Source organism: Lachnoclostridium sp. An138 (assembly GCF_002160765.1).
Taxonomy (GTDB): domain Bacteria; phylum Bacillota; class Clostridia; order Lachnospirales; family Lachnospiraceae; genus Laedolimicola; species Laedolimicola faecalis.
On the sequence record NZ_NFLF01000025.1, the window covers coordinates 1 to 42,893 of the forward strand.

The following is a 42,893-nucleotide window of genomic DNA, read 5'->3' on the forward strand; positions in this document are numbered from 1 at the left end:
AACTGTATAGATGGGAATCAGGATGAGGGGAGTACCTCTTAGAAGTCCTTACCATCTATACCAAAAAAGAATAAGTCTGTAAGCTGTTTTTCTTGCTTACAAACTTATTATACGAGGAGATTTATCATGAAAAAAATTATACAGCATTTCCGCAGGATGCCCCAGGCGGCTCAGGCTCTGTTCCTGCTGTTATCCGCGGTTTTACTGGCTCTTATCATAGAAATCGGCGTTTTTCAGTTTTCCTTTTTCACTCAGAACTCAGAAAATTACCCCGAGACAGAACTGGATCTGTCTTCACTGGACGGCTGGAACGGAGAGGCGCTCCCGCTTCTTCCGGAAAATGCCACCGTCTCCTTTGACGGGCTTTCGGTTCCGGCCCGCAGCGTGACCGTCCGCACCTCAGGTCCCTCCGGCGTCCTTTCCGGCAACATTGGCATCTGCGACGAAGCCAGCGCCTATAAAACCGTGGGCGCAGGCAGCTTTCAGGTAAATCCAGGCGGCGCCGGGAACACCTTCACCGTACGGCTTTCCAGCCACGGGAATCTGTCCAGGCTGCGAATCACATTTACGGACGAGCTGACGGAACCGGTCTTTCTTCTGTCCGTGACTCTGAACGCCAGACAGCCTCTGACAGTCAACAGCCTGCGGCTTTTCCTGATGGCCGGAATCCTTGCACTTGTATTTCTGACCCTGCATTTCCGTCTTTACCAGGAAGAATACCAGCCCCGGAAAAAAAGCTGCCGCCTGATGAACGCCGCGGTTCTGCTTTTGTGCCTGCTGCTCTGCGGAGCCGTATTTTACGCCCAGGACGCGGACCATGCGCTTCTGCGCCCCTATCCCACGCTGGAGGAAATCCGTTCTCCGGAAATGGTGGTGGATGCTTATATGCAGCAGCTGGACGCTTTCGAAAAGGGACAGATCGAGCTGGATCTGGACGTAAATCCCCAGCTTGAAGAGCTTGACAATCCTTATGATACGGGAGAACGGAACGAAAAAAACGTCTCTTACCACTGGGATCGGGCTTTTTATAACGGAAAATACTATTCCTACTTTGGACTGGCCCCGCTTTTCATGGTTTATTATCCGGTCTACTGGCTGACCGGCATGCTGCCGACAACCGCTTTTGCCGGTTTTCTGCTGGCCGCCTTCGCGGTGGTCATGATTTTCGCGGCCATTCAGGGGCTGATGCGCCTTTTTGCCCCCCGGGCCAATCTTCTTCTTTTCCTGACCGGGGAACTGGCTGTGGTCTGCGGAAGCTTCCTGTATCTGATGCAGGCTTCCTCCTCCAGCTTTTACTATCTGCCGCTCCTGGCCGCGGCCGGATGGCTGGCCGCCTTCGCCGTTCTGGCCAGCTATGGCGTCTGCGCCTGCCGCCCGCTGGCTGCCGAAGGCCGTCTCTGTCCCTGGAAACGAGTCCTGCTGTTCGCCCTCTGCGGCGTCTCTCTGGTGATGCTGGTGCTTTCCCGTCCAAACATGGCTCTTCTGGCCGCTGCTTTCGCGGCTCCTCTGTTTGTGCTTCTTCTTCTGAACCGGAAGCTGAGCTGGCGCCAGAGACTTCTGGAAAGCGCCTGCCCCTTCCTGATTCCGGTGCTTCTGGGCGCGGCAGCCATAATGTATTACAACTACATCCGTTTTGATTCTGTATTCGAATTCGGCACCACCTATCAGCTCACGGAAAGCGATATCCGCTGGAACGGCATCGTCCTCAGCATTCACCATTTCGGCTCCATGCTGTACCATTATTTCCTGGAATCCTTTGTGTACACAGAATTCTTTCCGTTCCTGCGCTTTACTACAGAAAAATGCGTGGATTTCGGAAATTATCTCTATCAGGAATACAGCGCCGGCCTGCTTCAGATGCCGCTGAATCTGGGCCTCTTCCTTGCCGTTCCGGTTTTCCTGGCAGGGCGCCGCGAAAAAAAGGACTCCCAAAAGAAGCTGGTCTCTGCCTGCCTGCTTGCGGGAATCCTTATACTCGGTTACGTAAACTTTCTGCTTGGCGGAATTCACATCCGCTATGTATGCGATCTGAGCCTGGCCTTAAGCCTCCTGTCTTTCCTTCTGATACTGGATCAGGTTCATTTCGACGGAACACGCTCCGCCCGCATCCTGTATGTGGCCGCGCTCTGCGCCCTCCTTCTCACTGCCGGACGGGGCCTGCTCCTCATCTTTTCCAACGAAACCAACGACGTTCTTCTGAACAATCCCGATTTCTATCTGAAGATCAGCCGTATATTCCACGGATGACGGAAAGCATCAGATCCGTGGGAAGAATCCGATAAAGCAGACCAAGAAGCTGGTTGGACGCGCCCACAATCCGGTGCGCCGGCAGCTTCTTTTTTTCTGCCAGCCGGTATACCTCTTCTGCTGCCCGCTCCGGGGTCATGCCGTTTCGCTCAGAACGCTCCATTTTTTCCACCGAAGCGCGAATCGCGCCTCCGTAGATGCCGTCTCCTGTCTCCGTCTTCTTTCTGCTGTCTGTGAAATCCGTCCGCACATCGTTCAGCATCACGGTACAGGTCTGCACGCCGAAGGGGCGCAGTTCAATTCCCAGCGCGTCGGAAAACACATTCATTCCCGCCTTGCTGGCGGAATACAGACTCTGAAAGGGCAGAGGAAAAATGGCCGCCAGAGAGGAGATGAAAATAATCTTTCCGAATCCCTGCTTCCGCATGACAGAAGCCGCTTTCCGGGCACAGCGCACGGCTCCCATCAGGTTCACGTCTATCTGAAGCTCCGCGTCCTCCTCTGAGGTGAATTCCACCGCTCCGGATATGCCCATGCCTGCGTTGCAGACCAGAAGATCCAGGCGTCCCGCCTGCATGCAGGCGGATTCCAGGGCCTGGTTCACGCTTTCCGGCACCGACACGTCGCAGGGAATCCACGGAATCTCCTCCACCGGCCCCTCCGAGCGGGACAGCCCGAACACCTGCCAGCCTGCCGCCAGCAGCCTTCTGGCAATGGCCAGGCCGATTCCTCTGGATGCCCCTGTGACAACCGCTGTTTTTCTTGACATTCCATACCTCCTGCTTCTTCCCCGCAGCGGGCCAGAGAGTCTGCTCTGTCCGCGGAGAATTTTCATTTCGAGGGAATACTATTCCCGATTACGTGAAAAAGGACCCCTATCTCTAAGGGTCCTTTTCTCTTGAGTCGGCGTGACAGGATTTGAACCTGCGACCTCTACGTCCCGAACGTAGCGCTCTACCAAGCTGAGCCACACGCCGATTGTCTGCTGTACTCGCCGTCAGCAGTAGATATCATATCACATCATTTCCGGTTTGTCCAGCAAAAAATAACAAATTATATAAATTTTTTTACTTAACTCGATTGCAAAACTAAATTCCACCCCTTTGGCTTTAGATGTGGAATTTCATTCATCCAAATCTGACGGTGGAATTTACCTCTTCCCGCAGAGTCCTTACAGGCCCTGTCCTTTTACCAGTTCCACGGCCCTGCGGGCGCATTCTGCCGCGTCCTCCGTATAGGCATCCGCGCCTATTTCATCCGCCAGCGCCTGCGTCACCGGCGCGCCTCCCACCATGATTTTGATGTTCCTGCGGAAAGAAGCCCGGTTCAGGTATGCCACGGTATCCCGCAGGGCCTGCAGCGTAGTGGTAAGCAGGGCAGAGCAGCAGACCAGACTGATATCCGGATTTTTCTCTATGGCCCTGGCGAATTTTTCTCTGGACACATCCACGCCCAGATCGATCACTTCAAAACCCGCGGACTCCAGCATCATGGCCACCAGATTTTTACCGATATCATGAAGATCGCCAGCCACTGTTCCGATGACCGCTTTGCCCGCAGTGCCCACAGCGCCGGTCACAAGATAGGGTCTCAGGACCTCCACGCCCTTTTTCATGGCTCTGGCAGACATGAGCATCTCCGGCACAAAGATCACTCCCTCTTTGAACTGGGCCCCTACTTTATCCATGGCTCTTATCATTCCGGCATTCAGAATCTCTGACGGGGCGCAGCCTGCGGCAAGGGCGTCCTGCACAGCCAGCTCCACCGCCTTGGTCTTTCCCCGGACTACCATTTCATATACTTCATCAATTCCCGCCATTGTCATCTCCTCTTTCCTGTCTTTCACAGCCGTCAGGCTCTCTTCTTTTTCCTGGCAAGCGGCCGGAATACTGTCACCCGTCCGATAAAACAGATCATCTGCACCAGTATTACCCCGGCCGCAATCCCGATGCTGTCTATCATCACGTCTCTTCTGGACGGGGTTCTCCCTGCCACAAAGGATTGGTGGTATTCATCCAGACAGGCAAAGCCCACACAGATGGTTCCCGCCAGCAGCAGAAGCCAGATTCCCCGGACCCGGTACACGTAAAGCGGAAACGAAACAGAAACCGCCAGCAGAAAATACTCTGTCATATGGGCCAGTTTTCTGACCGGATAGTGGATTCTTTCAATGTAATACTGCTCCTGGTCCGAAGACCAGTTCAGCTCAAATGCCTCATTCGCCGTCTCTACGATGATTTCACTGACCTTATAGCTTAAATTCCCGGATGTGACACCATCCTGGGCGGAAAAATTGAATATCAGATACATCATAAGAATTGCCGGAATAAAGGAAAGAGGCTTTAACAGAATTCTCAAAATTGTCTTTATCATATCATTCTCTCTCTTCATTCTCATCCGCCGGGAGCTTCCGCGCCCGGCGGGCCGTAATCTCATAAACACACAGATACATACAGCGGCGGGGAAAGAGGAATCCTCTTTCCCCGCCGCTATCATAGCACTAAACCCCGATTCTGTCCAGAGAACCGTCGAGAATTAAGGAAAGCATAAGATTTCGACGGCCTCTTTCATCCTTTTCACATAGGCCTTCACTTCCGGCACGCAGCCCCGCCCATACCGTTCGCAGAGCTTTACGATTGCCGATCCCACAATGGCCCCGTCAGAGCAGGCCGCCATCGCCCTTGCCTGCTCCGGCGTGGAGACTCCAAAGCCTACCGCGCAGGGAATATTCTTTTCCTGCTTCACCAGCTTCACCATGGCTCCCACGTCCGTGGTAATCTCCGTTCTCATTCCCGTGACACCCAGAGAGGAGACACAGTAGACAAAGCCTTCTGCTTCTCTCGCAATCTCCGTAATCCTTCCCTCCGAAGTCGGCGCAATCAGGGAAATCAGATCCAGGCCGTACTGCCGGCAGACCGAAGCAAATTCCTCTTTCTCCTCGAAGGGCACATCCGGCAGAATCAGGCCATCGATCCCGGCCCCCGCTGCCTTCTTTATAAACTGTTCCGTCCCGGAAACTGTTTTTTCCACACCGGCTCCCGCGCGGCCGGCGCGGCAGCCGCCTGCGTGATAGGAAAATACTACGTTGGCATAGGTCATGAAGACCAGCGGAATCTCCGTCCTTTTCCGAATTCTCTCCACCATCTCAAAAATTCTGTCCGTTGTGGTTCCGCCTGCCAGAGCGCGCATATTGGCTGCCTGAATCACAGGTCCCTCCGCTGTAGGATCGGAAAAAGGTATCCCAAGCTCCACCAGATCCGCTCCCGCTTCTTCGCAGGCGTATACAAGCTGTTCCGTCGTCTCCAGGGACGGGTCCCCGCAGGTGAGAAACGGAATGAAAGCCTTTCCGTGGACAAATGCCTCTGCAATTCTCTTATTCATGAATATCCTCCCCTCTGTAACGGGCGATGGCCGCGCAGTCCTTGTCGCCGCGCCCGGAAACGGTAATCACAAGAATCTGGTCTTTTCTCATGGACGGCGCCAGCTTTCTGGCATAAGCCACCGCATGAGCGCTCTCAATGGCCGGAATGATCCCTTCTGTCCGCGAAAGATATTCAAAGGCTTCCACGGCTTCCTCATCCGTAATGGCCACGTACTCCGCACGCCCCGTATCATACAGATATGCGTGCTCCGGGCCCACGCCCGGATAGTCCAGCCCTGCGGAAATGGAATACACCGGGGCGATCTGGCCGTACTCATCCTGGCAGAAGTAGGATTTCATCCCATGGAAGATTCCCAGCCGTCCCGTAGCAATGGTCGCCGCCGTCTCCGCCGTGTCGACGCCCCGTCCTGCCGCCTCGCAGCCGATCAGCCGGACCTGTTCATCCCCGATAAAATGATAAAAGCTTCCGATGGCGTTGGAGCCGCCGCCCACGCAGGCCAGCACCGCGTCCGGCAGCCGTCCCTCCTTTTCCAGCAGCTGCTCTTTGATCTCCTTCGAGATAACTGCCTGGAAATCCCGCACAATCGTCGGGAATGGATGGGGCCCCATGCAGGAACCAAGCACATAATGGGTGTCCGCAATCCGGCTGGTCCACTTACGCATGGTTTCCGATACAGCGTCCTTCAGGGTCGCCGTACCGCTTTCCACCGCATGGACCTTCGCTCCCAGAAGGCGCATCCGGTACACGTTCAGCGCCTGCCGCTCCGTATCTTCCTTTCCCATGAAGACCTCACACTCCATGTCCATCAGCGCCGCCGCCGTAGCTGTGGCTACCCCGTGCTGCCCGGCTCCTGTCTCTGCGATGACACGTGTTTTTCCCATTTTCTTTGCCAGAAGTACCTGTCCCAGCACATTATTGATCTTGTGGGCGCCCGTATGGTTCAGATCTTCCCGTTTCAGGTAGATTTTTGCCCCGCCCAGGTCCTCTGTCATGCGTCTGGCATCATAAAGCCTGGACGGCCGCCCCGCGTATTCGTTCAGAAGCTCTGTAAGCTCCCGGTTGAATTCCGGATCGTTTTTATAATGATTGTAGGCTTCCTCCAGCTCCAGCACCGCATTCATCAGCGTCTCCGGAATGTACTGGCCGCCGTGGATTCCAAATCTTCCATTCGACATGTTTCCTGCTCCTCTCTTTCTTCTTCTCCCTGCTTTTTCTGCCTGTTATAGCTCTCCGTTCCCTGAGGTCCTGCTGCCTGTTATCATTCTCCGCTCCTGAGGTCCTACTGCCCGTTCAGCCTTCCCGTCAGTTCTGCTGCCCGTTCAGCCTTCCCGTCAGTTCTGCTGCCCGTTCAGCCTTCCCGTCAGTTCTGCTGTCGGTTCAGCCTTCTGACCAGGTCCACAGCCCGCAGAATTTTCTCCGGATCTTTCTGCCCGTCCGTCTCCAGGCTGCTGCTCAGATCCACCGCCCAGGGCCTCACCTGCCGGATGGCCCGTTCCAGATTCTCCTCTCCCAGACCTCCCGCCAGAAAAAAGGGCCTGTTTATCTCCGGAAGCAGAGACCAGTCAAACGTCTGTCCCGTACCTCCTCTGCCCTGATCCAGCAGCAGATAATCTGCCCTGCTCTCAAGCGCCCGTTCCGCGTCTTGTCCTGTCTGTATGGAAAACGCCTGAATCAGCGGCTTTTCTGTCAGCCGCCGCAGCTCTGCCATATAGATTTCGTCTTCCTGTCCATGCAGCTGGGCCAGATCGAGGGTTCCTTCCTCCAGAAGCTCTGCCACAAGCTCCGGCGGAGCATTCACAAAGACTCCTACAGACAGAATCCCCTCTTCCAGCCTGCCCGCCAGCTCCCGCAGCTCTCTTTTGTCTACCGAACGCCGGCTTCCCGGAACCTCCACCACAAAGCCCGCGAAATCCGGCCTGGCCGCGTTCACAGCTTCGATATCCTGCGGCCTTCTCAGGCCGCAGATTTTTATTTTCGTCATTCTGTTCTCCTTCCGGCGGCCCCAGGCAGGCATCCCGTCCTTCTTCCGAAACCCTCAAGAGGTCCCCCGTTCAGTCTCTCGAGCGCGGCCTGCTTATCCGGGCTCCGCATGAGCGTTTCTCCGATCAGCACCGCGTCCACGCCGTTTTCCCTCAGAATCCTGATGTCCTCCGGTTCCCGGATTCCGCTCTCCGACACGAAAAGCACCTCTTTGGGCGCCAGCTTCCGCAGCCGGACGCTGTTCTGCATGTCCACCTCAAAGGTCCTCAGATCCCGGTTGTTGACGCCGACGATGCTGGCTCCGGCCTTCAGAGCCTGCTCTACCTCGCCCTCATCATGGGCTTCCACCAGGGCGTCCATTCCAAGCTCCTCCGCCAGTTCACGGCAGGCTTTCAGCTCCCCGGCGTCCAGAAGCGCGCAGATCAGGAGCACCGCCGAGGCCCCCAGAGCCCTGGCCTGATAAACCATATATTCCTCTGTCACAAAATCCTTCCTGAGAACCGGGATCTCCACCGTTTCCGCTATCTCCTTCAGATACTGCCCGCTTCCCTGAAAATAGCAGGGTTCCGTCAGGCAGGAAATGGCGGAAGCTCCCGCCTGCTCATATTCCCGCGCAATTTCAAGATAAGGAAAATCCGGGGCAATCAGTCCTTTGGACGGCGAGGCCTTTTTCACCTCGCAGATGTAGGACATGCCGGGAGCAGCCAGAGCCTTTCGAAAAGGAAATGCCTCTGGCTCCGGCTGCCTTCTCTGCTGATGTTCCAGCTCCCGTATCCGGGCTTTCAGCTCTGCCAGAGGAAGCCCCCGCTTTTCCTCTGCAATCCGTTCCCTGGTCTTTTCCGCAATTTCATTTAAAATATTCATGCTGTTTACTCCTGACTGCTCTCCCGAATGAATTCCTCCAGCTTGGCAAGGGCCGCCCCGCTGTCGATCAATCTTTCCGCCATGCGGACTCCCTGTTCCATGGTTTCTGTTTTTCCCGCAATATAAAGGGCCGCCCCCGCGTTCAGGCAGACTGCGCAGCGCTTCGCTCCCCTGTCACTGCCGTCCAGAACCGCGCGCGTAATAGCCGCGTTTTCCTCCGGCAGTCCCCCCTTAAGCTCTTCCTTCCCACAGCGGGTATAGCCGAACTGCTCCGGCGTCAATTCGTAGGACTGGAACCACCCGTCGCGGATTTCGCACACGGAGGTGGGCGCGCACATGGAGATCTCATCCAGGCTGTCCTGTCCGTAGACCACCATGCCCCTCTTTACGCCAAGCTTCATCATGACCTGGGCCAGGGGCTCCACCAGCGTATCATCAAAGACGCCCATCAGCTCCATATTGGCTCCGGCCGGATTGCTCAGGGGACCCAGGATATTAAATACCGTGCGGATGCCCAGTTCTTTTCGGATCGGCGCCACATACTTCATCGCGATATGGTAGTTCTGCGCGAACAGAAAACAGATATTGATTTTTTTCAGCAGCTCTGCGCTCTTTTCCGGGGAAATGGTAATCTTCACACCCAGAGCTTCCAGCACGTCCGCGGCCCCGCTTTTGGAGGAAGCGGCCCGGTTTCCGTGCTTCGCAACCGGCACGCCGCCTGCCGCAATCACCATAGAGGCCGTCGTGGAGATGTTGAAGGAATTGGAGCCGTCCCCGCCTGTTCCCACAATCTCCAGCACGTCCATATCGTGGAGCAGCTTTACGCAGTGGGCTCTCATTCCCGCGGCTGAGGCCGTAATCTCATCAATGGTCTCTCCTTTCAGGGAGAGGGCCGTCAGATAAGACGCCATCTGCACCGGGGTCGCTCCGCCGCTCATAATCTCGTTCATAACCGCTTCTGCTTCCTGATAGGTCAGGTCTTCCTTTTTTGCCAGTTTTAAAATCGCTTCTTTAATCATGCTTCACTGCCTCCATAAAATTTTTTATGATTATTTCTCCGTCCGGCGGCCGGCCCGCTCACGGCTTACGTGAAAAAGAAAACGCCCGTCCTGACAGATAGATCTCTATCTGCCAAGGACGAGCGTATCAATTCATCCACCCGCGGTGCCACCTTGATTCACGGCATGACCCGTGCGCTTAGCGGAATACCTTCATATTCCCGGCAACTGACGTATGCCCCACGTCGCAGAATACTCGGCTTTCCGGTGCCGCGCCTCACGCATCTGCGTGCCGCGCCTTTCCTCTTAAGTCCTTTGACTGCGCCCTCAGCGGTCCATTTGACAATCTGCATCTCGATCCGGCTTCCACCTGTCCCGGACTCTCTGTGCGCGCATAACTGCCGTTATCTCCGCTTCATCGGTTTAACTGTTTACCATGTTAAATTTTCTATAAATTATCACAGATTTTTTGCTTTGTCAAGAAAAATTTGAACACTCCTGCTTTCCAGAAATTTGGATGGTCCGGCTCTCCCTGCGCCGGAAGCGGAAAGCAGACCGTTACTGATAATCCTTCCAGACAGCCTCTTCGCTCTTATAATTAAGCACGGCCGCGGAGTAGGGAGGCATAAAGATCTCTATCTCTCCGTTCCAGACCAGATAGTAGGCCTTTTCCAGCGTAAATCCATCCTCCACCGACATGATCTGCCGGTTCATCAGCACGCCGTCCGGCGTCTCCAGGCGCCAGACCGGAAGTACCAGCCTGCGGCCTTCCTCTGTATTATTCAAAACCGTAACCACATAATTCCCGTCCAGGAATCTTCCGAAAGAAATACAGCCTCCGTCCGCCAGCAGCCATACGCTGCAGCCCCTGCGGCAGGCCGGGTTTTCCTTGCGGATGCGGATCAGCTCCTTGTGGAAACGGATCAGTTCCTGATCCTCATGACCCCAGGGATAGGTCCTGCGGCTGTCCGGATCGGTAAAACCGCAGACGCCGGCCTCGTCTCCGTAGTAAATCGTAGGAGCGCCATGCCAGGTCAGCATAAAGGTAACTGCTTCCCGGAAGACAGACCTGGATACGCCTTCCTCCGCCGCATGGCTCCCCAGCTCACCCACACGTCCTACCTTATGATTGGTTCTGGTCAGGAAACGGGAGTGATCGTGGTTGGAAAGCTGATTCATCGCCACCTGATAGGACTGTCCATAGAAGGCCGGCGTCTTATCCTTCAACAGGTTCAGGAAAAAGTCCGCATTGTTCATAAGCTCCGGATGGTAGGCGTCGCTGTGCTTCTCCATTCCGGTGAGATACCAGGTCACCGGCTCCATAAAGGTGTCGTAATTCATGACGGAATCCCACTCGTCGCCCTGAAGCCAGGCGGAAGCGTCCCCGTAATGCTCCGCGAAAATCACCGCGTCCGGATTGGCCTCTTTCACGTTTTTCCGGAAATCCTTCCAGAACTTGTGGTTAAATTCCTCGGACCAGCCCAGATCCGCAGCCACATCCAGCCTCCAGCCGTCCACGTTGTAGGGCGGAGAGACCCATTTCCGGGCGATGCCCATAATATAGTCATACAGCTCCTGAGAAGTCTCATAACTGAGCTTGGGCAGCGTGTCGTGCCCCCACCAGCCGTCATAATATTTATTATACGGCCAGTCGTGCTTGTTGTTGAATTTAAAAAACTTCCGGTAAGGGCTGTCTGCGGAAATATAAGCGCCCTTTTCGTAGTCGCTGTCGCCTTCGTAAAGTCTTTCTCTGTCCAGCCATTTGTTAAAGGAGCCGCAGTGGTTGAACACGCCATCCAGGAGGACGCGCATCCCCCTCTTGTGAACTTCCTCCACAAAATGAATGAAAAATTCGTTGCTGGCTTCCAGGTTCTCCTTACAGACTACGCGCTTCATGTATTTGGTCGCTTTGGTATTGTCCAGCTCTCCCGGAGGAAGAACCTCTCCGCCGTCATTTTTAATCACTGTAAAATGGGGATCGATGTAATCATAATCCTGGGTATCGTACTTGTGGTTCGAGGGAGATACGAAAATCGGGTTCATGTAAATGACCTCAATTCCCAGATCCTGCAGGTAGTCCAGTTTATCCAGAATTCCCTGCAGGTCGCCGCCGTAAAAGCAGCGGACATCCATCGCCTTGGGATATTCGTCCCAGTTCTCCACACGCTCTACCTGCTCGCCAATGTAGCTGTACTCTCCGGTCAGCACATCATTGGAGGGATCGCCGTTGCAGAAACGGTCCACGTAAATCTGATACATGACCGCGCCCTTGGCCCACTCCGGCGTGGAAAAACCCGGAACGATACCGAAGGCATAACAGCTCTGCAGATCGTCCGTCACGTTCTGCTTATTATAGAAAAGCCTTTCATCCCCGGAACGGACCTCAAAAAAGTAAGGAACCAGCTCTGTTCCCACGTCTATCTGTGTCTCATAGTAATCAAAATATCCTTTGGAAGTGACCTTTTCCATGGCCCAGCGAGATTCTCCGCTGATGACATACACCTTATCCACGTTGTCCTTCCCTGTACGGAATCTCAAGGTCACTCTGTCGCCAGGCTTCGCTTCCAGCGGAATCCGGTAAACGCTGGATTCGTCCGCGTAAAGCGCCTGCTGATTAATTTTTCCCATATATTCACTCTTTCTACTATGCTTTTCCCTGTTATTTCATTGTATACCACCCCATTCTCAATTACAACCTTTTTCCTGATATTAGAAACGGCGCAGGTCCTTTTCCGCTTCTCTGCAGACAGATGAGAGGGACTTGCGCCGCTTTGTTCCCGCAGGCAGCTCACGGCGAAGCCGTTCGCCTGCCGGGCATATCGCGTATAAAAGTGAAACAGACAGCTTACGCTGTCTGTTTCAGGAGAAGGTATTTCTTTTACTTATGGGGTGTAGCAAAAACTATATAATGTATTGGGGGTTTTACGAGTATTATTATAACACGGTTCGGGAATAAGTGTGCACAAACTTCACAAAAATCAAATTATGTTTTTGTGAAAAATTCACATATCATTTCCGGCATAATGACGAAATAACTAAAAAGGCGCCCCGGCGCAGATACAAAACGGTGAATCTGCTCCGGAGCTTCCTTCCTGGTGTTCTTTTTCTTTTTTCCTCAAATCCGGCATACCAGGGCCACTGCGGCCGCCAGCGCGCCGGCTCCGCATTTCAATCAGAATCCTCAGCCTGCCTTCTCTTCAAACAGCGCTTCAAACTCCTCCCTTGAAATCTTTTCCTTTTCCAGAAGCAGCTCTGCTGCCGCATCCAGAACCTTTCTGTTTTCCAGGATAATGGCTTTTGCCTTCTCGTAGCACTCGTCTACAATCCGCTTGATCTCCGCGTCGATTTTCCCTGCCACGTCCTCGCCGTAGCTCTTCGTATGACCGAAATCCCGTCCGATGAAAACCTCCTCATCGGAATCGTAGGACACAAGGCCCAGCTCGTCAGACATGCCATACTTGGTCACCATGGCTCTGGCCACACGGGTAGCCTGCTTGATATCCTGAGAGGCACCCGTCGTAATATCATCAAAGACGAGCTCCTCCGCGATACGGCCGCCCAGAGACACCTCAATATCCTGAAGCATCCTGCCCCTGGTATTAAACAGCTCATCCTTCTCCGGCAGAGGCATCGTATAACCCGCAGCGCCGATTCCTGTAGGAATGATAGATACGCTGTAGACCGGTCCCACGTCGGGCAGCACATGGAAGAGAATCGCATGGCCCGCCTCGTGGTAAGCCGTAATCCGCTTCTCTTTTTCCGATACCACGCGGCTCTTCTTCTCTGCGCCGATTCCCACCTTCACAAAGGATTTCCTGATATCTTCCTGGATGATATAAGGGCGGTCCTCCTTTGCCGCGTAAATCGCGGCCTCGTTCAGAAGATTTTCCAGATCCGCGCCGGTCATGCCCGCCGTGGTCTGGGCGATCTGCTTCAGATCCACATCCTCTGCCAGAGGCTTGTTTTTGGCATGTACCTGCAGAATCTCCTCTCTGCCGCGCACATCCGGCCGGCCCACCACGATCTTCCGGTCAAAACGGCCGGGACGTAAGATAGCCGGGTCGAGAATATCCACCCGGTTCGTAGCAGCCATCACGATAATACCCTCGTTGACGCCGAAACCGTCCATCTCTACCAGCAGCTGGTTCAGCGTCTGCTCCCGCTCATCGTGGCCGCCGCCCATGCCGCTGCCGCGGCGTCTCGCCACCGCGTCAATCTCATCAATAAATACAATACAGGGATGGTTCCGCTTGGCATCCGCGAACAGATCACGGACACGGGAAGCGCCCACACCCACGAACATTTCCACAAAATCAGAACCGGAGATACTGAAAAAAGGCACGCCGGCCTCTCCTGCCACCGCTTTCGCAAGCAGAGTCTTACCGGTTCCGGGAGGTCCCTCCAGCAGCACGCCCTTGGGAATCCTTGCTCCCACGCGGACATATTTCTGGGGCAGCTTAAGGAAATCCACGATCTCCCGCAGCTCCTCCTTCTCTTCCTGAAGACCTGCCACATCTTTAAAAGTGGTATGGATCTGCTCCTGGGTGGTCATTCTGGCCCGGCTTCTGCCGAAATCCATCATCTTTCCGCCCCCGCCGCCATTCTGGCGGTTCAGGAACATCATCATAAGCACAACCGTCACCACTGCTGCCAGGAGCGAAATCCCCACAGCGCCAAACAAATTCTGCTCCCTTACCTCCCGGAAGGACACGGATACCTGATTATTCTGAAGCAGATCCCGCGCCTCGATTGTATCCGGCACGTTGACCTGCCTCTCTGAGCCGTCTCTCAGCGTCAGGCGGACCGTGCCTGTGGGCACCGCCTGCGACTGCTCGATCACGGCGCTCACTACCTGTTCGTTTTCCACGGCTGTTTCAAACTGTTCATAGGTATAGGTGTTTTCCATGTCCATATTCGCAATCCACTGCACAAAAAGCAGGATCACAATCATCAGGATTACCATGGAAAACCCCGATACCCGAAATTGTCTGCTGTTCAAATTCTTTCCTCCTTGCGGACCGCGGCGTCTTTCGTCGTCTCTGCTTCCGCTGCCCAAGACAGCCTTTTCCCGCAGCCCGTTCTGCTCTCCTTTTCGTCAGTCTACAAATTCCAGCACGCCGATATAGGGAAGATTCCGGTATCTCTGATCGTAATCCAGTCCGTATCCCACCACAAATTCGTCAGGGATCTGGAAGCCTGTAAACTCCACATCCACATCCACGACTCTCCGGGACGGCTTATCCAGAAGCGTGCAGAGGGTCATGGTCTTCGGATTTCTCTGTCCCAGAAGCTTAACCAGATGGCTCAGTGTTCTTCCGGAATCAATAATGTCTTCCACGATAATTACGTTCTTGCCCTGGAGCGGCTCATCCAGGTCCTTGCTCAGGCGTACTACGCCGCTGGACTTGGTCTCCGCGCCGTAACTGGACACCTGCATGAAATCTATTGTCACAGGCAGCGTGATTCTCTTTGCCAGCTCGCAGACAAAGAATACGCTTCCCTTCAGGATACAGATCAGATGTACTTCCTCTCCCGCGAACTTCTCACTGATCTTCTCTCCCAGCTCCCTGATCTTTGCGTCTACCTCTTCCTCTGAAATCATGACTCTGATTTTCTCAGCCATCGTTCTCTCCTCCATCGATTTGTACTTTCAGGATTCTCTCTGTATCTTGCGTCACCTTATATCCTTCGCTGATTCGGTATCCCGGAACCCAGAGGATATGAGGACCGTCGGCAAGCAGCCACAGCTTTTCTCTTTCCGCGGCCGGCACCTTTTCATCTACCAGATAAGACTTCAGCTTTTTCCGGCCGTGGTCCCTGTTAATCTCCAGATAATCCCCCGGCTGTCTTTTCCGGATTACCAGACATTGTTTTATTTTATCATAGTCAAACCATTTCGTATATGTTTTTTGCGGAATAATTTTATCTTTTTGCGCATTTTCCAGCGAAAAAGACCAGATCCGGCCGCCGATCCGGAGACTTTCCGGAAATTTCACCGGCGCGGGAATTCCTGCTGCCCCGGCCCCCGTGAGACTTTCCGGCATTTCCAAAGCTTCTGCCCCGGCCCGGGAGTCCGGCGCTTCTCCCTTACCGCCGCCACGGCTCTGCGGGTCCGCAGCCCTCTTCAGACTGATTCCCCGGTATTCCCTCCGGGCCTGCCTGCCGCCCGGCAGATCTGCCCTGCTTCCCGTCTGCTTCTCCATCAGTTCCAGGAGAATCAGGATGTGAACCCGCTCCACATCCTTCAGGCCTCCCGTTCTCTCCATGCAGAGGCGCAGCAGCCGCCTCTGCAGGACCGGATCAAGCTTTTCAAAACCTGCCTCAAACAGAAAACAGCCTTCCTCTTCCTCCCGGACGCACAGGCGGAAAGCCTCCTCCGTCCTCTTTTCCAGAAAACGCTCGATTTCCGAAAGCTCCCCTGCCGCTTCCGCGATGTGGGGGACCGCCCGGGCATTGATATGAGCCGCGGCGCAGGGAAGAATCTCACTGCGAATCCGGTTCCTTGTGTACTCCACGCTTTCATTGGTGCTGTCTGTGCGCCAGTCCAGCCCCCGGCTTTCCAGCCATTCCAGAATCTCCTGCCTGCGGACGCCAAGAAGGGGACGGATAATGTCATCATGCACCGGCTCCATTCCGCACAGTCCCCGGATTCCTGTTCCCCGGAACAGATGAAAGAGCACAGTCTCCGCCTGATCATCCGCGTGATGCGCCACGGCAATGCGGGCTCCTCCAAGCTCTGCCGCTGTCTCCCGGAAAGCTTCATAACGGCAGAGCCGTCCGGCTTCCTCCAGAGACAGTTTCTCCCGGGCCGCCCGTTCTCTCACATCAAAAGAGAAGACCCGAAGGGGTATCACCTCCCGGGCGCAGAGCTCCCGGACAAAGGCTTCATCTTCATCGGCCTCCTCTCCCCGCAGGCCATGGTGGACATGAACCGCGCACAGGCAGGCCTCCAGTTCCCGGCAAAGCTCTTTCAACAGCAAAAGCAGGCATATGGAATCCGGGCCTCCTGATACGCCCGCCGCCACCTTTCCGCCCGGCTCAATCATCTGATGTTCCTTTACGTAAGCCCGTACCCGATCCAGCATCTTCCCGGCTCCTTTCTCCCTCCGGAGGCTTTTCATTCAGTATACAGGCTTTTCTTTCCGGAAGTCAATACTTTACAAGGCCCATCACCAGCACCGTCATATCATCCGAGGGCTCCTTTTCCCGGTACTGGCGGACCCGTCCCAGAATGTAGGACGCCAGTTCGGCGGGATTTCCCGTATCATGCTCCATGATAATATCTTTCATCAGACTTTCCTGATGGGCGGCAGGCAGAGCGTCCATCACCCCGTCCGTCACCATGATCACCATGTCTCCGTCGTAAAGCTTCTTTCCGGTACAGTCCGGCTCCAGCTTGTGGAAGACTCCCGCCGGCAGGCTTGTGGACGAGATCGTCTCCACCCAGTTTTCCCGCCGGATAAACGTAGTGGAAGCCCCTACCTTCAGGAAATCGCACACCCCTGTATACAGATCCAGAGACGCAATGTCGATGGTGGAAAATACCTGCGCGTCCGAGCGCAGAATCAGCGCAGAATTGATCATCCGCACTGCCGTCTCCTTGGAAAATCCAGCCTCCAGAAACTGTTCCAGCAGATCGATCACCAGCTCGCTCTCCCGGTATGCCGTAAGGCCTGAGCCCATGCCGTCCGACAGAGCTCCGATAAACTGCCCCTCCCGGCAGTAACGCAGAGAAAAATTATCGCCGGAAACCCTTTCCTTTCCCTTCACAGCCTTTTCTACCCCGTAAAGCACCTGAAAGTTCGTGCGTTCCACAAAGAGCACTGTCACTCTTTCGCCGCCCACAAATGCCCGGCTGTCTCTGGCCGGCATCATGGCCTTTTTCATCAGCTTTGTCAGCGCTGCCGCAATATCCTTTACCGCCACGCATCTGCGCCTTCGTGTGCTCATAGTCAGATAGACCTCCTGGCGCCTGTGTTCCTCGCAGTAGACCAGTACCGCATGAACAGACAGGCCCATGGCTCTCAGCTTTTTCCTCAGATGTTCTTCCAGTTCCTCATCACTGTGGGTATCCCAGGCGTGTTCCACCGTGTCCGTCATAATCTGCGCCATCTCATTCAGCTGTACAGCCATGGCTTCCCGGTTTTCCTCCAGTTTTGTATTCCATAAAAGATTCATTTTCGCCGGAGCATCCAGCACGGCCGCCCCATCCTCCGAAAGAAGCTCTCCCTTTATCCCTTCTCCACCTTCCATGGCTTTTTGGGCCGAAAGACCCGAAAAGCTCTGCGCCAGGCTTCTGAAGGCCGTCTCGTATTCCCGGACCCGGGCGCGGACCGGCCCCAGACTGCTTCCCAGCTCTCCATTTTCCGCCGGCAGCGGGCGCAGCAGCCATTCCATAATACTTCCGCAGATCACGGTCAGCGAGCAGACCAGCAGTCCCTGAGCCGCTCCCAGAATCACTGCGTAATCCTGTTCCATCTGAAGCATTCCCACTCCAATCTGCATAGCCGCCACGCAGGCCCCGGCTGTGATGCCGTAGAGCCAGCTCCAGCTCCTGTTCTTTTGCTGTTCCTCTTCCCTTTTCATTTCCTGATCCTCCTAATCTTCTGTGTGTGTCTGTGTGTTTGGGTATTATAGAGGACGGAAAACAAATAATTTGTCAAACTACGGAAGCAGAAATTGGAAATTTTAGACATTTTAGGACATAGAATCTGTCTTAAGAAATTAAAAGCTGCCGTGACATATCACATCTGAACCTTTCGGCTTCACACCTGATATCTCACAGCAGCTCTCTCATCCGCTCTCCGAATCGTCGGAATCCCATATTCCAAAATATTATATTCTGACAGAGACTATTCCTCTGCCTTAAAGAGGATCTCATCCTCATAGACCAGCCCAAGCCGCTCCTTGGCCACTTCTTCCACATACTTCTTGGTCTGGACGTATTTCTTAAGCTCTTCGATTTCCTGAGTTCTCTCCTGCTCTTCAGAAATCTGAGCCAGAAGCTCCTCTTCCTGTTTCTGGTACGCTTCATTCTTCTGCTGCAGCCGGAGCTTCCCGAAAGAAGCCACTAGCAGTAAGCAGAGAACAGCCGCGAAAACCAGCTTGAATTCCATACGCCGTTTGCGCTTCATCACGCGCCTGGTCTTCGTCGTCATGACTTCTTTCCTCCCTGGGTAGACTTTAAGGACATTATACCGCTTTTAACTGAATTATGCAATTTCTTTCTTACTTTTTTTAATAATTTTTCTAATTGCAAACACAATAACATCCCCAGGATTACAGCCGCAATCGCAAATCCCCGGATCGCGCCGCTGTTCTCCTCATACAGCATTCGAAATATCAGAATTCCGCAGGCCAGCCAGTACAAAATATCCTCCACTGCCAGCGCCAGCGTCCCGTGGCGGACCAGGCAGCGGAAAAGGCGGATGAAATCATAGAGGAGGGCGAGGAACACTCCCCACAGAAACGCCCTGGCAAAGAACTGCAGCTCCAGCAAAATTCCCTCGCTCATATCTATTTAAACAGGCGGCCCAGAAGCGACGCTCCCGCCTTGTGGAAATCTGTCACTTCCGAATAGGCCATGCTGTCAATACGCCCTTCGATGTCCACCTCGCCCTTTTCCAGTGTCAGGCGGTTCACATGCAGATCCGCGCCTTTTATGGTCAGCATTCCCTGCTCCGTCTCCAGCAGAATCTCCGCAATGTCAAAGGAAATGACGTCTGTCACGCCGCTCACAGTACCTGTCCTTCTATTGTTCAGCAAAAGCTTATGCGCCTTTGCATACTGCTTTTCCTCCACAAAAAGACCTCCTAACATACTTAATCTCTTGTTAAATATATTAGAAGGTCTTCCGTTTTATTCCATATTTTCATTTAAAGATAACGGTACAGCTCTTTGGCATCCTCTTTACGCACAGTCTCCTGTACGTCCAGAACCTCCACCTTCACGGCTTTGCTTCCAAACTGTATCTCTATCACGTCGCCCGCCTTGACATTTACTGACGCCTTCGCGGTCTTGCCGTTCACCAGAACACGGCCCGCGTCGCAGGCCTCGTTCGCCACGGTTCTCCGCTTAATAAGGCGGGAAATCTTTAAATATTTATCCAGGCGCATAATATATTAGTTCAGAGCGTCCTTCAGTGCTTTTCCAGCTGTGAACTTCGGAGACTTGGAAGCCTTAATCTGCATAGTCTCGCCAGTCTGCGGATTTCTTCCCTCTCTTGCTGCTCTCTCAGATACCTTGAAAGTACCGAATCCAACCAGCTGAATCTGCTCGCCCTTCTTCAGTTCCTCAGCTACTACATCAGTGAAAGCCTTCAGAGCCTTCTCTGCATCTTTCTTGGATAACTCACTCTTCTCTGCAATCGCAGCAACCAATTCCATTCTGTTCATTCGGATAATTCCTCCTATCAATAATACTTCTTCTTGGTTTCGATGATATGTCTGTGTGTGCGTTCTCCATATCTTCTTTCCTATTTATACCCGTTTCCAGTATATTTGTCAAGGAGTTTCCCTTATTTTATATTTTTTCACAGCCGGCCCGGCTGGCGGAACCTCCGCTCTTCCGACGTTCCCGCTCTTCCTTCTCCATCCGCTTTACGGCTTCCCAGCTTGCCAGGCCTTCTTCCGCGGTCAAAGCCTTCTGATCCCCGAAGACATGAGGATGGCGGCGCACCAGTTTCTTCGCCAGCATGTCCACCACATCCTCTATGGTAAACCGGTTCTCTTCCGCCGCGATCTGGCTGTGCATCAGCACCTGCAGCATCACGTCGCCCAGCTCTTCACAGAGGTTTTCGTCATCCTTATGTTCAATGGCCTGCACGACCTCTTCACATTCCTCCCGCAGACACTTGATCATACTCTCATGGGTCTGCTTCCGGTCCCAGGGGCAGCCATGGTCGCTGCGAAGCTCCGCCACAATATCCAGGAGCTCTTCATAGGTATATCGTTTTTCCTGTTCCATATTCCGTCTCTCCCTTAACGCCGGTGTGCCGGGAACCAACATCTCCCCGGCACACCGTACTGCTGCTTTTTCTGTATAGTTTTTGTACTTTTATGCCAGTATCGGCTTCAGGGCCGCCGCCAGCTTCTCTTTCTGCTCCTCTGCCTCTTTCAGATCCTTTCCAAGCGTCGTGAAATAGGTCTTGATCTTCGGCTCGGTGCCGGACGGGCGGACGATAACCTCGGCTCCGCCTTCCAGCTTGTACATCAGCACATTGGCTGCGGGAAGACCGGTCTCCTCTGTATTTTTGAAATCTGTCACCTTCACCACCGCATAACCGCCGATCTCCGCGGGCGGATTCTTGCGCAGGCTTTCCATGATTCCAGCCATCTTGTCCATACCGGACAGGCCCGGGAACTCAAAGCTGTCCACCTTATTCAGGTAGCGGCCGTATTTGTCATAAATCTCTTCCAGTCTCTGCTTGATGGAAGAACCGATGCTTCTGTAGTAAGCAGCCATCTCACAGATCAGCATGGAGCCGATGATGGCGTCCTTGTCACGCACATAGGGGCCTGCAAGGTAACCATAGCTCTCCTCGAAACCGAAGATGAAGCGGTCCACCTCTCCTGCTGCCTCAAGCTGGGCGATCTGGTCTCCAATCCATTTGAAGCCTGTCAGAACACTCCTGAGCTCTACGCCGTAATTCTTCGCCACCGCGTCAGCCAGGGGCGTGGAAACGATGGATTTCACCGCAACCGGATTCTCCGGCATGGTGCCGCTCTCGATTCTTCCGGCACAGATGTAGTCCAGAAGCAGAACGCCCATCTCATTTCCGGATACCAGCTCATAGCTTCCGTCCGGACACTTCATGGCGATTCCCACACGGTCCGCGTCCGGATCTGTAGCCAGCATCAGGTCTGCGCCGCTCTTCTCTGCCAGCTCAAGGCCGAGCCGCAGCGCCTCGAAAATCTCCGGGTTCGGATAAGGGCAGGTGGGGAAATTGCCGTCCGGATACTGCTGCTCCGGCACAATTGTAATATCAGTAATACCGATATCCTTCAGCACCCGGGTAACCGGAACCAGGCCGGAACCATTCAGCGGAGAGTACACCAGCTTCAGTCCCGCCGTCCTGCAGATGCCCGGACGCACGCTGCGGGCCTCAATCGCCGCATAGAGAGCTTCCTTGCAGTCGTCTCCCACGTATTCAATCAGACCGGCTGCCTGTCCCTCCTCGAAGGTCATCATCTTTGCTCCGGTCAGGATATCTGTCTTCTGAATCTCGGCATATACAATGTCCGCCGCCTCGTCTGTCATCTGGCAGCCGTCCGGACCATATGCCTTATAACCGTTATATTTCGCAGGATTATGGGACGCCGTCACCATGATTCCCGCGTTCGCCTGATAATAGCGGGTCGCAAAGCTCAGCGCCGGAACCGGCATCAGCGCGTCGTAAATGCGGACCTTGATTCCATTGGCAGCCAGCACGCAGGCTGCTGTCTTCGCAAATACATCGCTGTTGATACGGCTGTCGAAGCTGATGGCCACCAGCTGATTTCCGCCCTGGGTCTTTACCCAGTTGGCCAGTCCCTGAGTCGCCTGGCGCACCACATAAATATTCATGCGGTTTGTTCCTGCTCCCAGCACGCCCCGGAGCCCTGCGGTACCGAATTTCAACGCCACCGCAAAGCGGTCCTTGATCTCATCTTCCTTGCCCTGAATCGCTTCCAGCTCTTCCTTCAGAGCCGGGTCCTCCAGGTCTGCTTCCATCCAACGCTTGTAATCATCCATGTACATAGCTTTTGCACCTCACCCTTGATTTCTGAAAACTGCCGGGCCGGAAGACCACCGGCCCTTTTTTCTCTATAATTGTAAAATGTTTGGGTATAAAAGTCAATGAATATCCATGGTTTTGCAGAATTTATACAGCAATTTATACGGCAGTCCGCCGGCGCCCGAAAGGGCTTTCCCCCAGGGAAACGCCCCCGGCCGCCGGCTCCGGCGGCTCGGTCAGAAGCCAACGGAAAACAGTTCTCTTATCATTCTCTTCCGCCTTTCATCCTGTTCCAGGAAAACCCGCAGTTTTTCCGTACTCTTTTCCGGCACCCAGGCCTTGTTCGAATTGTAATAGTGATGGATCAGCTTCCAGACCTTTTCCGGATAGTACAGGCTCACGGCCAGGTAAAACCGTTCCTGTTCCGACAGCGCCAGCTCCCGCTCGTAAGCCTCCAGCATCCGGGCGGCCAGCCTTCCGTTCCAGTTCTGCTTCTCCATGATTTTCCGCAGAAAAAGACAGATATCATTCACCTGCACATTGATTTCAAAGTGCTGAAAATTAACCACCGCCGTCTCCTGGCGGCTGATCAGAATATTATGGTGGATATATTCTCCATGGCAGACATGCTCTTCCCGGAGCGCGCGCTCATAGAGCTCCCCGCAGCCTGATGCCTCCAGCTTTTCCAGCGCCAGGCGCCCGTCCCGGAAGACGGCTTCCGCGCACTGAAGAAACAGCAGTTCAAAGCTTCCCTTTTTATGCCTGTTCCGGATAAAGCTCTGCGCGCGCTTCAATTCCCGGTTGTGCTTTTCCAGCTCCCGCAGGCGCTCTGTACCCGCGCACTTTCGCTTTTCTTCCTCTCCAAGCTGCCACACGCCCCTGGCTTCCCTGTGAATCCGGGCCAGAGTACGCATACTTCTCTGAAGCTCTTCTTCATTTCTCGGATCACATTCCCGGCCTGGCGGCCAGTTTTTCAGGATGTACGGCGTATCATAATCTCCTGTAGACACCAGGTTTCCGCTCCGGTTGGGAACAATCCGATCCACTCCGCAGACTCTGCGCTCTTCCAGACGTTCCAGCAGCGCCTGCTCACAGGGAAGTTTTGTCTGAGAGCCTGCAAATTCTTTCAATAATTTTAATCCCTGGTCTGTCTCAAGCATCAGGCTTCCGCGCCCGCCGAAACTTCTCTGAAGCCGGATATCATACTGCTCTAAAACCTGCAGTCCTTTTTCGTTCACACAAATCCCCCCGTTCCTTTCAAATCTATGAAGAAACGGGGGGTATTATTCTTTTTAAAAGCGATTCTTTTGTATTATATTCCGGATGCTCGATGACCAGCTCCAGAAGCTCGTTTAAGGTCTGTCCAAGCTGAGGTCCGGGCTTCATTCCCGCGTCAATCAGATCCCTGCCCGTCACAGCCAGCTCCTTCAGGGACAGGCACTCCTGCTCCTCCAGAATTTTCTTATACAGCCGTTCTATTTCCGCCAGGGCTTCCAGCTTTTCTTCCTGAAGCGCCGGATTCTGCGCCAGAATGTCAGCCCGGCGCACCTTCAGGTAATCCGGAAAAATATCCGCTCCTATCCGGTGCACCGCCCGGCGCACGCCTCTCTGGGTGGCCGGGATCTGCAGATCATCGTGAACCAGCACCAGCTTCACTGCCTTCTTCCGGGTATCGTTGTCAAATTTCAGCCGGCGAAGAATCTGATTGGCAAGCTCCGCGCCCTTCTGGGCATGATTGTAGAAATGATCGATTCCCTGCTCATCTGTGGTCCGGGTCAGAGGTTTTCCAATGTCATGAAGCAGAACCGCCAGACGCAGCGTCTTATCCGCCTCCACAAAGGGCAGCGCATGCAGAATATGCTCTCCCGCGGACCAGCAGTGATGCGGATGATTCTGAGGCGTCTCCATGCAGGCGTCAAATTCCGGAAGAATCACAGCCGAAATCCCCGTCTCCCACAGAACCCGAAATGTCTCCGGATGGGGGGAGGTAAGAAGCTTGACCAGCTCGGTCTGAATCCGTTCCGCGCTGACTTTGGACAGACGGGGCGCGAATTCGGAGAGGGCCGCCTTCGTCTTTTCCTCTATGGCAAAATCCAGCTGGGCGGAAAAGCGCACTGCCCTTAAGATGCGCAGCGCGTCCTCCGTAAACCGCTCTCTCGGATCGCCCACACAGCGGATCTGGCCCCGCTTCAGATCGCCGAGGCCGTCAAAGGCATCCACAAGCCCTTCCCTGTCATTGTATGCCATGGCGTTAACCGTAAAGTCCCGCCTTTTCAAATCCTCCAGCAGACTGGGCGTGAACGTCACCTTTTCCGGATGGCGGCCGTCCAAATACTCCCCGTCGATCCGGTAGGTGGTGACCTCAAAGCCCTCTCTCCCCTGCATGACCGTCACCGTCCCATGCTGAAGCCCCGTATCCAGCGTCCTGGGAAAGAGCGCCTTCACCTGCTCCGGCCGGGCGTTCGTCGTGATATCCCAGTCCGCCGCGTTCCGCCCCAGAATGGCGTCGCGGACGCAGCCGCCCACCACGTAAGCCTCGAAGCCGGCTTCTGTGAGAACTGATATGATATGATTTGCTTTTTCCGGGATCTGGATTCGTATCATGAGGTCTTCCTTTCCACCTGTGAATTTCCTTGATTTACAGGTTATTATAGCCCAGACCGGAATTTGTTTCAACTCATGAAAACAAAAATGGCAGCGTCGGTGTACCAAGGGGCAATACGCCCTTGGTACACCGACGCTAAACAGGCCGCAAAAAAAGCTGCTCAGATTTCCCCGAACAGCTTTTTTCTTATTATAATTTATAATGTGATAATGGTTTTTGGTTTATGATTCCTTTATTATTCCGTACGCCTTCCCTTAGTACGCCTTGCCCCAGTATACGAGCGCTTTCGCGGGCTTTCCGCAGCAGACGCACACATCGGAAAGCTTCTCCTGCTTGAACGGCATGCAGCGGGCCGTAGCAGTCGTATCTTCCTTAATCTTATCCTCGCAGGCCTGATCGCCGCACCACATGGCGCGCACAAAGCCCGGTTTCTCATTGATAGTCTTTACAAACTCCTCATAAGTCTGTACGTCATAGGTGTGGGAGTCTCTGTGAGCTCTCGCGCGCTCCAGCATCTCCTTCTGCATGGTATCCAGGACCTGAGCCAGCTTCGCGGAAAGATTCTCCAGAGCTGTCACAATCTTCTCGCGGGTATCGCGGCGTACAATGACTGCCTGTCCCGCCTCAATATCCTTGGGCCCGATCTCGATACGCACCGGAATTCCCTTCATCTCCTGCTCGGAAAACTTCCAGCCGGGACTCTTGTCAGAGTCATCCACCTTGACCTTGAAGCCTGCCTGAATCAACTCGTCACGGATGGCATATGCCTTGTCCAGCACGCCTTCCTTGTGCTGCGCAATCGGGATCACCATCACCTGGGTCGGCGCGATCCGCGGCGGCAGCACCAGGCCGCTGTTGTCTCCGTGCACCATAATGATCGCTCCGATCATACGCGTGGTCATTCCCCAGGAGGTCTGATGCACGTACTGAAGCGTATTGTCCTTTGCCGTATACTGAATTCCGAAGGCCTTTGCAAAGCCGTCGCCGAAATTATGGCTGGTGCCTGACTGAAGAGCTTTTCCGTCATGCATCAGGGATTCGATGGTGTAGGTCGCCTCCGCTCCCGCGAATTTCTCCTTGTCCGTCTTGCGTCCGCGGATAACGGGAATGGCCAGCACCTCCTCGCAGAGGTCCGCATATACATTCAGCATCTGCTGGGTTCTCTCTTCGGCTTCCTCCGCAGTAGCGTGTGCCGTATGGCCTTCCTGCCACAGGAACTCCCTGGAACGCAGGAAAGGACGCGTGGTCTTTTCCCAGCGCACTACAGAACACCACTGATTGTACACCTTCGGCAGATCCCGGTAAGACTGGATCTCCTTCGCATAAAAATCACAGAACAGGGTCTCGGAGGTCGGACGTACGCACAGGCGCTCCTGCAGCTCTTCCATTCCGCCATGGGTTACCCAGGCCACCTCCGGCGCAAAGCCTTCTACATGATCCTTTTCCTTCTGAAGCAGGCTCTCCGGAATGAACATGGGCAGGTACACATTCTCTACTCCCACCGCCTTGAACCGAGCGTCCAGCTCCTTCTGAATATTTTCCCAAATCGCGTAGCCTGCCGGCTTGATGACCATGCAGCCCTTCACGCTCGTATAATCCGTAAGCTCCGCTTTCTTTACAACGTCCGTATACCACTGGGCAAAATCCACATCCATCGATGTGATCTCTTCTACCAGCTTCTTCTCCTTTGCCATTTGCTCTCTCCTCTCGCCGCCCCGGGGCAGATATTCTATATCCAGACTGCCCGTGAACAGGGCGTATCTTCTAGTTATTCTATCGCCCCGGGACAGTCTTTGTCAAGCCTTCCAGTGCCTAAAACTGCAAGACTACGAAATCTCGTAAGTTCATCTTCATCCGCTCATTCCCTGATATCTACGTCTAAAACTATCGCGTCACATAATTCATAAGAATTATATGACGCGGAATAGTATTATTTCTGTGTTTTTTTGCTTATTCTGTAATTTTATTCTTTATCTGTCTTGAGCCATTAAAACTCAGTCCCTGAAATTACACGAAGATAATCTATATCCGAAGTCGCCGCCTCATCCTCGCCATTATCTCCATACACATATATGATGTCTCCATCACCACCTACATAGGTCCTCAAAATATCAAATTTTCCATCCGTAAAAGATATCTGATAAGTTTCTTTACGTCCATCTGTATATGTCGTCTCTTCTGTTGCCGGACCATCCCATACTCCGTCTATCACTCTTCCTTTCGTTATCATTTCCGAATTAGACGTTTGTATTTCTTCTGTAAATTCTCCATTGGGCAAATCCTGCTCCCAGGTCCCTTGAGCTACATACATCCACTCTTCTTCTGCCATCCCATAATTGCACATCCATATGCCTTCTCCCTGTCGGATCCGTCCTTCATATTCTCCATAATATATTCCATGTACGTAAAATCCCAGCCCTATATTACCTTCCTGAAGAAAAATCAAATCTCCCTGAAAGTTTTTACACAGCTCCGCATATTCTTCTCCACGCATCAGCTCATAGATCTGTTCATAATCTTCCGAAACAAATAAATCTAAAATATTAGCCAGCAAATCCGCATACTCTTCCCGGACTAATTCTTCCTGTTTTTGAGCTTCTATCTGCTGATCAAGCTCTTCAATCTGATTAAGCACTGTTTCAAGCCATTCCTGCACCTCTGTATCCTCAGGATTCTGTTCCAAAACTACTTCATATTCTTCTGCAGCCTGGCTGAAATAATCACGCTTTTCTACTATATCTTCAACAGCTTCTCCACAATATTGATACGCCTGTCCTAACCCTTTATGGGCCTCCACCTGTTTCGGTTCCAGCGTGATCACTTTTTGAAACGCAACAATCGCTTCTTCATACTGTCCCTCAGATAAATACTGTGTTCCCAAATCTAATTGCTCACGAATCTGAAGCTCAAGCCTTCCACTGCAAGCAGTTAGAAAAATACACATAATACAGACTACAAAAATATATTTTTTCATTCTCAAAACTCCCTCCTCAACTTAATATCCAGTTCCCTCGATCCTATGAATATGTTCAGTATTTAAAACAGCCCTCGATCTGTGACCGTCCGCACTTATAAAATATTCAGTTTTTCCTTCTGTAGTGACATCTGTAAACAACACATCATATTTCCCCATTGTAAATGATACATTATAAATATAACCATCATTCCCTATTTCCTGTGCCGGACCATCCCAGAGTCCATTGATAACCGTTCCCACCGTTTTATTACGAGAGTCTTGCTGCTTATCTATGATACTTACTTCAAACTGTCCGTTCGGCATATCACTTTCCCAGCTTCCCTGCGCCAGATACTGTTGTTCTATCTGATCATCAGAAATTATTCGCAGCCACACTCCTTCCCCTTCTCTCATCTGACCCGAATATTCGCCATAATAAACAAAACCTCCCACATAAAATCCCAGTCCAATACCATCTTCTCCCATAACAATTAATGGTTTTTGCTTTGTGCAAAAATTCCGCAGCGTCAGGAAAGTTTCTCCCTGCATCAATTCATATACCTGATCATAATCTTCTGCACTACAGCATTGTCTGACAGATTCTATCAGTTCCAGATAATCCTGTGCATTTCCTTCTACCTGATTTGTATTCAGAATCTCCAACAATTCAATTTCGTCTTCCAGCTTACTAATCTCAGCACGCAAATCATCCAATTCATCTTCCGTGTTTTCTGCAGAAGATTTCAGTTCTGCTGCCGTTTCATATGCCTGTACTGCAAGACGGTAATACTCCAGTCCTTCTTCCCAGCTATTTTCTGCAATCAGTGTCTGTGCCTGTCCCTGATAAGCCTGCCCTATTCCCTGATAGCCTTCCGCCTGATTCGGTTCCACTTCTATAGCAGCCTGAAAAGCTACAACAGCCTCTTCATAATTTTCGTCTATCAGATATTGAATACCTAAATCATACTGCTTCTGCCAGCGGGACTGACTGCTGCAGGCGCATAAAAATACCCCCGCCACACAAATTGCTATAATCCACTTTTTCATTCTCATCAGTAATTCTTCTCCATTTTATCCATGATTTTCTTCTTTGCACTTTTCGCAGTCACTGCAATCCAGACCATAAAGCTCAGTCCTGCTGCACACAAAACGATACCCGCACCCATCATTAGTAATCCCGCACTCATTTTCTCCCCTTTTTTATAACTGCACTCTTATATCCTATAAAAGCGTTCATTCTTAACTCACAGCCAATTTCCATCCTTCAAATCCTGTATCAGATTATCCAGCATCTGCATTTCCTGATCTGTATCCTGAACTCCATAAAGTTCTTTTGCCCGATCATAATACTCCTTCATCAAACTATAATCCCTGTTTTGAATGTCTTTCTCCTGCTGGCGTTCAGCTTCCATATACGCCAAACGTTTGTAGCTGATGTAGGAGTCCGGATATTTTTCTGTCATAGCGAAGAGCATTTCTTCCGCATGATCATATTCTCCCAATGCCTGATACACAATTGCCAGATTCTCCATCATCTGTCTGGTAGAGTAGCCGGACTCATACAGTGTGAGAAATTTTTCCAGAGACTTCTGATAATACTTTTCCTGATTGTCAATGTCCACTTCTGCTTTTCTGGCATAGGCATCTGCCAAGCGTTCCGTCAAACTCATAACAGATGCCGACCCTGACGCGCGGCCTTCTTCCTGTTCCAAAAAAGCAATTTCTTCATCCAAATAACTGTTTCCTTTTTCTTTATATACATCGTCACATAAAAGCACCGCCCGATGTCTCAACTCGGCGTCAACACTGGTTCGAATCGTCTTCTCCAGATATTCCAGCGCCGCATCGATCTCCCCTTTCGCAAAAGCAATCTCTCCCTGAACCATGTAGATAGAATCCTCGCCAAGCCCAAGCTGTACTGCTTCCTGCAATGCAGATTCAGCCTCGTCCACGCTTCCTTCTTTCGCCTGGGATAACGCATAGTCCCGAAAATAAACGCTATTGGACTGGTCAAGTCTGACTGCATTTTTCAGGTTCAGCGCCGCGTTAGAATAATCCTCCATCTCCATAAAAGCATGTCCCGCAATATAATACAGTTCAGCCAGTATGTAATCATCATCCTCATTCTCTGCCAAGAATGGAGGATCCTGCATGAGGCGCGAAATATAATGAACACATTTTTCATACTCCCCCATCTGATATTGGCGAAGTGCTTCTTTTTCGTAAGCATCAATTTTTTGAGAAAAAATTTCTTTGGCCATTTCCAGATGCTTTTCCGCATCTTCAAAATTTCCATTCTCTATCGCCTGCTCAGCAACATCTATATTTTGATAATATAAGGTGTTCTTTTCTTTATGACGCACTGCTGTTCCAAATGCCAGAAGCAAAATGCCAGAAGACAGTAAAGCTAACGCTGTCAGCTTCATCCTACGCCTTTTATTTTTGTATTCCCGATACTCTGTATCCAATTCATAAATATGATGAAACGCTTCCAGAAGTTCACCGCCATTTTGATACCGGTTCTCTGGACAAAGCTGCATCATTTTTTTCAAGATTATCCGAAAGCCTTCGCTCATATTAATCTGATACTGATCAATAGGAACAATCCTTTCAAAATCCTTTTCCGGTTTGACACCTGTAAGAAGATGATAGAGCGTAGCGCCTAAACTGTAAATATCAGAGCGTTCATCCACTCCGCGTCCGACAATATCTTTAATATCAGTGAAGGCTGCATCCGTTTCCTTTTCTGATAAAAGCACTGTTTCATCATTCACTGTTTCCTGTATATCAGAAAGACTCCGGTACATAGCCATACTTCGATACTGCTCCGGAGGAGAATATCCTCCGCTGATACCGACAGAATGCTTATGATTACTGTCAACCGCCAGTGAAATATTGAAATCAATAAGACAGATATCTCCCTCCGGAGTAAGCATAATATTAGCAGGTTTTATATCACTGTGAATTACCGGTGGTGCTTGACGATGCAAATAATCCAATACCTCTGCCAACTGGAGCGCCCACCGATATACTTGTTCCGACGGGAAGGCCTTCTGCTCTTTTAATAGCTTGTCTAAGCTCTCCCCTGGTATATAATCAATTACCGTATAGATATCACCGTCAATTTCCAGAAAATCGTAGATTCTGGGAAGATAAGCATGTCTGAGCCTTTTCAGAATATCTGCTTCTGCCCTACTTTCCAGAATCCCTTTCACATTCTCTTTAATCTGTTTTACAACTACATAAGTTTTCAAACGTTCATGGTAGGCTTTATATACAACCCCTCCACCACCTGATCCAATTTCATCCACAATCGTATAAGTATCGTTTAATCTTCTCATTTGCCGTTCACTTTCTAAAACACCAACACACTATCTAAAAATAGATATTCATTTTCTCAAACTCGTCACTATATTTTGTATTTTATCAAAACCCAATCATTTCCTCAAGCTGTATATTTACAACAGCTGACATTTCTGCTGTCAGACATTCTACACGGCATATATTTGATTGCATGGTTATATTGTCCAGCTCTTCGACACCATCTATTTTAGGGCTTTGCTTACTATGACTTCTGCGGACTTTTCACAGTTTGCTGTTACTAAGGTAAGTATCACCGTCCATAAGACCTCATGGTATAAGCCGGTCAGTCTTTTCTCGTCTATCTGCTTAATTTACGCACATGAATCACAGTTGCCTCTTTAGGACTTCACTGCCTCAGACCAGCTTATCCTCCATATACGCCTCATATCAGTTTTTGTTCGCTAACAATTACGTTCCTTGAAACTTTCTCCACAGGCTGACAGCATGCCCGTCATACGTGAAAAATGGAACCAAACAAACTCAAACTCCATTGTCTATTTACTAACGGAAAAACCCAGGGCAAAAATGTTTTGCCCAAAATTGAGGTTTCAACAGTCTTTCCCTAAAGCTCCGGCGCCCCGCTTAAGCTCTTCGCCTCTGCCGCGTCCACCTGCCTCCACAGTTCCTGTATCAGAAGCACGGACAACGGTCCCAGAAGAATTCCCCCGAAACCGTAAAGCTTTACTCCCGCATACACGCTGGCCAGAATCACCACGGGCAGGATTCCCAGCTTTCCGCCGATCAGCTTTGGCTCCAGAATCTCTCTGGCCAGCACGCAGACTCCGTAAGTAACCGCCAGAATCAGGGCTGCTGAATAATTTTTCTGAAAGACGAGGACCAGCGCCCAGGGCAGGAAGACCGTCCCCGTCCCGAATACCGGCAGAGCATCCAGAAACCCGATTCCGATTCCGGCCAGTATGGGATTGGAAACTGTACCGGATATCCAGATTCCGGCTGTGCAAAGCAGCATGACGATACCCATGATAATGCACTGCGCCCGCAGGTATCCGCCCACAGAGCGCAAAATTCCCCGAATGACGGAAGACACAGCCTCATAGAGGGGCCACTTTCTTCCCATTTCCCGAATCTTTTCAAAATCCTCCGCAATCAGAAGAAGGGCCACGCCCGTCACCAGGAGAGCCGCTCCCCAGGCGCCCGCGCCTTTAAGAAATTCCCAGGAGCCGCCGAAGGCGCCAGGCAGAATATTCTGTCTGGCGTGATCCCGAAATACGTTCAACTGCTCTGTCACGAAGACGCGGACATCCTCCGATTCCAGATGCATCAGCTCGCTGAGTCCATCGCAGCATTCATAAAGAATGTTCTCAGCCGTTCCCGGTTTTGTAAACATCTCTGCCAGGTGCCGGGCCAGCTCTCCGATGCTTTTCCCCAGCCAGATTCCCAATCCCGCCAGGAGGGCCGCCGCCAGAATCAGAAGAACTGCCATTACGAAGGCCGGTTTTATGCGAAGCCGCCTCTGGGCCCACTGAAGCAGAGGCCAGCACCAGCACACCAGCAGAGCCGCAATAAAAAAAGGAATCAAAAGAGGCACCAGATATTTCATACCCAGATAGACGCCTGCTGTGATTCCGATTTTTTTCCATATGATATGATTTTTTCTGATCCAGTCCATGGGCCGCCTCTCCTTTTGCAACTCTTTCCGACCTCAGCGCTTTTCCGGGCCGGCCTGCGCATTTTCGCCGGCCGCGGAACTGCACTTCTGTCAGAAATAGTATCTGCAGATTGAAGAGTTTTACCCTGCTACATTCATCCAGTCTGCCTGTGGACTTAGATGTGGATAACTCGCTATTTTGTGGATAAAAAAGTGGAAAACACAGGATTTTGTGGTTTAACCTCAAATTCCATCCATTTTCCTGTGGACGGGTGGCGGAACCGGAGCCTGTATGCACACAATGCCGGAAAAAGGTTATCCACATTATCCACACAGTTTTCGACATTCTCCATGCCATACTTCCGGTCACCCACAAGAGGCATTCCCCTCCCCGCCATCTGGACCCGGATCTGATGGTGCCGCCCTGTCTCAAGGCGGATTTCTACAAGCTCTCTGCCCTCTTTCCGCTCCAGAACCCGGTAACGCAGAACCGCCTTTTTCGCTCCCGGCCGGGACGAAGGAACGATTTCCGAACGGTTTTCTTTTCCATTCTTACACAGAAAATCCACGCATTCGGTCCAGTTATCCACCAATTTTTCCACATTTTCGGGTGGTTTTCCACATATATTCTGTCTTTTGTGAATATCCACATCTCTGTTATCCACAACATGGCGGACCGCCAGGTAAGTTTTTTCCATTTTTCTCTCTGACGACTGACGGCTTAAATCCGCTGCCGCCTTTTGCGTAAGGGCAAACAGAACCAGGCCCTCCACCGGCTGATCCAGGCGGTGCACAATTCCGAGATAGGGCGCTCCCTTTCCCGGATTCTTTTCATAAAGATAATTTTTTACCAGACTTTCACAGTCCTTCGCGCCCACGCGGGCGCTCTGAACGGGAACACCCGCTGGCTTGTACAAAACCAGCAGGTGCTCATCCTCATAAATAATATTTAATTTCATGCTTTACAGTCTCTTCAGGAGCTCCTCGCGCTCTTTCTCATAGCCCGGCTTTCCAAGCAGAGCAAACATGTTCTTCTTATAAGCTTCCACGCCCGGCTGATTGAAAGGATTCACGCCCAGAATGTAACCGCTTACGCCTACCGCAAATTCGAAGAAATAGAAGAGCTGGCCCAGGCAGTACTCGTCCTGGCAGGGAATATTGATACGAAGATTCGGAACATTTCCGTCCGTATGCGCCAGAACGGTTCCGTTCATCGCGTTCTTATTTACAAAATCAACAGTCTTTCCTGCCAGATAGTTCAGGCCATCCAGATCTACCGCTTCCTCCTGAATCGTAATCTCAGCAGGACTCTCCTCTACATTCAGAACAGTCTCAAACATATTGCGCTGGCCGTCCTGAATCATCTGTCCCATGGAGTGCAGGTCTGTGGAAAGGTCTACCGCTGCCGGGAAGATACCCTTCTGATCCTTGCCCTCGCTCTCGCCGTAGAGCTGCTTCCACCACTCAGATACATAGTGCAGGCTGGGCTCGTAATTTGCCAGAACCTCGATCACCTTGCCCTTGCGCAGCAGAATATTGCGGATCGCCGCATACTGCATGGCGCTGTTCTCAGCGAAAGGCGCGTTCAGCGCTTCCTCTCTGGCTGCCGCGGTTCCTTCCATCAGCTTCTGAATATCCGCGCCGCTTACGGCAATCGGAAGAAGTCCTACCGCTGTGGTTACAGAGAAACGTCCGCCTACATTATCCGGTACTACAAAAGTCTCATAGCCCTTTTCGTCAGACAGCTTCTTAAGAGCTCCCTTTGCCTTGTCTGTGGTCGCGTAGATCCTCTTCGCGGCCTCAGCCTCTCCGTACTTTTTCTCCAGCATTTCCTTGAAAATGCGGAAAGCGATTGCCGGCTCCGTGGTGGTACCGGATTTGGAAATGACGTTCACAGAGAAATCCCGGTCTCCGATCACATCCATCAGATCTTTAATATATTTGCTGCTGATGCTGTTTCCCACAAAATAGATTTCCGGAGCCTTACGCACCTCTTTGGAAACCACATTGAAAAAGCTGTGTTTCAGAAATTCGATGGCCGCTCTGGCTCCCAGATAGGAACCGCCGATGCCGATGACCAGAAGAACGTCAGAATCGCTGCGAATCTTCTCAGCCGCCTTCTGAATTCTCGCAAACTCTTCCTTATCGTAATTCACAGGAAGATCCACCCAGCCAATGAAGTCATTTCCGGCTCCCTTGCCTGATACAAGAAGCTCTTTCGCGTTCTCCGCGATCGCTTCCATACTCTGAATCTCGTTTTCGCCAATTACATTCAGTGCCTTGGAATAGTCAAATGAAATCTTATTGCTCATTTTCGTTTTCTTCCTTTCTTTGCGCCGGCTTGTGCCGTCTCCTATTTCATTCTAGCAAATGACGTCATAGGGATCAAGTTCCAGCCAGAAAAAATATCCTTTAAATTCCTGTTATCCCAGGAATTCTGTCAGAACCTCATCCAGAACCTGCTGCTCCGACGCGTTCAGCGGCACCCCCTGCGGCTTCTTCTCTTCTGCTCCCTGTTTTTCCCGATTTTTCTGCCTCTCTTTTTTCTCCTCCTCCTGAAAATTCGGGAAGCTCTCCGCCGCCCTGGCATTTAAGCTGCCGCGGAGTATTTCCCGTTTGCTTTCCTTTACAATCCCGGCAATCTCCCGCACATCCGCCCACAGATAGAGCAGCAGCACCAGGAGCACTGCCCAGGCAATCACGATAAAAACCCGAAACATCCAATTCCTCCCCGCTTGTCCTGTTTTTACTTTCATTATACCCGCGCGCCCGGAAAATAAAAAGAGCAGGCGCTCGCCGCAAATTTCCCTTTTCCGACAGCTTTCCCCAGCTTTCCCGCTTTTTCTGAAATACCGCAATATACAAATATACAGCGCCGGCATGCCGGAAGACAGCTCTCTGACCGCGCTGTTCTCCGGCACACCGGCGCCAACTTACTTATTTTTATAATTTTTATAATTTCTATGATTTTTATACTTCTTAATACTTCCTATATTCTCTCTTTTCCCCAGGTCCTCTGCTTTCTGCAGTTTCTCTGCGGCCTCTTTGCTTTCTGTAGTCTTTCTGCTTTCTGCAGTCCCTCTAATATCTACAACCTCTTTTTGTAAATGTTCCCGGGTTTTTTAAAATACATCGTCCGGAATCCGGCCCACAAAATTCTCCACCAGCCTTACGCTGTGCTCAATGGCCTGCTTTTCAAATTCCGGATAATCCATGGAAGCGCTGTCATCGGCTTTGTCCGAAATCGCACGCACAATCACAAAGGGCACCTTGTTCAGATACGCAGCCTGCGCAATCGCAGCCCCTTCCATCTCGGTGCAGTATCCATCCGTCCAGGAAGCGATCTCCTCCTTGGTCTCCCGTCCGGCCACAAACTGGTCTCCCGTTACCACACGGCCCACAAACACCTGAATCTCCGGATTCACTTCCTCACAGGCCGCCTTCGCCATCCCTATCAGCTCCGGGTCCGCCGGAAAACTCAAGGTATCCATCCTGGGAATCTCGCCCCTTGCATAGCCAAAGGCCCGGGCGTCCATATCATGCTGCAATGCGTCCGAAGAAAGCACGATATCTCCGATATTGATCTCCGCTTTCAGCGAGCCCGCAATTCCCGTATTGATCAGCCGGTTCACATTAAACACATCCACCAGAATCTGCGCGCAGAGCCCTGCATTTACCTTGCCAATGCCGCTCTTCACCAGCACGACCTCTTTTCCATTCAAAGTTCCCTGATAGAACTCCATGGAAGCCTTCTTCACAACAACCTCTATCTCCATCTTTTCTTTCAAAAGAATAATCTCTTCTTCCATCGCTCCAATGATGCCTGTTCTTCCCATAATCGACCTCGCTTTCTGCGTCCGTTTTCATCTATTTTACCAATACTTCCATATAATTTCAACCCGTTTCGGGTTTTGCGGTTTCCGGCTCCTATGATGCCGGAAACTATTGGCGGTATCGCATGGGATTGGAAGCTTGCTTTTGGATGGATAACGAGAAGGACCGGCAGGTATACGCTCCCCTGCCGGCTCTTCTCGGGTGTGTTGTTGTTGATTGTGTGATTCTTTGTTTTTGATTTTTTGTTACTTTTTTGTTATCAAGTGTTCAAGTGTTTTGTGTTACCTCATATAAGGATTTGGTTTCGATATTCAGTTGTTTTTTGGTGTGTTGCCTTTTTGTGCTTGCGGTTGCAAGACGGGTGGTTAGGATGCTTTCATTGCTTTGGTTTGGGTACTGATAGTTTCTGTTGTAGAGCCTTCTGTTACGGTATGTACACCCCGGACGCAATACCACCAACCTGAAGTTACAGAAATGTTGGATTTACTACCATAGCAAGATGATGTATTTTTTTCTTCAAAATAATAACTTCCGATAGTTCCAAAACTCTTTCCACCATCATCACTTTCATCCAAATAAACCGCTGCTTTAACCTTGTCACATACGGAATTTGCATTTGTCAAACCAGAAACATTCACCTTACCTGTTCCAGCACTCTTCAATCCAACTGTGCCACTCTGCAAATAGGTTCCTCTTGCAATTCCATACCAAGTATCAATCACTTCTTCTTCTGTCGTAATGTATTCATGATACCCTGGTACCGTTATTTCTGCCGCTTGACTACTTAATGATTGAATATTCCATAAGCCAATTACAAAAAGAAAACATACAATCCTTGTAACTATTTTTTTCATATTCCAATTTTCCCTCCTTTCTCTTTGAATTTGAAGCAAATTGCTACAATAAAGATACGAATAACATTTCAAATATCACATTACTTCAAAGAATATTCCTTGAACAATTCTTTTGAACTCCTCTATATCTAGATTTGAAGTAACATAATAATATGCGTTGCTATTTTCTAATTGTACTGCTAAAAGTTCCGAATCATTTCCATTCATTTGTAAAATATTAATTTCTTTATCATACTGAAACATTTCTACGCTATCTATAATCTGTCCATCGGTTTGTGTTTCGAAAACAGCTCTTTCATGCTGTTTATTTTCATAAATTTTTAAAATAACACTTTCATAATAAAACTCCATCTGGGCTTCGCCCATATCTTCACCTATAGTTACTTTAGTCAACTCCATCCCCTTCGGCTTATACCCAAGCCTCAGCGCCAATATCCCCAATCTATCCTCAATCTCATCATAAGCTTCTTCTTCCGTAACATCCATATAAATCTCTTCATCCCCGCTTATAATGGTCACATTATACTCCCCATCCGCAATCTCGCTCTCCACCGTCGGAGCAAAGAGCCTTTCGCCGCTGGCGCCCAGGCCGAGGGCCGCCAGGAGAACTGCTGCCAGCGCCACAGCCACAAGCGTACGCCTGCGGATATGGAAGGGTCTGATCGCGGATGAATTTTCGGCTGCGTTTTTCTTTTCGGCCTCAATCCGGCTCATCAGATCGGCAAAGGAATCTTCCGGCATATGAAGGGACGACAGTTCTGTGTTCTCTTCTGCCTTTTTCTCCAGCGCTTCTGCTTCCGTCTCTATTTCTGTTCTTATCCATTTACGGAATTTGTTTTCCCTCATTTTCTTCCTCTTAATTTCTCCCAATATGAATTGACAGACCGGTTGGAACCTATCATAATAAACATAGACTGTTTTTCACGGAGGTGGAATCATTGAAACGAATTCTTCTGACCGGCGGAGGAACTGCCGGACATGTAACCCCCAATATTGCTCTGCTCCCAAGGCTTCGGGAACTGGGCTACGAGATCTCATATATGGGATCTTATGACGGCATCGAAAAAAAGCTCATTGAAGAATTTGAAATCCCTTACTATGGCATTTCTTCCGGCAAGCTGCGCCGTTATTTTGACCCCAAAAACTTTACCGATCCCTTTAAGGTGATAAAGGGCTATGGAGAAGCCAGAAGCATCCTCAAAAAACTGAAACCGGATGTGCTCTTCTCCAAAGGCGGTTTTGTCTCTGTCCCTGTGGTACTAGCCGCCAGGCATTTTAAAATCCCGGCTATTATCCATGAATCTGATATGACTCCCGGTCTTGCAAATAAGCTCTGCATCCCTTCTGCCTGGAAGGTGTGCTGCAATTTTCCCGAAACACTTCAGTATCTTCCGAAGGAAAAGGCCGTGCTGACCGGTTCTCCGATCCGGCAGGAACTTCTGAAAGGCGACGCGCTGAAGGCTCTCCGTTTCACCGGACTTTCACCGGACAAGCCTGTCATTCTTGTCATGGGCGGCAGTCTCGGCGCCGCTGCGGTAAACGAAGCGGTCCGGAGCGTCCTTCCCCGGCTGCTGAAGGATTATCATGTCATCCACCTCTGCGGCAAAGGCAAGCTTGATCCTTCCCTTTCCGGCCTTTCCGGATACGTCCAGTATGAGTACATCAAAAGTGAGCTGAAAGATCTGTTTGCTCTCTGCGAGATCGTAATCTCAAGAGCCGGCGCGAACGCTATCTGCGAGCTTCTTGCTTTAAGAAAACCCAGCCTGCTGATTCCGCTTCCGGCTGCTTCCAGCCGTGGAGATCAGCTTCTGAACGCGCGCTCCTTTGAAAAGCAGGGCTTCAGCATGGTGCTCGAGGAAGAGCAGATCACCCCGGATTCTCTTCTCTCAGCCGTCCATACCCTCTATGAAAACCGTCAGAAAATGTCTGACGCCATGGCCGCAAGCCGGCAGACGGATTCCATCGAGACGATCATAAGTCTTATCGAAGAAGCCGCCGGCAGAAACAGCTGACAGCCGTTGAACGGGATAGACTGGATAGAGGATAGAGAATAAAGAATAGAATGGGATAGCATAGAAAGGGAATGCGGCTGCATTCCCTTTCAGAATTCTCTGTACTCTTCCTGAAAGTTCTCTTTCATCCAGCTTCTGCCTTTCCGGATGTAATTATCAATCGTACTCAGAGAGACACCACGCTTCTTTGCAATCAGTTTTCTGGGAACTCCCAGGTATTCCGCCAGAATCAGCGCCTCGTACCAGTCTTCATTCTTCTCCCGCAGCGCCTCCAGCATATTGCTGCAGAGGCCTCTGTACTCGACCCGCTCCAGTTCCACGCTGGAAGAGGGCTCTATCGGTTCCGTTTCATTTTCCCAGAGACCGTCTATCAGAACTTCTCTCCGGCTGCTGGATTTCTTCCAGTGGTCATAGACCAGATTGGACGCAACTACTACCAGCCAGCTTTTCACTCTTTCCACAATGATATTGTCCTGATACCCGTACAGTCTCATAAATGTTTCCTGACAGATATCCTGTGCCAGATAATAATCCTTCGTCATATCGAAGGCTACTTTCAGTACCAGATTCTTGTATTTGTCATAAATCTCCTGAAATTTCTCTTCCGTATTCACATTCACAACTTTACATCCCGGTTTTCTATTCACTCAAAAGAGCCGTCAGCTCTTCCTTGGCTTCCTGTGTCAGGCTGCCCGGTTTCCAGGTAATTCCTGCCCCATCCTCTTTGTACCGCGGAATAAGATGCATATGAAAATGAAACACTGTCTGCCCTGCCGCTTCCCCGTTGTTCTGCACCAGATTCAGTCCGTCGCATCCCAGCTTTTCTTTCATACGGCTTCCGATCTTTTTGGCAAGGACAATCGCTTTCTTGCAGCTCTCTTCATCCATCTCAAAAAGATTTGCAAAATGCTCCTTTGGAACAATCAGCGCATGTCCCCGCGCAGCCGGATTCAAATCCAGGAAAACACGAAAATCATCATCCTCATAAATGGTAGCGGAAGGAATCTCTCCGTTCGCGATTTTACAAAAAATGCAGTTTTCCTCTTTCATAATACCTGTCCTTTCCTGTTATCTTAATTTTTTTACTTTCTTTGTCGAATTTTGCAGATTTGTTCTATATTGTCAATTGCTTCCATGTATGCTACACTAAAGCACAGGAGTGATACAAATTATGGAAGACATCAATCTCACAATCGCAAAAATAACGCATGAAATACGCAATCCTCTGACTTTGATCAACAGCTCTCTTCAGCTCATAGAATCTGTTCACCCGGAAGTCAAAGATTTTCAGTTCTGGTCTCAGACTCTGGAAGACGTGGAGTATCTGAATCAGCTTCTCGACGACCTTGCCGCTTACAGCGACAGCCGCCGCTTTTTTATGTGTGAAGTCGATTTAAAAGAAGTGTTCCGTACACTGGAGGAAAGTCTGCAGCCCTATATTCTGACTCATAAAAAGAACTTTGCCGTTCACCTGCCCTCGCAGCTTCCACCGGTCTTCGGAAACCCCATAAAGTTAAAACAGGCATTTCTGAATCTTCTCAAAAACGCCTTCGAATCTACAGGGGAGGACGGATGCGTATCCCTTTCCGCCAGAAAATATCTGGATCAAATCATTATCCGGATTTCTGACGATGGCTGCGGCATGACACCCGAAGCGCTTGAAACGCTCTTTACTCCGTTTTCCTCTCACAAAGCAAATGGTACAGGTCTCGGCCTGGCTATCACTCAGAAAATCGTCAAGGCACATTACGGCCAAATCGATGTCGTATCCTCGCCCGGCCGCGGCACTACTTTTACTGTTACGCTGCCTCATTTATAGTACATATTTTATATTAATTAACTGGATAATACAAGGAATTTTTTTGAAACAGGTTTTTTGTCTCCGGCTCCGCACAGGCGGAGCCTTTTTTGTCATTCTGTGCTGACATTTCAGAATTCTGCCAGTTAGAATCAATTAGAACTTCACAGAACGTTCTACATCAGAGATAAAAATAGTCGCTCCGCCTATTTTCAGCGTGCGCTCCATCTCTACCATTACATTTCCATTATATTCCCATACTTTGCACTCTTCTTCGCGCTCCGTACAGCTCTGGCGGATATACTCCAGAATTTCTTTCTCACGCTCTGACTCCACACAGATAAGCAGTGTAATATTGGTCCTGCTGGAGTACAGACCTTCCGTCCTGAACTTTGTTGCCCGGATGCGGTTTTTGATCAGCAGTCTCGCCAGAGCATCATAATCCTGCTCCTGCACAATTACGATCATCAGCTTCATTTTTCTTTCCTCCTGATACAACAGGGTAGTGTCAAAACTACCTTCTTTTTTTATTGTAAAAGTTACGCTTTACCTTGATTTTTCGGAGATTTGCAAATAAAAAGAGCATTGACCTCCCTTTTCTGGTATAATGTCAATCGCCAAACCAACCTTATACAAAAGGAGCCAACGCTCATGGACATTATACTTTATCTTCTCACCATTATTCAATACCTTTATCAGTTGAATTGCTGGTTATTAAATTTTATCTGCAGATACATCCCTCTCAAGCAGTGGGCGTTTGATGACTCCCATTCCCCAAAATACCAGAAGTACAAGATTGATGAACTTCCTTTGATTACGGATTTCCGTCAGGACTGGACCTATAAGGAACTGATTCCTTACTTCCATAAGCGTTACGGCAAGAAGATCTGCCCCATCAAACGTCAGTCCGAATGTGACATCCCAGAAGAATGTTCCTGTCCCCGTTGTCAGGCTCCAAAACCCTATCTTTACAAGAACAACGGCTCCAAAGGACAGCTTTCCTGCAAAGTCTGTGACGCGAAGTTCTCTCAGCAGGATAACCGCTTTTCTGCCATAAAACTTCGCTGTCCCCACTGCGGGAATACTCTTGTCCCAAAGAAAGACCGGAAGTTCTTTGTCCTGCATAAGTGCGTAAACCCAAAATGCCCTTACTATCTCCATAACCTTAAAAAAGTGGAGCCAGAACATCTCAATGAGGCTTACGGGAAAAATAAATACAAGCTCCATTACATCTACCGTGAATTCACTGTAGATTTCTTTCGCATGGATTTAAACTCCCTTCCGAAAAATGCTTCTTCCCTGAAGTTCAGCCGGCATAACGCCCATGTCATGGGGCTCTGTCTGACTCTCCATGTAAATCTTGGTCTCTCCCTGCGCAAGACTTCTCAGGCTCTCAAAGATCTTTACAACATCCGGATCTCCCACCAGCAGGTCGCCAATTATGCCCGGACTGCCGCCCTCGTCATCAAGCCTTTCGTTGACAACTATGAGTATAAGACCGGAACCACCTTTATCGCCGATGAAACCTATATCAAAGTCCGCGGGATCAAAGGATACATCTGGTTCATCATGGATGCGGTATCCCGCTCCATTCTTGGCTATCAGGTCTCTGACAACCGCGGGGTAGGTCCCTGCATCCTTGCTATGCGCATGGCTTTCCGTAAGTTGAAGCAGC

At 50.9% G+C, this 42,893-nt stretch carries 41 protein-coding genes and 1 tRNA gene; 4 read left to right on the forward strand and 38 right to left on the reverse strand.

Going from position 1 to position 42,893, the window contains the following annotated elements; genetic code table 11:
- The first annotated feature begins 126 nt into the window (after positions 1-126).
- Positions 127-2,247: a hypothetical protein gene (locus B5E82_RS15495; protein ID WP_087308447.1), complete on the forward strand. Its 2,121-nt coding sequence runs from the start codon at positions 127-129 to the stop codon at positions 2,245-2,247.
- On the opposite strand, the gene B5E82_RS15500 is transcribed toward B5E82_RS15495, so the two are convergent.
- From B5E82_RS15500 to B5E82_RS15665, 35 genes are all read right to left on the reverse strand, one after another.
- The gene (locus B5E82_RS15500; RefSeq protein WP_162610801.1) at positions 2,225-3,016 is read right to left on the reverse strand and encodes an SDR family oxidoreductase; all 792 of its coding nucleotides are present in this window, start codon (positions 3,014-3,016) and stop codon (positions 2,225-2,227) included. The two genes, B5E82_RS15495 and B5E82_RS15500, sit on opposite strands and share 23 nt — an antisense overlap.
- A gap of 134 nt (positions 3,017-3,150) precedes the next feature.
- A tRNA-Pro gene (locus B5E82_RS15505) sits at positions 3,151-3,224 on the reverse strand.
- A 194-nt stretch (positions 3,225-3,418) separates the two neighbouring features.
- The gene (locus B5E82_RS15510) at positions 3,419-4,066 is read right to left on the reverse strand and encodes a corrinoid protein (protein ID WP_087308449.1); all 648 of its coding nucleotides are present in this window, start codon (positions 4,064-4,066) and stop codon (positions 3,419-3,421) included.
- 32 nt (positions 4,067-4,098) lie between these two features.
- Positions 4,099-4,620: a VanZ family protein gene (locus tag B5E82_RS15515; RefSeq protein WP_087308481.1), complete on the reverse strand. Its 522-nt coding sequence runs from the start codon at positions 4,618-4,620 to the stop codon at positions 4,099-4,101.
- Between the two features lie 162 nt (positions 4,621-4,782).
- Positions 4,783-5,628: a tryptophan synthase subunit alpha gene (trpA, locus tag B5E82_RS15520; RefSeq protein WP_087308450.1), complete on the reverse strand. Its 846-nt coding sequence runs from the start codon at positions 5,626-5,628 to the stop codon at positions 4,783-4,785.
- Positions 5,621-6,805, reverse strand: a complete 1,185-nt coding sequence (trpB, locus tag B5E82_RS15525) for a tryptophan synthase subunit beta (RefSeq protein ID WP_087308451.1) — start codon at positions 6,803-6,805, stop codon at positions 5,621-5,623. The genes trpA and trpB overlap by 8 nt, the downstream gene beginning before the upstream one ends.
- Before the next feature lie 185 nt (positions 6,806-6,990).
- On the reverse strand, positions 6,991-7,611 hold the full coding sequence (locus tag B5E82_RS15530; protein ID WP_087308452.1) for a phosphoribosylanthranilate isomerase: 621 nt from the start codon (positions 7,609-7,611) through the stop codon (positions 6,991-6,993).
- Entirely contained in the window at positions 7,608-8,474 is an 867-nt protein-coding gene (trpC, locus tag B5E82_RS15535) for an indole-3-glycerol phosphate synthase TrpC (RefSeq protein WP_087308453.1), read from the reverse strand. Before trpC ends, B5E82_RS15530 begins: the two co-directional genes overlap by 4 nt.
- Positions 8,475-8,479: 5 nt before the next feature.
- Positions 8,480-9,493: an anthranilate phosphoribosyltransferase gene (trpD, locus tag B5E82_RS15540; protein WP_087308454.1), complete on the reverse strand. Its 1,014-nt coding sequence runs from the start codon at positions 9,491-9,493 to the stop codon at positions 8,480-8,482.
- 537 nt (positions 9,494-10,030) lie between these two features.
- Positions 10,031-12,100 (reverse strand): glycoside hydrolase family 13 protein, encoded by a 2,070-nt coding sequence (locus B5E82_RS15545; RefSeq protein WP_242966339.1) that lies wholly within the window; start codon positions 12,098-12,100, stop codon positions 10,031-10,033.
- Between the two features lie 553 nt (positions 12,101-12,653).
- Complete coding sequence (gene ftsH, locus B5E82_RS15550) at positions 12,654-14,435, reverse strand: ATP-dependent zinc metalloprotease FtsH (protein WP_191431108.1); 1,782 nt, start codon at positions 14,433-14,435, stop codon at positions 12,654-12,656.
- A gap of 132 nt (positions 14,436-14,567) precedes the next feature.
- Complete coding sequence (hpt, locus tag B5E82_RS15555; RefSeq protein WP_087308455.1) at positions 14,568-15,095, reverse strand: hypoxanthine phosphoribosyltransferase; 528 nt, start codon at positions 15,093-15,095, stop codon at positions 14,568-14,570.
- On the reverse strand, positions 15,088-16,557 hold the full coding sequence (tilS, locus tag B5E82_RS15560; RefSeq protein WP_162610802.1) for a tRNA lysidine(34) synthetase TilS: 1,470 nt from the start codon (positions 16,555-16,557) through the stop codon (positions 15,088-15,090). The genes hpt and tilS overlap by 8 nt, the downstream gene beginning before the upstream one ends.
- Before the next feature lie 64 nt (positions 16,558-16,621).
- A complete protein-coding gene (locus B5E82_RS15565) occupies positions 16,622-18,058 on the reverse strand; it encodes a SpoIIE family protein phosphatase (RefSeq protein WP_087308457.1) in 1,437 nt (478 codons plus the stop codon).
- Between the two features lie 266 nt (positions 18,059-18,324).
- Complete coding sequence (locus B5E82_RS15570; RefSeq protein WP_087308458.1) at positions 18,325-18,630, reverse strand: FtsB family cell division protein; 306 nt, start codon at positions 18,628-18,630, stop codon at positions 18,325-18,327.
- Positions 18,627-18,971, reverse strand: a complete 345-nt coding sequence (gene yabQ, locus B5E82_RS15575; protein WP_162610803.1) for a spore cortex biosynthesis protein YabQ — start codon at positions 18,969-18,971, stop codon at positions 18,627-18,629. Before yabQ ends, B5E82_RS15570 begins: the two co-directional genes overlap by 4 nt.
- A gap of 17 nt (positions 18,972-18,988) precedes the next feature.
- Entirely contained in the window at positions 18,989-19,273 is a 285-nt protein-coding gene (gene yabP / locus B5E82_RS15580) for a sporulation protein YabP (RefSeq protein ID WP_191416959.1), read from the reverse strand.
- Between the two features lie 74 nt (positions 19,274-19,347).
- Positions 19,348-19,587: an RNA-binding S4 domain-containing protein gene (locus B5E82_RS15585; RefSeq protein ID WP_087308461.1), complete on the reverse strand. Its 240-nt coding sequence runs from the start codon at positions 19,585-19,587 to the stop codon at positions 19,348-19,350.
- A gap of 6 nt (positions 19,588-19,593) precedes the next feature.
- Entirely contained in the window at positions 19,594-19,866 is a 273-nt protein-coding gene (locus B5E82_RS15590; RefSeq protein ID WP_087164182.1) for an HU family DNA-binding protein, read from the reverse strand.
- 127 nt (positions 19,867-19,993) lie between these two features.
- On the reverse strand, positions 19,994-20,437 hold the full coding sequence (locus tag B5E82_RS15595) for a MazG family protein (RefSeq protein WP_087308462.1): 444 nt from the start codon (positions 20,435-20,437) through the stop codon (positions 19,994-19,996).
- A gap of 90 nt (positions 20,438-20,527) precedes the next feature.
- Entirely contained in the window at positions 20,528-22,210 is a 1,683-nt protein-coding gene (locus B5E82_RS15600) for a phospho-sugar mutase (RefSeq protein ID WP_087308463.1), read from the reverse strand.
- 213 nt (positions 22,211-22,423) lie between these two features.
- Positions 22,424-23,425, reverse strand: a complete 1,002-nt coding sequence (locus B5E82_RS15605; protein WP_087308464.1) for a CotS family spore coat protein — start codon at positions 23,423-23,425, stop codon at positions 22,424-22,426.
- A 25-nt stretch (positions 23,426-23,450) separates the two neighbouring features.
- Positions 23,451-24,788 carry a CCA tRNA nucleotidyltransferase gene (locus B5E82_RS15610; RefSeq protein WP_087308484.1) on the reverse strand — a complete coding sequence of 446 codons (1,338 nt, stop codon included), beginning with the start codon at positions 24,786-24,788 and terminating at the stop codon, positions 23,451-23,453.
- A 258-nt stretch (positions 24,789-25,046) separates the two neighbouring features.
- Entirely contained in the window at positions 25,047-26,486 is a 1,440-nt protein-coding gene (proS, locus tag B5E82_RS15615) for a proline--tRNA ligase (protein WP_087308465.1), read from the reverse strand.
- A gap of 293 nt (positions 26,487-26,779) precedes the next feature.
- Positions 26,780-27,766, reverse strand: coding sequence for a tetratricopeptide repeat protein (locus B5E82_RS15620; protein WP_087308466.1), 987 nt, complete (start codon positions 27,764-27,766; stop codon positions 26,780-26,782).
- Positions 27,767-27,787: 21 nt separating this feature from the next.
- The gene (locus B5E82_RS15625; RefSeq protein WP_087308467.1) at positions 27,788-28,801 is read right to left on the reverse strand and encodes a tetratricopeptide repeat protein; all 1,014 of its coding nucleotides are present in this window, start codon (positions 28,799-28,801) and stop codon (positions 27,788-27,790) included.
- Complete coding sequence (locus B5E82_RS18640) at positions 28,801-28,935, reverse strand: hypothetical protein (protein WP_275533170.1); 135 nt, start codon at positions 28,933-28,935, stop codon at positions 28,801-28,803. The genes B5E82_RS15625 and B5E82_RS18640 overlap by 1 nt, the downstream gene beginning before the upstream one ends.
- A gap of 57 nt (positions 28,936-28,992) precedes the next feature.
- Entirely contained in the window at positions 28,993-31,089 is a 2,097-nt protein-coding gene (locus B5E82_RS15630) for a serine/threonine-protein kinase (RefSeq protein ID WP_087308468.1), read from the reverse strand.
- A gap of 584 nt (positions 31,090-31,673) precedes the next feature.
- On the reverse strand, positions 31,674-32,741 hold the full coding sequence (locus B5E82_RS15635; RefSeq protein ID WP_087308469.1) for an AI-2E family transporter: 1,068 nt from the start codon (positions 32,739-32,741) through the stop codon (positions 31,674-31,676).
- 173 nt (positions 32,742-32,914) lie between these two features.
- Positions 32,915-33,679, reverse strand: a complete 765-nt coding sequence (locus B5E82_RS15640; RefSeq protein WP_087308470.1) for an RluA family pseudouridine synthase — start codon at positions 33,677-33,679, stop codon at positions 32,915-32,917.
- Positions 33,680-33,682: 3 nt separating this feature from the next.
- Positions 33,683-35,032, reverse strand: a complete 1,350-nt coding sequence (locus B5E82_RS15645) for a glucose-6-phosphate isomerase (RefSeq protein WP_087308471.1) — start codon at positions 35,030-35,032, stop codon at positions 33,683-33,685.
- Between the two features lie 111 nt (positions 35,033-35,143).
- The gene (locus B5E82_RS15650) at positions 35,144-35,440 is read right to left on the reverse strand and encodes a hypothetical protein (protein ID WP_087308472.1); all 297 of its coding nucleotides are present in this window, start codon (positions 35,438-35,440) and stop codon (positions 35,144-35,146) included.
- Positions 35,441-35,842: 402 nt separating this feature from the next.
- Positions 35,843-36,556 carry a 5'-methylthioadenosine/adenosylhomocysteine nucleosidase gene (locus tag B5E82_RS15655; RefSeq protein WP_087308473.1) on the reverse strand — a complete coding sequence of 238 codons (714 nt, stop codon included), beginning with the start codon at positions 36,554-36,556 and terminating at the stop codon, positions 35,843-35,845.
- Between the two features lie 363 nt (positions 36,557-36,919).
- Positions 36,920-37,408 (reverse strand): DUF6147 family protein, encoded by a 489-nt coding sequence (locus B5E82_RS15660; RefSeq protein WP_087308474.1) that lies wholly within the window; start codon positions 37,406-37,408, stop codon positions 36,920-36,922.
- 75 nt (positions 37,409-37,483) lie between these two features.
- Positions 37,484-38,254 carry a DUF4367 domain-containing protein gene (locus tag B5E82_RS15665; protein ID WP_087308475.1) on the reverse strand — a complete coding sequence of 257 codons (771 nt, stop codon included), beginning with the start codon at positions 38,252-38,254 and terminating at the stop codon, positions 37,484-37,486.
- Positions 38,255-38,346: 92 nt separating this feature from the next.
- Between B5E82_RS15665 and B5E82_RS15670 the strand changes: the two genes are divergently transcribed.
- Positions 38,347-39,420, forward strand: coding sequence for an undecaprenyldiphospho-muramoylpentapeptide beta-N-acetylglucosaminyltransferase (locus B5E82_RS15670; RefSeq protein WP_087308476.1), 1,074 nt, complete (start codon positions 38,347-38,349; stop codon positions 39,418-39,420).
- Positions 39,421-39,509: 89 nt separating this feature from the next.
- Here B5E82_RS15670 and B5E82_RS15675 read toward each other — a convergent pair whose 3' ends face one another.
- Together B5E82_RS15675 and B5E82_RS15680 are read right to left on the reverse strand one after the other, a co-directional pair.
- Positions 39,510-40,040 (reverse strand): RNA polymerase sigma factor, encoded by a 531-nt coding sequence (locus B5E82_RS15675; RefSeq protein WP_162610804.1) that lies wholly within the window; start codon positions 40,038-40,040, stop codon positions 39,510-39,512.
- A 19-nt stretch (positions 40,041-40,059) separates the two neighbouring features.
- Positions 40,060-40,470 carry an HIT family protein gene (locus tag B5E82_RS15680; RefSeq protein ID WP_087308478.1) on the reverse strand — a complete coding sequence of 137 codons (411 nt, stop codon included), beginning with the start codon at positions 40,468-40,470 and terminating at the stop codon, positions 40,060-40,062.
- Between the two features lie 121 nt (positions 40,471-40,591).
- Between B5E82_RS15680 and B5E82_RS15685 the strand changes: the two genes are divergently transcribed.
- Complete coding sequence (locus B5E82_RS15685) at positions 40,592-41,239, forward strand: sensor histidine kinase (RefSeq protein WP_087308479.1); 648 nt, start codon at positions 40,592-40,594, stop codon at positions 41,237-41,239.
- Between the two features lie 135 nt (positions 41,240-41,374).
- On the opposite strand, the gene B5E82_RS15690 is transcribed toward B5E82_RS15685, so the two are convergent.
- A complete protein-coding gene (locus tag B5E82_RS15690; protein WP_087308480.1) occupies positions 41,375-41,695 on the reverse strand; it encodes a cyclic-di-AMP receptor in 321 nt (106 codons plus the stop codon).
- Positions 41,696-41,869: 174 nt separating this feature from the next.
- On the opposite strand from B5E82_RS15690, the gene B5E82_RS18895 reads away from it, so the two are divergent.
- Positions 41,870-42,893, forward strand: a 1,024-nt coding sequence (locus B5E82_RS18895) for a DDE-type integrase/transposase/recombinase (RefSeq protein ID WP_087308485.1), incomplete at its 3' end; no start/stop codon positions are given.

Coding starts and splice junctions, on each gene's coding strand:
- B5E82_RS15495 (WP_087308447.1), top strand. CDS start 127: ATGAAAAAAATTATACAGCATTTCCGCAGGATGCCCCAGGCGGCTCAG.
- B5E82_RS15500 (WP_162610801.1), bottom strand. CDS start 3,016: ATGTCAAGAAAAACAGCGGTTGTCACAGGGGCATCCAGAGGAATCGGC.
- B5E82_RS15510 (WP_087308449.1), bottom strand. CDS start 4,066: ATGGCGGGAATTGATGAAGTATATGAAATGGTAGTCCGGGGAAAGACC.
- B5E82_RS15515 (WP_087308481.1), bottom strand. CDS start 4,620: ATGATAAAGACAATTTTGAGAATTCTGTTAAAGCCTCTTTCCTTTATT.
- trpA (WP_087308450.1), bottom strand. CDS start 5,628: ATGAATAAGAGAATTGCAGAGGCATTTGTCCACGGAAAGGCTTTCATT.
- trpB (WP_087308451.1), bottom strand. CDS start 6,805: ATGTCGAATGGAAGATTTGGAATCCACGGCGGCCAGTACATTCCGGAG.
- B5E82_RS15530 (WP_087308452.1), bottom strand. CDS start 7,611: ATGACGAAAATAAAAATCTGCGGCCTGAGAAGGCCGCAGGATATCGAA.
- trpC (WP_087308453.1), bottom strand. CDS start 8,474: ATGAATATTTTAAATGAAATTGCGGAAAAGACCAGGGAACGGATTGCA.
- trpD (WP_087308454.1), bottom strand. CDS start 9,493: ATGATTAAAGAAGCGATTTTAAAACTGGCAAAAAAGGAAGACCTGACC.
- B5E82_RS15545 (WP_242966339.1), bottom strand. CDS start 12,100: ATGGGAAAAATTAATCAGCAGGCGCTTTACGCGGACGAATCCAGCGTT.
- ftsH (WP_191431108.1), bottom strand. CDS start 14,435: ATGGTAATCCTGATGATTGTGATCCTGCTTTTTGTGCAGTGGATTGCG.
- hpt (WP_087308455.1), bottom strand. CDS start 15,095: ATGGCTGAGAAAATCAGAGTCATGATTTCAGAGGAAGAGGTAGACGCA.
- tilS (WP_162610802.1), bottom strand. CDS start 16,557: ATGCTGGATCGGGTACGGGCTTACGTAAAGGAACATCAGATGATTGAG.
- B5E82_RS15565 (WP_087308457.1), bottom strand. CDS start 18,058: ATGAAAAGGGAAGAGGAACAGCAAAAGAACAGGAGCTGGAGCTGGCTC.
- B5E82_RS15570 (WP_087308458.1), bottom strand. CDS start 18,630: ATGACGACGAAGACCAGGCGCGTGATGAAGCGCAAACGGCGTATGGAA.
- B5E82_RS15585 (WP_087308461.1), bottom strand. CDS start 19,587: ATGCGCCTGGATAAATATTTAAAGATTTCCCGCCTTATTAAGCGGAGA.
- B5E82_RS15590 (WP_087164182.1), bottom strand. CDS start 19,866: ATGAACAGAATGGAATTGGTTGCTGCGATTGCAGAGAAGAGTGAGTTA.
- B5E82_RS15595 (WP_087308462.1), bottom strand. CDS start 20,437: ATGGAACAGGAAAAACGATATACCTATGAAGAGCTCCTGGATATTGTG.
- B5E82_RS15600 (WP_087308463.1), bottom strand. CDS start 22,210: ATGTACATGGATGATTACAAGCGTTGGATGGAAGCAGACCTGGAGGAC.
- proS (WP_087308465.1), bottom strand. CDS start 26,486: ATGGCAAAGGAGAAGAAGCTGGTAGAAGAGATCACATCGATGGATGTG.
- B5E82_RS15620 (WP_087308466.1), bottom strand. CDS start 27,766: ATGAAAAAATATATTTTTGTAGTCTGTATTATGTGTATTTTTCTAACT.
- B5E82_RS15625 (WP_087308467.1), bottom strand. CDS start 28,801: ATGAGAATGAAAAAGTGGATTATAGCAATTTGTGTGGCGGGGGTATTT.
- B5E82_RS18640 (WP_275533170.1), bottom strand. CDS start 28,935: ATGAGTGCGGGATTACTAATGATGGGTGCGGGTATCGTTTTGTGTGCA.
- B5E82_RS15630 (WP_087308468.1), bottom strand. CDS start 31,089: ATGAGAAGATTAAACGATACTTATACGATTGTGGATGAAATTGGATCA.
- B5E82_RS15635 (WP_087308469.1), bottom strand. CDS start 32,741: ATGGACTGGATCAGAAAAAATCATATCATATGGAAAAAAATCGGAATC.
- B5E82_RS15640 (WP_087308470.1), bottom strand. CDS start 33,679: ATGAAATTAAATATTATTTATGAGGATGAGCACCTGCTGGTTTTGTAC.
- B5E82_RS15645 (WP_087308471.1), bottom strand. CDS start 35,032: ATGAGCAATAAGATTTCATTTGACTATTCCAAGGCACTGAATGTAATT.
- B5E82_RS15650 (WP_087308472.1), bottom strand. CDS start 35,440: ATGTTTCGGGTTTTTATCGTGATTGCCTGGGCAGTGCTCCTGGTGCTG.
- B5E82_RS15655 (WP_087308473.1), bottom strand. CDS start 36,556: ATGGGAAGAACAGGCATCATTGGAGCGATGGAAGAAGAGATTATTCTT.
- B5E82_RS15660 (WP_087308474.1), bottom strand. CDS start 37,408: ATGAAAAAAATAGTTACAAGGATTGTATGTTTTCTTTTTGTAATTGGC.
- B5E82_RS15665 (WP_087308475.1), bottom strand. CDS start 38,254: ATGAGGGAAAACAAATTCCGTAAATGGATAAGAACAGAAATAGAGACG.
- B5E82_RS15680 (WP_087308478.1), bottom strand. CDS start 40,470: ATGAAAGAGGAAAACTGCATTTTTTGTAAAATCGCGAACGGAGAGATT.
- B5E82_RS15685 (WP_087308479.1), top strand. CDS start 40,592: ATGGAAGACATCAATCTCACAATCGCAAAAATAACGCATGAAATACGC.
- B5E82_RS15690 (WP_087308480.1), bottom strand. CDS start 41,695: ATGAAGCTGATGATCGTAATTGTGCAGGAGCAGGATTATGATGCTCTG.